Consider the following 54,649-nt stretch of genomic DNA (forward strand, 5'->3'; position numbering starts at 1 on the left):
TCGTCGCATCCTGCACGCCTGCCTGTGAACAAGCCCTTGATGCAGACGGAAGTGAAGCCTCTGCAAAGCAAGAATCAGCTACAGCGTCGACGTCATCAGGGACAGGACAAGAATTACTTTTAACCGGATAAAATAATTTGCTCTGTGGAATTATTGCATTGCACAAACCGATTCACTATCATTCATTTGTCTCCTCCACCCTCCTCCTTTGGTGTGGATTTAAGCCCGGACACGCAAGTGTTCGGGCTTTTTCTTGCGCGTGTGAACGCCCTCGCAACAGACGCCGATGCACGCACTTCGCCACGGACATTCATTGATCGAAGAGTGTCAGCACACACCGCATGTGGTGAGCGTTTCGCGCGCCGAACGCGCCCTTCAAGTCACATCGAGCACACCCGAGCGCGCACTACGGCTTGCCGTAAAGCAGCGACTCTGCTATTAAGACGCCTCTATCATCCACCAAACTACGGAAGTTGATTAATGGCTGACGATACCCTGCACAAGCAGTTCCTGCCCTATGCTCCCGCCGCCGGCGAGGAATACATGAGCGAGAAGCAGATCGCCCACTTCCGCGAGATCCTGAGCTCGCTGAAGGGTGAGTTGATGGAGGACATCGAGCGTACTGTGCACACCATGCAGGACGAGGCGACGGCTTTCGCCGACCCCAATGACCGCGCCAGTCAGGAGTCTGATATCGCGCTCGAACTGCGCAACCGTGACCGCGAGCGCAAGCTGATCAAGAAGATAGACGAAGCGCTGGGTAGGCTGGAAGCCGGTGAATATGGCTATTGCGACAGCTGCGGCGTCGAGATCGGCCTCAAGCGCCTGGAGGCCCGCCCCACGGCCACGATGTGCATCGACTGCAAGACGCTCGAAGAGATACGCGAGCGCCAGATCGCGCGCTGAACTTGTTCCAGCTCTCCGCCCTCAGGGGCAGCCATTGCGAGGGACGCCGCGGCGTCCCTTTTTGTTGGGGAGCGCACGCCAACGCCGTCTGACACGCCACAAAAAAGGACGCCGTGGCGTCCTTTTTTGTCATTGCACATGCAGCGGACCAAGGCCCGCCACACTCATCAGCTGGCGTTTTCGCTCAACAAAGCCTTCATGCTCAAGCGAATCTTGCCGCGTTCGTCGGTCTCGAGCACCTTGACGCGTACCACCTGGCCTTCCTTGACGTAGTCGGCGACGTTATTGACGCGCTCGTTGGCGATCTGCGACACATGCAGCAAGCCATCACGGCCCGGCATGATGTTCACGATGGCACCAAAGTCGAGCAGACGCACGACCGGGCCTTCGTAGATCTTGCCCACTTCCACTTCGGCGGTGATCGCTTCGATCCTGGCCTTTGCCGCCTGGGCACCCTCAGCACTCACCGAGGAGATCGTGATCTGGCCATCGTCCTCGATCTCGATGATGGTGCCGGTTTCTTCCTGCAGCGCGCGAATCACCGCGCCACCCTTGCCGATCACGTCGCGGATCTTCTCCGGATTGATCTTGATGTTGATCATGCGCGGAGCGTACTCGGACACTTCGCCGCGCGAGGTGTTGAGCGACTCCTTCATGATGCCGAGGATGTGCAGACGCCCGGTCCTGGCCTGATCCAGCGCAGCCTGCATGATGTCCCTGGTGATGCCCTGGATCTTGATGTCCATCTGCAGACCGGTGACGCCGTTCTCGGTGCCCGCGACCTTGAAGTCCATGTCGCCGAGGTGGTCCTCGTCGCCCAGGATGTCGGACAGAACGGCGAAGCGGCCACCGTCCTTGATCAGACCCATCGCGATACCGGCGACGTGGTCCTTGAGCGGCACGCCCGCGTCCATCATCGCCAGCGAGCCGCCACACACCGAAGCCATCGACGAGGAACCGTTGGACTCGGTGATCTCGGACACCACGCGCACGGTGTAGGAGAAGTCCTCGGCCTTCGGCAGCACGGCAATCAGCGAACGCTTGGCAAGGCGGCCATGGCCCACTTCGCGACGCTTGGTGATGCCGAAGCGGCCGGTCTCACCGGTGCAGAAGGGCGGGAAGTTGTAATGGAGCAGGAAGCGCTCCTTGTACTCACCGGCGATGGCGTCGATCATCTGCTCGTCACGGCCTGTGCCCAGCGTGGCCACGACCAGCGCCTGGGTTTCACCGCGCGTGAACAATGCCGAACCATGGGTGCGCGGCAGCACGCCGGTGCGGATCGTGATCGGGCGCACGGTGCGGGTGTCGCGGCCATCGATGCGTGGCTCGCCGTTGAGGATGCGGCTGCGGACGATGCCCGACTCGATGTTGAAGAAGATGTCCTTCAGCTCGGTGGCCGAGGGCGGCACTTCGGAAGTTTCGCTCAGGGTGGTCGACACGCGGCGACGAATCTCACCCAGACGGGCCGAGCGTTCCTGCTTGCTGGTGATGCTGAAGGCCGCTTCCATGTCGGCCTTGGCGAGCTCGGTGACACGGGCGATGAGCGCGTCGTTGGCCGGCGCAGGCTGCCAGTCCCACTCGGGCTTGCCCGCCACTTCGACCAGGCTGTTGATGGCGTTGATCGCCACCTGCATCTGCTCGTGACCGAACATCACTGCGCCCAGCATGACCTGCTCGGACAGCTCCTTCGCTTCGGATTCGACCATCAGCACGGCCGCCTGGGTGCCGGCAACGACCAGGTTCATGTCGCTGGTCTGGAGCTGGGAAACGGTCGGGTTGACGATGTACTGGCCATCGACGTAAGCGACGCGCGCAGCACCGATCGGGCCGTCAAACGGAATGCCGGAGATGGCCAGCGCGGCAGACGCGCCGATCAGCGCCGGGATGTCGGCATCGACTTCCGGATTGAGCGACAGCACGGTGACGATGACCTGGACTTCATTCATGAAGCCTTCGGGGAAGAGCGGGCGGATGGGACGATCGATCAGCCGGGAGGTGAGGATTTCCTTTTCCGACGGACGGCCTTCGCGCTTGAAGAAGCCACCCGGGATACGACCGGCAGCGTAGAACTTCTCGACATAATCAACCGTGAGCGGGAAGAAGTCCTGCCCCGGACGGGCTTCCTTGGCGGCGACCACAGTCGCCAGCACCACGGTTTCTTCCATGTTCACGATGACGGCGCCGCCGGCCTGGCGAGCAATCTCACCGGTTTCGAGCGTGACGGAATGAGCACCGTAAGTAAAAGTTGTCTTGTTAGCGTTCAGCAAGGGAATTCCTTTAAGAATGAATGCAGCGAACCACAACTGCGCTTGGCCCGAGGGTCGAGCGACCCCGGACCACAAACCGACAAACCCGCCATCCGCGGGGCTGAAACGGCACAAAGCCGGCCGTGCCGCAGGGGCACGCACCGGCTTTGATCACCTACTTCGCCCTGATCGGCGCGGTCGGGCTGGTCACGGACGCAATTACTTGCGCAAGCCCAGACGCTCGATGAGTTTGCGATAGCTATCGGCATTGCTGCCCTTCAGGTAGTCCAGCAGCTTGCGGCGCTGGCTGACCATCTTCAGCAAACCACGGCGCGAGTGGTGATCCTTGCCGTTAGCCTTGAAGTGAGGAGCGAGCCCGTTGATGCGGGCGGTCAGAAGCGCAACCTGGACTTCCGGCGAACCGGTGTCGCCTTGGGCGCGCTGGAAGTCGGAGACGATCTGCGACTTGGATGCGGTGTCAAGAGCCATGTATGTCTTTACTCGTGTTTTTCTGCCAATCAGAAGCGGTGGATTATACCCAAAGCCGCACCAAAAACTCAATCTATATCATGCGGATGCGTCGAGCACACCCCCATCGGTGGCAATCAACCGGCGTGCAGCCAGCTTGTCACCGTCCTGCCACTGCCCCAGACCAAGAAAACCCTTGGGTCCATAGACACGCACCAGTCCTTCCCCACCGGCCCCTGCCAGACTCAGCACACGGCCCTGCAACAAGCCCTGCGCCTGTTCGCCGTCAAGCACAATGCGCGCATGGACTGCAAGCAGCGCATCGACCGGAGCCAGCATGGCGGCGCGTGCCTCGAACTCACAAGCTTCGAGTGCCGCCAGTGTAACCGCCGCGTCAAGCTCGAACGCACCTATGCGGGTACGCCTCAGCCCACACAGATGGGCACCGCAACCCAGGGCGGCACCGATGTCCATCGCCAGGCTGCGCACGTAGGTGCCCTTGCTGCAGGACACACGTAGCGTGAAACGGTCGCCGCTGAAATCGAGCAGCTCGAGCGCGTGAATCGTGACCTTGCGCGCTTCGCGCTCGACCTCGATACCCGCGCGCGCGTATTCATAGAGCGGCTTGCCGTCGCGCTTGAGCGCCGAATACATCGGCGGCACCTGCTCGATCTCGCCACGGAAACCTTCGAGCACGGCTTCAAGCTGGCGCCGATCGACCACAACCGGATGCGTGGCCAGCACCGCGCCGTCCGCATCACCACTATCGGTTTCCACACCCAGCTGCACGACCGCTTCGTAACACTTGTCGGCATCGAGCAGGACCTGCGAAAACTTGGTCGCTTCGCCGAAGGTCAGCGGCAACAAACCGCTTGCCATCGGGTCCAGCGTGCCGGTGTGTCCGCCCTTGGCGGCATTGAGCAGATGGCGTGCGCCCTGCAGGGCGGCGTTGGACGTCATGCCCTGCGGTTTGTCCAGGAACAGCACGCCATCGATGATCCGACGCACGATCTTGCGCTGTGGCCGCTTCGCCCGCCGTGGGCGCGCCTCAAGCTCAGCCCTTGCTGCGGCCGTCATCGTCTGCCGGACTGTTGTCCTCGCCTTCGCCGTGCTCGCGTTCCGCTTCGGCATCGTTGCCTTGCCGCGCCGCGTCGTCGCGCACCACGTCATCGATCAGACGCGAAAGACGTGCGCCCTCCTCGACCGAGCGGTCGTAGTGGAAATGCAGCTCCGGAATGGTGTGGATGCGCATCCGACGGCCCAGTTCGCGCCGCAGGAAGCCGCCCGCGCGGCGCAGCCCCTGCAGGATCTCAGGCACCTCAGCCTCGCCGGTCATCGAGGTGAAGAACACCTTCGCGTGTGCGTAGTCGGGGGTGATCTCAACACCGGAAATGGTGATGAAGCCGACGCGAGGATCTTTCACCTCGAGCCGGATCATCTCCGCCAACTCGCGGTGGATCTGCTCCACCACGCGCTGGCTGCGGGAATACTCCTTTGGCATCGCTTACAGGGTCCTCGCCACTTCCTTGATCTCGAACACCTCGAGCTGGTCACCTTCCTGGATGTCGTTGTAGTTACGCAACTGCAGACCGCACTCGTAACCGAACTTGACTTCCTTGACGTCGTCCTTGAAGCGCTTGAGCGATTCGAGCTCTCCCGTCCACACCACGGTGTGGTTGCGCAGCAGGCGCACATGCGAGCCGCGCTTGACCACGCCTTCGAGCACATAGCAACCCGCAATCGAACCCACCCTCGAGACCGTGAATACCTGACGAATCTCCACCAGGCCGATGATCTCTTCACGCTTCTCGGGCGCCAGCATGCCGGACAGCGCTGCCCTCACCTCATCGACTGCGTCGTAGATGATGTTGTAGTAGCGGATATCGACGCCGAAGGTCTCGGCCAACTTGCGCGCACCGGCATCGGCACGCGTGTTGAAGCCAATGACCACCGCGCTCGAAGCCTGCGCCAGGTTGATGTCGGATTCGGAAATCGCGCCAACCGCAGAGTGGATGACGTTGACCCTGACCTCGTCGGTGGAGAGCTTCTGCAGCGACTGCACCAGCGCTTCCTGCGAACCCTGTACGTCCGCCTTGATGATCAGCGCCAGGGTCTTGACCTCGCCCTCGGACATCTGATCCATCAGGGTCTCGAGCTTGGCGGCCTGCTGCTTGGCAAGCTTGACGTCGCGGTACTTGCCCTGACGGAATTGCGCGATCTCACGTGCCTTCTTCTCGTCGGCGAGCGCGATGGCTTCGTCTCCGGCAGCCGGAACGTCCGAAAGGCCAAGAATCTCGACCGGAATCGAAGGCCCGGCAACATCGATCTGCTTGCCGTTCTCGTCGAGCATGGCGCGGATGCGGCCAAAGGTGGCGCCCGCCAGCAGGACATCGCCCTTGCGCAACGTACCCGACAGCACCAGCAAGGAGGCAACCGGACCGCGACCCTTGTCGAGACGGGCTTCGATGATCAGGCCTTTGGCTGGGGCTTCGACCGGAGCGGTGAGCTCCAGCACTTCGGCCTGCAGCAGCACTGCCTCGAGCAGTTCATCGATGCCCGTACCCTTCTTCGCCGATACCGGAACGAACATGACGTCACCGCCATACTCTTCAGGAATGACGCTCTCGGCGATCAACTCCTGCTTGACGCGATCGGGGTTGGCCTCGGGCTTGTCGATCTTGTTGATCGCCACCACCAGCGGCACGCCGGCGGCCTTGGCGTGGTGAATGGCTTCCCGCGTCTGCGGCATCACGCCGTCGTCCGCAGCCACCACCAGGATGACGATGTCGGTCGCCCTCGCACCACGCGCACGCATGGCCGTGAAGGCCTCGTGACCCGGGGTGTCGAGAAAGGTCACCATGCCGCGTGAGGTCTTCACGCTATAGGCGCCGATGTGCTGCGTAATGCCGCCGAACTCACCCGAAGCCACCTTGGCAAGACGGATGTAGTCAAGCAGCGAGGTCTTGCCGTGGTCGACGTGGCCCATGACGGTGACCACCGGCGCACGCGGCAGGACTTCCACGTCCTTGTGCTCGTCGTGCTCGACGAGGAAGGCATCGGGATCATCCAGCTTCGCCGCAACCGCGACGTGGCCCATTTCCTCGACGATGATCATCGCCGTGTCCTGGTCCAGCACCTGGTTGATGGTGACCATCGTGCCCATCTTCATCAGGACCTTGATCACCTCGGCCGCCTTGACCGCCATCTTGTGGGCGAGATCAGCCACGGTGATGGTTTCGGGCACGTGCACCTCGCGCACGATCGGCTCACTGGGCGCCTGGAAATTGGTGCGATCGTCCTGCTGGTGGCGGCCATGACGACCGCCGCCCCTGCCCGCACCACGCCAGTTGCTGCTGGTCGTGGCACCGACCTCGCCGCGGGTCTTCAAGCCGCCCCGGCGCTTGGCGCCATCGGCCTCGCGTGCGGGCGCCGCAGCGCCGCGCTTGGCCTCTTTCGCCGCCGGCTTGGCATCCTTCGCCGCCGGCTTGTCGGCGGCCTTCGCTGGCCTATGCAGCGTACCGGTGACGGGCTTGGCTGCCGCCGGCTTCGCCGGCTCTTCCTTCTTCTTCAACTCTGCCGCAACCCGCGCCTCTTCATCGGCGCGGCGATTGTCGGCAGCGGCACGGGCCGCCGCCTCGCGCTCATTGCGTGCGCGCAGATCCGCAGCCTGGCGGTCCCTGAGCGCGCGCAGACGCTCTTCGTCACGCTTGCGCGCAGCAATCTCTTCATCGCTCAGAAGTTCGCTGATCGCCAGCGGCTTGGAGTGCACGAGCGTGGTCGTCGTCTTCGCCGGCGCGGGCCTGGCTGCGGCGGCTGGAGCGGGCTCAGGCTTGGCTGTGGCGGACGCGACTGCTTCCACCGCGGCATCAGGCTTTGGCTCGACCGCCTTCACAGGCTCGGGTTCGGGCTCGGACTTGGGCTCGGGCGCAGCAACGGCTGCTGGCTCGCTCACCACGGGCTCGGCCGCCACAGGCGGCTCGATCACTTCCGGCGCAGAGGGGGTGATGGAGGCAATCGCCTCGGCTGCAACAGGCGCCTCGAGCGCCACTGCGTCCTCGGCAGGCTCCACCACGTCGGAGCTGGCGGCCTCGGCAAGCACTTCATCACGCTTGACGAAAGTGCGCTTCTTGCGCACTTCGACCTGCACGGTGCGCGCACGCCCGGTGGAGTCGGTCGCGCGGATCTCGCTCGTCTGCTTGCGCGTCAGGGTGATCTTGCCCTTGGGCTCGGTATCGCCATGGGCACGTCGCAAGTAATCGAGCAAACGCGCCTTGTCCTGTTCGGTGAGCAGATCGGCGGCGCCGGATTTTTCCACGCCCGCACGCTTCAACTGCTCGAGCAGCAACGCCGCCGGCATTTTCAGTTCGCCGGCAAACTGGGTCACGCTCATGTTTTCCATTACTGCCCTCCCATCATTCTTCGAACCAATGGGCGCGCGCAACGGAAATCAGCGCCTTGGCTCTTTCTTCGTCGATCCCGGCCAGTTCAACCAATTCGTCGACCGCAAGGTCGGCGAGGTCTTCACGGGTGCGCACACCCTGCTGGGCCAGTTTGGCGGCAAGGGACTTCTCCATGCCGTCGAGATTGAGCAGATCGTCGGAGACATTCTCCAGCTGCTCTTCGGTCACGATCGCCTCGGTCAGCAACACATTGCGTGCGCGATTGCGCAGCTCGTTGACCGTATCCTCGTCGAATGCCTCGATTTCGAGCATCTCGGTCAAGGGCACATAGGCGACTTCTTCCAGGGAGGAGAACCCCTCCTCGATCAGGATGTCGGCGATTTCTTCGTCGACATCCAGTTTTTCCATGAACAGCCCACGCAGGCCTTGCTGCTCCTCGGCGTTCTTCTCGGCCGACTCCTGCTCGCTCATCAGGTTGATCGCCCAGCCCGCCAGCTCTGATGCGAGCTTGACGTTCTGGCCATTGCGACCGATGGCAATGGCGAGGTTGTTTTCATCAACCACCACTTCCATGGCGTGCGAGTCTTCGTCCACCACGATGGAAACCACTTCGGCGGGCTGCAGCGCCGCGACCACGAACTGCGCCGGATCGGCCGCCCACACGATGATGTCGATCTGCTCGCCACCGATCTCATTGCGCACGGCAGTGACGCGCGAGCCGCGCAGGCCGACACAGGTGCCGATCGGATCGATGCGGGGGTCGTTGGACTTCACCGCGATCTTTGCGCGCAAGCCGGGATCACGGGCGCAAGCCTTGATCTCCAGCAGCCCGTCCTCGATCTCGGGCACCTCGAGCTCGAACAGCTTCATCAGGAATTCCGGCGCAGTACGCGACAGAATCAGCTGCGGGCCACGCACGCCGCGATCAACCCGCAGCAGGTAGGCCTTGATGCGATCACCGACGCGCAGGTTCTCGCGCGGGATCTGCTGATCACGCGGCACCACCGCCTCCATGCGCCCCACCTCGATGATCGCGTTGCCGCGCTCCATACGCTTGATGGCGCCGGAGACGAGGAAGTCCTTGCGCTCGAGAAAGTCGTTGAGCACCTGCTCGCGCTCGGCGTCGCGAATCTTCTGCAGGATGACCTGCTTCGCAGCCTGGGCGCCGATGCGACCAAAATCAATCGGCTCCAGCTCCTCGGTGATGTACTCACCAAGCTGAATGCCGGCCTCGAGCTCACGCGCGTCGATGATGCCCATCTCCGCTTCGTCGTTCGTCACCTCCTCATCGAGCATGACGATCCAGCGCCGGCACGAAGTGTAGTCGCCGGTCTCACGATCGATCACAACCGACACGTCGGCATCATCATGGATACGCTTTTTGGTTGCGGAGGCCAGCGCGGACTCCAGCGCGGCAAAAACGATGTCCTTGGCGACGTTTTTTTCACGCGCCAATGCATCAACAAGCAGCAGAATCTCGCGGCTCATTTCAGGAAAACCTCCACATCCAAAGTCTTAGAATTTAGGTACAAGGCGCGCCTTTTCAATGTCCTGGAAAGGCAGCAAGTGCTCGCCCTTCTCGGTTTCGAGCACCACGGCGCCATCGCGCACACCGCCCAGCACCCCGACAAAATTTCGTTGATTACCGATCGGCAATGACAGCCGAAGCTGGGCATTTTCGCCCACGAAGCGCTCGAAATCGGCCAATTTCTTGAGCGGCCTGTCGAGGCCCGGAGAAGAAATCTCGAGGCGATCGTAGTCGACGTTCTCGACCTCGAACACACGCTGCAGCTGGTTGCTCACCGTGGCGCAGTCATCAACGGTGATGCCGCGCTCGATGTCGAGAAACACGCGCAGCAAGCGCCCACGCGGCGAAAACTCGATATCCACGAGTTCATAGCCGAGGCCGCTCACCACCTGTTCAATCAGATTCTCGATGCCTGCTCGCATGCTTCTCTTCCACCACACGCAAAATCGTCGCGCACAAATAAAAAATGGGCCTAATGCCCATCATCCATGGGCCTGATGCCCACCATTCACTCGCCCTCTCAGAAGCACGCTGCGGGCCACAACCGAAGGACGGAAAAGCCCGGCGCATGCACTGAAGCTGCCGCCGGGCAGAAGCCATCTACCAAAGCCTTGAGATTATAGCGTCAAAAACAACGGCGGGGCAAACTGCTGCCATTGAGCAATTGCCCCCCGTGGCTCGCCAAAGGGGGCGACCGAGAGTGCACTCAGCGCGTTGTCGGCGTCGTCCGATGCATCTTTGGCGGACGCTTGGCGCGCTCGTCCTTGGGCACCTCGCGCACGGGCGCGGGCAGGCCGGCGAGCTGGCAGGCCTCGGCCTCGGGCATCTCCATCCACATGCCGCGCTTCAGGCGTGCCGGCAACTCGACCGTACCGTAGCGCACGCGCATCAGCCGACTGACGGTCAGACCGATGGCCTCGAACATGCGCCGCACCTCGCGGTTGCGGCCTTCGGAGATCGTCACCCGATACCAATGATTGACGCCCTCTCCACCCTCGTTACGCAAGCTGTTGAAGCGGGCCGGGCCGTCAGCGAGCTGCAAGCCCTCGACCAGCGACTTCGCCTGCTCCTCGTTGAGCTCACCGAGCACGCGCACCGCGTACTCACGCTCCATTTCATAGCGTGGGTGCATGAGGCGATTGGCAAGATCACCATCGTTGGTAAACAAGAGCAGGCCTGAAGTGTTGAAGTCCAGACGCCCCACCGCAAGCCAGCGCCCCTTGCGCAAGATGGGCAAGCGTTCGAAGACCGTGGGGCGGCCGTCCGGATCGTCCCGTGACACGATCTCGCCTTCAGGCTTGTGATAGATCAGCACGCGCGGCGAACGCTGAGAGAACCTGAGCGGCACGAGCTTACCGTTGACCTTGACCCGGTCTCCCGGACCGATCTTCTGACCGAGCGCGGCCGGCAAGCCGTTGACCGAGATGCGGCCTGCAAGCACCCACTCCTCGATTTCACGGCGCGAACCCACGCCGGCCTGTGCCAGCACCTTCTGCAGGCGCTCGGGCTCGGAGAGCGCGCCCGCGGCATTGCGTCTGCCACCCTGGCCCTGTGCAGTGCGCGCACGCGCGCCGCGCTCACTGCCGTCGGGCTGACCCAGCGCCGATTTGTGGGCGTCGGGCCGACGCGCGGGATCACCACCTTGACGCACACCCGCTTGCCCACCCCGTGGCGAGCGCACCCCGCGCGGGTCGGCATTGAGATGGGCGTTCGGATCCTTGGGCTGCGCATCATCAGCGTGCACATCCTCGCGCCGGGCGCGCGGCGCGCGGCCGAATCGATCGGAATTGTCGACCGGATCAGACTTCTTCTGGGGGGGCCGCAGCGGGCTGTTCGGTTTGCGAGACATCAACGAGGTCCATGATTTTTTCGATTTCAATGAGCGCCGGCAGTTCACTCAGACTGCGCAGGCTCATGTCATCGAGAAAGCGCCGGGTAGTGGCGAAAAGTTCCGGGCGGCCTGGAGTATCGCGGTGACCGACAACATCAATCCAGCCGCGCGACTCCAGCGTTTTCAATATATTGGGTGACACCGTGACGCCGCGCACATCCTCGATGTCACCACGCGTCACCGGCTGCCGGTAGGCGATGATTGCCAGTGTCTCCATCACCGCCCGCGAATAGCGCGGCGGCTTCTCCTCCTTGAGCCGGTCCAGATAACACTGGTACTCGGCGCGGGTCTGAAAGCGCCAGCCGCTGGCGAGTTGCACGAGTTCGACGCCACGCTCAGCTGCAGACCATTGCGCGCGCAACTCTTCGAGCAGCTTGCGAACCAGATCGTTTCCGGGGTCCTCGTCGAACAGGCGACGCAGCTCCATCACCGTCAAGGGCGCCTGGGTGGCCAGCAAGGCCGCCTCGATGACACGCAACCAGGCTTCAGGTGTGGTCGCGGGATGCATCGGCCAGCCTGACGTAGATCGGCGCAAAGGCCTCGTTCTGGCTCACTTCCACCAATCTTTCCTTCACCAGTTCCAGCACGGCGAGAAAACTCACCACCAGTCCCGCCGCCCCGAGCTTCACATCGAACAGCGCGTCGAACACCACGAAATCACCGTCTCCGAGCTTGCGCAGGATGGCGGTCATGTGCTCACGCACCGAGAGCTGCTCACGCCCGACCCGGTGGCTCTGCGTCAGACGGGCATGTTTCATGATGCGCAGCCAGGCGAGCTGGAGGTCGTGCAGGCTGAGCTCAGGCAGGCGCGCGCTCACTTTCTCGGCGACAAACACGCCCGCCCACTCAAAATCACGTTCGACACGCGGCAGCATGTCCAGCCTCGCGGCGGCCAGCTTCATGCGCTCATATTCAAGCAAACGCCGCACCAACTCTGCGCGCGGGTCGTCTTCGATCACACTCTCGCGCGCCGGCCGTGGCAGCAGCATGCGTGACTTGATCTCGAGCAACATCGCCGCCATCAACAGATACTCGGCCGCGAGCTCGAGGTTCGTCTCCCGCATCGCTTCGACGTAAGCCAGATACTGCGCCGTGAGCGGCGCCATCGGCACGTCCAGCACGTCAAGATTGGCCTTGCGGATCAGGTACAACAGCAGATCGAGCGGCCCTTCGAAGGCGTCGAGGAACACTTCCAGCGCGTCGGGCGGAATATACAGGTCTTTCGGCAGTTCGAGCAGCGGTTCGCCATAGATACGCGCCACATGCTCAAGCACCATGGGCGCATCCATCGGCGCCAGGTCAAGCGGCAGACTCATGTGCGCATCGCCTCAGATGCCGATCAGGGCACCGAGCACAAAGCGGAAGCCGGCAATCAGCGGCCACAGGATGGCGCCAAGCACGCCGGTAAACAAGAGCACGAGCAGAATCGGAAAACCATAGGGTTCGAGGCGGGCGAATCTCCACGCCAGATGGTGTGGCAGCAAGCTGACGGCAATGCGCCCACCATCCAGCGGCGGCAGGGGCAGCAGGTTGAGCACCATCAGCACGGCATTGATCTGCATGCCGGCATCGGCCATCTTCAGCAGCGGCAGGGTATAGGCGCCGGGCTCACCGACCAGCGCGATGCGGAACAGGATCGCCCAGCCCAGCGCCATGATCAGGTTTGTGAACGGTCCCGCTGCGGCGACCCACAACATGTCGGCCTTGGGGTTGCGCAGACGACTGAAATTGACCGGCACCGGCTTCGCCCAGCCAAACAAGATGCCGCCCGCCCCGAACAGCGAGCTCAAAGCGAGGATGCTCGCCGGCACCAGCAAGGTACCCACCGGATCGATGTGGCGCAGCGGGTTGAGCGTTATGCGCCCGGCCAGGTCGGCGGTGGGGTCGCCAAAGTGCCTTGCCACATAGCCGTGCGCGGCCTCGTGCAGGGTGATGGCGAGCAACACAGGCAAAGCCCAGATTGCCAGCGCCGAGATCAATGAGTCCATGGACGCGTCAACGATAAAGGCTGCATTCTAACAGAGCGCCAATGGGCCTCAGCCGAGGCCGAAGGGCGCGAGTGCGCCGCGCCCTTCGCGCACGAGCTGTGGCGTGCCCGAGCTCAGATCGATCACCGTGGTCGCCTGCGCACCGCAGGGGCCGGCCTCGATCACGAGATCCACCAACTTCTCCATGCGTTCGCGGATCTCCTCGGGGTCGGTCAACGGCAGCTCTTCTCCGGGCAAGAGCAGCGTCGAGGTCAGCAAGGGTCCTTCCAGCTCGGCGAGCAACGCCAGGACGACCGCATGCTCAGGCACGCGCAGGCCAATGGTCTTGCGCTTGGGGTGGAGCAGACGTCGCGGCAACTCCTTCGTGCCCTCAAGGATGAAGGTGTAAGGACCCGGCGTGGTGGCCTTGAGCAGACGGTACTGGCTGTTGTCCACCCGCGCGTAGGTGCCGATTTCGGACAGATCGCGACACATCAGGGTGAAATGATGACGATCATCGACGCCACGAATCTTGCGGATGCGATCAAGCAGACTGGCGTCGCCGGTGGAGCACACCAGGGCGTAAGCCGAATCGGTGGGCAGCACCACCAACCCGCCAGTACGGATGATCTCGGCAGCCTGGCGAACGAGCCGCGGCTGGGGCTGCTCAGGGTGTAGGGAAAAGAATTGGGCCATGATCGGTTTGTTCTCAAATGAAGCGTGACCACACTGGCATGAGGTCAGGCGGAAGGGGTTTGCAACGTCCGAGGTCGGTCGGACTCTCTTGTTCGCCGTGAAAGTCGGAGGCGCGCGAGGCGAGCAGGCCGCGCTGACGGGCAACCGTGGCGAAGCGGCGCATCTCGTCCTCACTGTGCGCACCTGAAACCACCTCGATGGCATCGCCACCTGCAGCGACGAAACGGTCAAGCAGTTGGGTCATGCCGGCCGCCGACAGGCGGTAACGCGCTGGATGCGCAAGCACCGCAACACCGCCCGCGGCCACGATCCAGCCCACGGCGTCCTCCAGCGATGCCCAGGTATGCTCGACGAAACCGGGCTTGCCGCGTACCAGGTAATGATCGAACACCGTTTTCACGTCCGGCATGATGCCACTGGCAACGAGATGGCGGGCAAAGTGGGCGCGGCTGACGAGTGCAGGATTGCGCGCAAATTGATGGGCGCCTTCGAGTGCACCCTGGATGCCGACCTCGGCCAGCGCCGCTGCGATGCGCTGCGCGCGGGCCTCACGCCCGGCCCTGAGCTGTTGCAGGCCGGTGACGATCGCGGGCGCGCAGGGGTCGATGGCCAAGCCCACGATATGCACGCTGTCATTGGCGAAGGACACCGAAATCTCCACCCCGGGCACGAACCCGACCCCCAACTCGGCCGCCGTCCGCGCGGCGACGTCGAGCCCACTCAACTCATCGTGATCGGTGAGCGCAAGCAGTTCCACGCCGTTCGCCTGCGCACGCCGCACCACGTCGGCTGGATCGAGCCAGCCGTCGGACACGGTGGAGTGGCAGTGAAGGTCGGCGTTGAGCAAGTGCATGCGGGCAAGTTCCTGCAAAGAAGTGGTAAAACGAGCAGTCATACGAGTTGTCATGGACCGTCTGACAAGAAGAACGCTTCAATGATCCCGGCAATCTGCTCGGGCTGATCGTGATGCAGGTTGTGTCCGGCATCGGCGAGCGTGAGCAAGCGCAGCGCGCCAAAGCAGGCCAGAGCCGCAGCGTGATCGGCGTCGCTGATACCGATCCGCGCACGCAAATGATCTGTCCCGGGCTCCGCGCCGGGCTCGACCACCAGCACCGGAGCGGTGATTCGCTGCCAGCAGGCTTGCGCCTCGGCGCGTCGGTAAAGCACCGGATTGACGCGACGGTGCGCGGGATCGCCCGCGATGCGCCAGCCTTCGCCTTCAGCCTCGGCCAGGGCGTGCGCCAGCCAGGTCGCACGCGCCGAACTCAGGCGCGGATTGTCCTGCCGCAGACGTGCGGCGATCGCATCGTGGCTGGGGTAGGCACGCGGTCGCGGCCTTACGGTCAAGCTCGCCAACCATTTCTGGTAACGCCCGGGCGCCTCGGCTGCAGGCCGATCCGGCAAACCAAAGGCGTCGAGCGCAAGCACACCCGCCACACGCGCAGGACGAATGCCGGCATACATGAGCGCGACATTGCCGCCCATGCTGTGGCCGACGAGACGCACAGGGGCATCGTCATTGCCCTCGCAAAGTCGCAGGATCGCATCGAGGTCGGCAAAATAGTCCGGAAACCAGTACCCATCCCCGCCGCACCATGCGCTGCGACCAAAGCCACGCCAGTCCGGGGCGATCACATGCCAGTCGTGGGCAAGCGCATCGACGACGAACTGGAAGGACGGCGACGCGTCCATCCAGCCATGCAGCAGGTAGAGCCGTGGCAAGCCTTCCTCGCCCCATTCGCGCAGATGGAGGCGCAAACCGCGGACGTCAGCAAAGCGGGAACGGGAAATTTCCATCGCCGCATCATAACAAAGCACCCGCGCCGCCATGCCGCCGCCTGAGCGCTCGAAGACCTCGCCTACGCCGCCCGCAAAAGCTCGACATGACACACGGAGCGTCCCGCCCGACCGACCATGAAGCGGCTTCGATCAGCGTTTGAAAGCGCTCGAACCCTCTCGAACCCCATGCGCGGCCCTACGGACACCACACCACGCATGCACAAGTCCGCAAAAGCAAAACGCCAACCCCGAAGGATTGGCGTAAGTGCTTGATTCTATGGTGCCGGCAATAGGAATCGAACCCACGACCTTCTGATTACAAATTTGCAAAAGACGGTGTTTTTCGGGGTTGAACTACATGCACAAAAACGCTCAAGGCCATTGAAAAACAAAGGCAAGTTTATTTTTCGCATTGCTCGGCGTTGAGCCGGATTGCTAGAATATGGCTACATGGTGGCTACATGGAATCGCCGTGTAGCCAACCCAAGCTGGAGCCGACACCATGCAACGCGAGCGACTGACCCCTGACCGCATCCGCCGCTTCACCATCCCGACCGACAAGACCCAAGCCTTCCTGTGGGACACTGAAGCGCCCCGCCTTGCCGTGCGCGCGACCGCTGGCGCGAAGGCGTACATCTTCGAGTCCAAGCTGAACCGCCGCACCCTGCGCGTGACCATCGGGGATGTGCGCGCCTGGAACCTTGATGACGCCCGCGCCGAGGCTCGCCGCCTGCAAACACTTGTCGACCAGGGCATCGACCCCCGCGAACAGAAAGCCGAGCGCATCGCCGCATCCGAAGCCAAGCGCGAGGAAGCCCGCCGCATCGAAGCGCCCGCCCTGGACGCCTGGAACGCCTACATCGAGGCCCGCGCCGCCCGGTGGAGTCCGCGCACCCTGCTGGAGCATCAGCGCGCCATCGCCCCCGGCGGAAAGCCCAAGACTCGAGGCCGCAAGAAAGGCGAAGGCGACACGACGCAGCCCGGCATCCTGCTGGCCCTGCTCGAGCGCCCCCTATCGGAGATTGACGCCGCCGCCGTTCGCGCCATCCTGAGGGACGAAAGCGAGCGCCGGGCGACCATGGCCCGCAACGCCTTCGCCTACCTGCGCGCCTTCCTGAACTGGTGCGCCGACCGCCCCGAGTACCAGGGGCAGATTCACGCCGACGCCTGCGCCGGCCGCATCGCCCGCGACGAACTGCCCAAGCGCCAAGCGAAGGACGACTGTTTGCAGCGCGAGATGCTGCGCCCGTGGTTCGAGCAGGTGCGCGCCATCACCAATCCGGTGCAGTCCGCTTACCTGCAAGTGGCCCTGCTGACCGGAGCCCGCCGGGAAGAAGTGGCCGGCCTGCGGTGGGAGGACGTGGATTTCAAGTGGAAGGCCCTGACCATCCGGGACAAGGTGGAAGGAGAGCGCACCATCCCGTTGACGCCCTATGTAGCCGGCCTGCTGCACGACCTGAAGCGCCGCAACGACACGCCGCCGCCCGAGTACCGCATCCTGCACGGCAAGCGCATCAAGAACGACCTCGAAGCTTGGGAGCCTTCGCCGTGGGTATTCAGCAGCCCGAGCGCCGCATCCGGCCGCCTGCAAGAACCGCGCATCGCGCACAAGCGTGCCATCACCGCCGCCGGCCTGCCGGATGACCTGACGATTCACGGCCTGCGCCGGAGCTTCGGCACCTTGGCCGAGTGGTGCGAAGTGCCCGCCGGAGTGGTGGCGCAGATTCAGGGGCACGCACCGAGCGCCATTGCTGAAAAGCACTACCGCCGCCGCCCCCTCGACCTGCTGCGCATGTGGCACGAGCGCATCGAGGCGTGGATTCTGGCCGAGGCCGGCATCGAGCCGCCGACCGAGCAAGAGGCCGCCCCCGCCCTGCGCGCGGTGGCCTGACCGAGCAATGCCGCCCCTACCTCGACGGAGGGAAAAGCCGGACACCTTCACCCGGCTGGCGCGGCACCCAAACGAAGGAGCGTATCGAAGGAGCACGCAATGCACGACGACGACATTCCGACCGCCGAGGCCGCCGAGTTCGCGAGGGCGTTTGATTTGTATGTGAAGCTCGACGAGGTGAAAGCGACCGCCGGGCGCCTGCGAGCCGCCGCAGACCGCACGACCGGCTTGGAGTTCGAGGCCAACATCCGGCAGGCCAAAGAGGCCGAGGTGGAGGTGGCACGCGTTGAAGCCGCATTGCGTGGTGAGGAACTGACCGAAGCGATTCCGAGCGCCGCCGGCTTGCCGGGTGGGCTGCGCGAAGGCGACGTGGCCCGGGAGCAGCCGATACCGGAGTCACAAACCGACGAAGGGCACCGCAAGCGCCGCATCGAGCTTATCGAGGAGGGGGAACGTGCCCGCCTCCGCGTGCGCGATGAATGGCAGCGGGAACGGCAGGGAACGGTGGGCGAGGCGGACCAGGACAGCCGGCCCGAGCTGACCCCCATGAAGCGCAAGGCCATCATCGAGCGCCTGGGGCGCAGATACCCCGCGTTGGCGTCTGCCGTGGACCGGCCCGAAGAGTGGGCGAAGGCATGCCGCGTGCCGAAGGAAGCAAGCCCTGACGGCAAGCAAGGCTGGTACTACCTGGAGCGCATCGAGGCCGAATGCCGCACCCGGTATGGCGGAGCCGCGCCAACGCCCGCCGCCGACCTGAGCCTCGCCGGGCAATTGCACGACATCAACCGGTAAACCCCCAATTCCCCCAGAAATCCCCCGGAAATTCCCCGGATTTTCCCGCTTTTCCCCATCTCGTTGAACTGCATCCCATGCCGCGCAAGCGGAGTGATTGAGGTTCAACGAAAATGCAATCCAACACCCAGACCAAATACAGCACCGAGCAGGCCGCCGCCGCGCTGGGTATTCGCCCGCAAACGCTGCGCGCCGCCCTTTGCCGCGATGGGCATTACTTCGGCATCCGCCCGGTAAAGCTGCCGAATCGCATGCTGCGCTGGCCCGGCGAGGCCATCGACCGCCTACTGACCGGCGAGGTGGCCTAAATGGACATCACGCTCTATAGCCACATCGACGGCGACGGCTGCATCGAATACGAGCGCGGCACTATCCTCGTAACGAACGAGGTTGATGTGACCGCCGCGAAGGTTGTCATCGGCACCGCCGGACTTCGCAGCCTGGGCAAGAAATTGGTCGCTCTTGCGGATCTGTTGGAAGGGGGCGCGCAATGAAAAACGCCCCCGACCGCAAAGCAGCCGAGAGCGCCATTGAGCAGCGCGGATTCTACACCGACAACCCCCGCCACCAGCGTGCTCTAGCCCTGCTGCTTCAACGCCCCGCCCGACGCGAGGAAATCGACCGCGCCGCTGGATGTAGCAATGCGCCCGACTTGATTGGCGAGCTTCGTCGGCGTGGCCTGGAACTTCCCTGTGAGCGCGTGGAAGCACTGGACCGCGACGGTCGCCCTTGTCGTCCTGGCGTGTATCACGCCACCGCGGCCGACCGCCGCAAGGTGTCTGCATGGTTGCGCCACCGTGGTGCTGGCTTCATCGCGCCTGAGCTGTTGGGCTGGGTCGCCCTGGCTGCGGTCGTCGGCCTGATGCTTGCGGGAGGTGTCTGATGCGCCGCTACGCGCCCCGCACGCCCTACCGATTCACTATCGAGCTTCCCGCGCACATCGCGGACACGGTGCACCTGAGCGCCGAGGAACACGGCTGCTACATGCGCCTGCTGTTCAGCTACTGGCGCTCCGGCCCACCGAAAGACGATGACCGCGTGCTGGCCCGCATCGTCGGCTCGTCGGTCGAAGAGTGGGCTGAGGTCCGGCCGATGGTGGAGCCGTTTTTCGAGGTCTTGCATGGGCAGTGGCTGCACTGGCGGACCGATGACGAGTTGCAGGCCGCCTATGAGTCCATCGAGAAGTCATCGCGCGCCGGCAAGGCCGCTGCAAAAGCCCGGTGGGACAAGGAGAAAGGCCGCACCGCCGACAATGACAAATGCGAAGCCGATGCGGTCGCAATGCGGTCGCAGTGCGGTCGCAATACGAATCGCAGTTCCAATAGAAATATAGCGAGCGAGCACCAAGCGAAGGAGCCAACCCCAACCCAAACCCCCCGAGCCAAGGCGAAGCAGCCTTTGGGCGACTTCGATGAGGACGTGGCCCTTGCAGAGCGCGACCTGGGCATCGGGAGGCCGGCATGACGACGAATCATTCCGCCCTGGCTGGGGAAATCATCAGCCTGCGCCCGTACCAGTCGAATGTCGTCGACGCCACCCGCGCCGCCCTGCGCGCCGGTAAGCGCCGCGTGCTGACCTACCTGCCCACAGGGGGGGGCAAGACCCGCGTGGCGACCGCCATCACGCAAATGACGCTCGCCAAGTCATCCGGCCGCGTCATCGTCCTGGCGAATCGCAAGCAACTCGTCCACCAGTTCGCCGCCGCCTTGCGCGCTGCTGGTCTTGATGTGGGCATCGCCCAAGGCGAGAACACAGCCGGCCTGCATCATCGCGTGGTCGTGTGCAGCATCGACACCATTCACGCCCGGAACTACACGTTCGACGACGTGGCGCTGTTCATCATCGACGAGGCGCACGCGGTCGCCGGCAGCGAGAAGTACCGCCGCCTGCTGTTCCGCTTCAACAAGGTTCCGGTTATCGGACTGAGCGCGACGCCGTTTGCCCGTGGTCTGGGCAAGCACTACGACGAGCTGCATGGTGCGCTGTTCGAGGAACTTGTCGTCGGTGCAACGGTGCAGCAGTTGGTCGACGACGGGTTCCTGACGGACCTGGAAATCTACGCGCCCAGCAAGCCCGACATGGCGGGCGCGAAGCTGACCCGCACGCCCGAGGGGGAACAGGACTACCGGCAAGCCGACATCGACGAGGCCACCGACCGGCCCGAGCTGGTGGGCGACATCATCCGGCACTGGCTGAAGCTGGCAGCAGGCCGCAAGACCATCGTATTCGCGTCGAGCATCGCGCACAGCAAGCACATCGTCGGGCAGTTCCAGGCCGCCGGGGTGACGGCCGAGCACCTTGACTGCTACATGGACGACGACACCCGCGCCGACATTCTCGGGAAGTTCGAGCGTGGCGACTTCACGGTGCTGTCGAACGTGGCGCTGCTGTCCGAGGGCTTCGACCTGCCGAACACTTTCTGCATGATTCTGGCGAGGCCCACAAGGTCGCTGACGAGGTTCCTGCAAATGGTGGGCAGGATCTTGAGGCCGGCCCCCGGCAAGACTCACGCCCTGCTGCTGGACCACTCGGGCAGTGTGCAGCGCATCGGCCATCCGTTCGATGACTTGCCGCTGGATCTGGACGACGGCAGCCCGAACAAGTCAGGCTGCCAAGAGCGCGAGAAGCCCGAGCCCAAGCCCTGCCCGAGCTGCAAGTTCGTCAAGCCGGCCGGCACCCGCAAGTGTCCGAAATGCAGCTTCGAGCCCGAGCGCCAGAACGACATCGAGGTCATCGACGGTGAGCTGGAGCGATTCGACCGCAAGGCCAAGAAGCCGGCGACGCCCGACCGCAAGCAGCACGTCTATTCGCAGTTGCTTCAGGTCGCGCGCAACAAGGGCTATTCACCCGGTTGGGTGGCGCACAAGTACCGCGCCATGTTCGACGTGTGGCCGCGCAACATGCGTGACGTGACGGCCACACCGACCGGCGAACTGCTGTCCTGGCTGAAGTCGCAAGAGATTCGCTTCGCCAAAGGCCGCGAGAAGCATCAGGAGGGCCGTAGCCATGTCTGATCGCCTGGATGTTCGCCACATCGCACAAGGCCGCTGGCGGTCGATTCTGACGGTCCTAGGCATGGATGAGCGCGCCCTGTCCGGCAAGCACGGCCCCTGTCCGATGTGCGGAGGCCGCGACCGCTTCCGGTTCGATGACAAGGACGGACGCGGGACCTACTTCTGTTCCGGCTGTGGCGCAGGCGACGGTGTGCAGCTGGCAATGGGCATCACCGGCCTGTCGTTCCGCGATGTGGCCGCCGAGGTCGAGCGCATTGCCGGCAAGATCAAGCCGACCGCCACCAGGACCGAGCGCACCGACGACGACAAGCTGCATGCATTGCGCCGCGCCTTCAAGGAGTCCAGGCCGATTCAGCGCGAGGACGAGGCATATCGCTACTTGGCTGGGCGAGGGCTGCGCCTGCACGACCTGCCCGAGAGCATCCGCACGCACCCCGGCATGGCGTACCTGGACGACGGCAAGATGCTGGGCACGCTCCCGGCGATGCTGGCGACCGTGACCGATGCGACAGGCCGCGCGGTATCGATGCACAGGACCTATGTCGAGGACGGTCAAAAGGCGGCTGTACCAGCCCCGAGAAAGATGATGCAGGGATTGCCCCTTGCTGGCGCTGCAATTCGCCTGACGCCGGTTTCGAGAAGCCTGGGGATGGCCGAGGGCATCGAGACCGCCCTTGCCGCCGCCGAGCTGTTCGAGGTGCCGACCTGGAGTTGCATCAGCACCAGTGGGATCGAGTCATTCGAGCCGCCGGCCGGCGTGGGGCACGTCATCATCTTCGCGGACAACGACGCCAACTTCGCCGGGCAGGCCGCAGCCTACCGAGCAGCGCACCGGCTGGCGCTGCGCAGCATTGAGGCTGAAGTCGTGATCCCTCCCCAAGTTGGGGACTGGCTCGATGAACTGAATCGACGGCGACCGCCGACTTGACCGCCACCCACCCGGCCCCGAGCCGGGTTTCTTACGAACGACGTTACGAGCGACGCAATGCGTAATCGGCGCTCCACCTCAACGAAATGTCCGCATCAAGCATCTCTGATCATGACTTAAGCCTCACCTTAAGCGAGCGCGGCCAAGGTGATAACGCCCAAGGTAAGTGCGACATTTCCTTTGAGCTTTCCAGCATTGCGTTCCCGGTCCGCGAAATCGGCAGCATCGCCTGATAGCCCTCGGTGTAGGGCACTCATGTAATGGCTATCAGCCTTGGCCCGCACCCAAAAGCCTGAGGCGATGAGGGCGCCACCGATGAACGCAACGAGAATATCTTCATTCATTTCGCGATGTCAGTATTGCGTGCACTGCACGTCATCACCGAGTCGAGTGCAGTGAGTGCGCTTCGGGGGTGGTGGGGGCTGTATTACCGGTGCTTGGCGCTGACTGTTCGTCATCATGGACATGCCTGCGTTGAACTGGGCCTGCTTTCGGGTTTCCGCGGCGGCGATATGCGGCCCGCAGTCTATGCCTCGGCGCGCAATTTCCTCGTCCATCATTCGGTTCGAATACATCGAAGCAGATGCGCGGCAGAGGTTGTAGTTGCTCTGCTGTGTAAGTTCATCTGCACTCGCAAAGCCTAGCCTAGCCGGTGACCCTGCGCAGCCCACAAGCAGCAGGCTCGCCAAGCAGGCGCTTACTGAGATCACCGTACGCTGCGGAGACATTTGAAACCTCTTCGTAATGAATTGATAAGACGGGGATCGAGAGCCCGCATACTTGCATCTGTGACGACCGCAACGTGATGCCGGGTAACTTGCTCAGAAGTTACGTTATCACGTAACTATGCTTATGAGGTAGTCAAACTGCGATCCTGTGGCTGCACTACGTTCCTGGAATGGAAAATGCGAAACGTCACTTCGCCACCCGATTGCGTGAAGCGATGCAACTGGCGGGGTATGACCCGAAGCCCGCCGTCTTGGAGCGCGAGTTCAATTTGCGCTGGCACGGAAAGCCGATGACGCTCCACGGCGTGAGGCGCTGGCTTCTCGGCGAAGCGATCCCTGGGCAGGACAAAATCGTCACTCTGGCCGAGTGGCTCGGGGTCTCGCCTCAGAGCCTGCGGTACGGAGGCGAGGCGGAGCGGCGCGTCGAGGAGCGAACAAGCTGGTGGGATGAAGTGTTTCGGAGCCAGGAGCGCGATGTAGTGGCTGCCTACTTGGAGCTTCCGCAGGAGCAGCGTCAGGCGCTCAGAAAAATCATCCTGGCGCTCGCAGATAGGAAGGAAGAGGAGGTTGGTGCGTAGGTATCGAATCCGTTTCAGGATGCAGTTCAGCACCGGATCGCAAGGGCTTATCGTGCTCACTGAAGGGGTTTCGGCGAGTGAACGCCATAGCGGGAGCCAGGAAATCAGTCGCTATCCATCGGATGCGCTCCTTTGCGAATCGGCGGTCAATCGGCGCTCCGGCCGGCGGCACATAGAGGCGGAATCCGCACGCCAAAGCGCACAACAAAGCGCACGTCAAAAGCCGGATTTCCGGCTATGCAGGTAAGGCATCGCGTGATCAGCGCGGGAATCCGCACGGAATCCGCGCAGGCTGAGGCCCTAGTCCTCACCCGCGTAGCTGATGGCCAAGCGCAGCCACAACTCGCTGCCACGCCTCTTTTCCTTCTCCGCGTAGAAGGGTATTGACGAGAGCCGCGCGCGCAAGCGTCGAGCTTCCGCCACGATGGCTCGCACCCTGTCTGGCGGGAAGCCCTTGAGATACGTCACGGCGACATCATCTAGGTCGTCGCCTTGGTCCTGCATGCTTGGCTCTGTTGGATTCATCGCGGCGTCAGTCATCGCTTCCCGCGATGTGTCGCGGCAAGGGATGGACTTCCGTCCAACTTCCCTTGAAACGGCAGTCGGTGTCAGTGCCGGGGTCTGCCGTGCCACGCAGAAACGGTGGAATCTCAATCTCCGGCTTGCGCCGACGTTTCCTAAGTCGATACAGGACGACGAGCGCGATGACCGCCGCCGCCACGACCAGCGCAAAGTCAATCTCGGGGATCATGGGTGCGTTCCTAGCCGGTGATGGTGACCGGGATTGTGCGGGCTCTTGTTGCCTTTGTCATCCCGGGCGTCGTCGGAATCGGCCAGTGGAATCATCCTGGTAATCGGCCACAAAAACCCGCCACGCACCGGGTCTGGCGGTTGGCGTTGCGTGTGCCGCAGGTGGCCGGCAGCCTTTGGGGCGAGGATCTGTTCTGCGCGCGAGACTGCTATGCTCATGCGTTGCCCCTACCCAGCATCGCTGCAAGCAACGCGCCCATGACCCCAGCCCAGCTCATCGCCAAGTGGAAGAACAACCCGCTCTCCGAGCGCGCCGGCTCTCAGCCCTTCTTCCTCGACCTCTGCAGCATGCTCGGCGTGGATCCGCCGAACGATCCGGACAGCTACTGTTTCGAGCGCGGCGCCACCCGCACCGGCGCCGGCCACGGCTGGGCCGACGTGTGGAAGCGCAGCCACTTCGGCTGGGAGAACAAAGGCCCCGGCGGTGACCTGTCGGGGGCCCTGCGCCAGCTTATGACTTACGCGCTCGCGCTGGACAACCCGCCGCTGCTTGTTGTCAGCAATCGCGAGATCACCCAGATCCACACCCACTTCACCGGCACCCCGAGCGAGACCTATACGATCCGCCTCGAGGACGTCGGCACGCCGGAGAACCTGCAGCGCCTGCGCTGGCTGTTCACCGATCCCGAGAAGTTCCGGCCCGGCCGCACGGTGCTCGACATCACTAAGGATGCCGCCGGCCGCTTCGCCGACATCGCGCAGTCCATGACCGAGCGTGGCCACGATCCCGCGAAGGTGGCGCACTTCCTAATCCAGTCCTTGTTCTGCATGTTCGCCGAGGACATCGGTCTGCTTCCGAAGAAGCTTTTCGAGCGCGTCATCGCCAAGCGCCAGGGCGACCCAGCCAAGCTCGCAGTGTCGCTGGCGGAGATGTTCCAGGCGATGCGCACCGGTGGCGACTTTCTCCTCGAGGACATCGCCTACTTCAACGGCGGGCTGTTCGAGCACGTGGAAGTCCTCGAGCTGATCCCCGGCGAGATAGAAGCCCTGCTGGCTGCCAGCCGCATGGACTGGAGCGCAATCGAACCGTCGATCCTCGGCACCCTGTTCGAACGTGGCCTGGATCCGAAGATCCGCGCCCCGCTCGGTGCGAACTACACCGACCCCGGCACGATCATGAAGCTGGTCCGCCCAGTCGTCGTCGAGCCGCTTGAGCGCGAATGGGAGGCTGCCAAGGGCAGGATCGCCCCGTTGGTCGAGAAGTACCATGCTGGTGGGAAGGGCTCCCAGAAGGCCGGCCAGGATGCGCAAGCCCTGTTCCTGGGCTACCTCGAGCGCCTCAAGAACTTCCGCGTCCTCGACCCCGCATGCGGCTCCGGCAACTTCCTGTACCTTGCCCTGCGCGCGCTGAAGGACCTCGAGCACCGCGCGAACCTGGATGCCGAAGCGCTCGGCCTGCATCGCCAGCTCACAATTGAGACCAGCCCTGACAACGTGCGCGGAATCGAGATCAACGCCTACGCTGCCGAGCTCGCCCGGGTGACGGTCTGGATCGGCGAGATTCAGTGGATGCTCAAGCACGGCTACGACTGCCGGCGAAACCCTATCCTCGCGCGCCTCGACCACATCGAGAACCGGGATGCGCTGCTGAACGCGGACTGCACCGAGGCGGAATGGCCGGTGGTCGACGTGATCGTAGGCAACCCCCCGTTCCTTGGCGACAAGCGCATGCGCAGCGAGCTCGGCGCCGAGATGACCGCCAAGATCCGCGCCTGCTACGAGGGCCGGGTCCCTGGCGGCGCAGACCTCGTGCTCTACTGGTTCGAGAAGGCTCGAGATCAAATCAAGGCCAAGCGCTGTGAGGCAGCCGGCCTCGTCGCGACAAACTCGATCCGCGGTGGAGCAAACCGAAAGGTGCTGGACCGCATCGTCGAGAGCACCCGCATCTTCGAGGCGTGGAGCGACGAGCCGTGGGTCAACGAAGGCGCTGCCGTGCGCGTGTCGCTCGTGTGCTTTGGAGGGCGCGCCGGCGCAGCGCTCGACGGGCGCTGTGTGCGGGAGGTTCATGCGGACCTAACAGCAGCCGATGGCGGGCAACCCTCGTCTGGAGACCTAACCACCGCCAAAGCTCTCACCGAGAATGAAGGTACAGCGTTCCTCGGGATCCAGAAAACAGGGCCGTTTGACATCCCAGGTGAGCTGGCGCGCCAATGGCTCCGATTTCCAAACCCGCATGGCAGGTCGAACTCGGAAGTGGTGAAGCCATGGTTCAACGGGCTGGACATCACGCGGCGCAACCGAGACTTCTGGATTATCGACTTCGGCGTCGACATGAAGCAGGACGAGGCTGCACTCTACGAGGCGCCGTTCGGATACGCGAAGGAGTACGTGCAGCCCACCCGCGTCGGAAAGCGCGAGGCGAGGACCAACGAACAGTGGTGGATCTTCCAGTGGGCGCGCCCCAAGATGCGAGCGGCCGTCAGAGAAATACCCCGCTTCATCGTGACGCCCGAGGTGTCGAAGCATCGCGTGTTCGCATGGGTGCACCACCCAATCGTGCCGGACAAGAACCTGACGGTCATCGCGCGCCAAGACGACACCACTTTCGGAGTCCTGCACTCGCGCGTCCATGAGCTGTGGGCCCTGCGTCTCGGCACCAGCCTCGAGGACCGGCCGCGCTACACCCCCACGACGACCTTCGAGACCTTCCCCTTCCCCGCCGGCATGACGCCCGCCGACACGGCCGCAGGCGCGCCGACAAGCCCCCAATCCGAGGCTATCGCCGCCGCCGCCCGCCGGCTCAACGCGCTGCGAGAGAACTGGCTTAACCCGACCGAGTGGGTGGAGCGCATCCTGGAAGTGGTACCGGGCTTCCCCGACCGGATCATCCCCAAGTCAGGCCACGAGGCCGAGCTGAAGAAGCGCACGCTGACGAACCTCTACAACCTGCGCCCGGCGTGGCTCGACAGCGCACACAAGGCGCTCGACGCTGCGGTAGCCGCAGCCTACGGCTGGACCGACTACACGCCCGACATGCCCGACGACGAGATCCTGCGCCGACTGCTGGCGCTGAACCTGGAGAGGACAAACGCCAGCCCGCGCACTACCTAAGCGGTATCGTGACACGATGGACCGCTCGCGTTCGCGACAGGACAGGACAGGACAGGAATGATGGACGAGGTTGCCGGCCCGCACGAAGCGCCTCGCCTTGCCGCTGCTGACTCGACACCTGCAGCAGGCCGGAGAGGCTGACACATCCGCCCGACAAGGCCAGAGCACCACACCGACCGTCTGCGCGTCCTGTGCGCTGTCCTGGAGCGCCTGAAGATCCGGCTGACCTAGTCCGCTTCGCAGGAAGCGCGGGATCTCGTACTTCCCTGCTGCAGGATCACGCTGGCGCTATTGATGGCGACGGCTGCGCGAGGCGAGGCGCGCGAACACGGTGCAGTGCGACGGCCGCGCGGCGCGCGCTGGCCGCGACTTGCGATCCAGTTCTTCCACTACAGGCGACGGGCGACGCACAGGCCGCAGGGCGACCACCAGGGCGACGGCCAAGCCAAGGGCGAGCAGCAGATAGGTTATCGCGTTCGTCGCCAGCAGGGCCGCAGGTTGGCAGGTGTCGTTCCTGGCGGTGCTATCCGGCCTGACCGAAGCAGGAAAGCAGGAGACTGCATTCCTTGGCTTGGGACCATCTGAGTCCGCGCACTGCGCCGGTTACGCTGTAACCGCAGGCCGACCGCGACCACCACCAGGATGCCGCGCGGCGACCGAGCGCCCGAGGATGCGGCCCGCACCAGCGAGACCGGCCGCGTGCGTGGCTACACGGCGGCTACATCGCCCGGAATTGGCTACATGGTGGCTACATGAACCCGAAAAGCAAAAGACCAACCCCGAAGAATTGGCGTAAGTGCTTGAATTTATTGGTGCCGGCAATAGGAATCGAACCCACGACCTTCTGATTACAAATCAGCTGCTCTACCAACTGAGCTATGCCGGCGCTGGCTGCGGATTATAGCGCAAGCGGGCGCGAGAGGTTGCATCAGGCGCTTGCGTCGATAACTGTACATCTATACAGTTATCGAACCCCCGCTGCCGGAGACGACCATGACCCAGACCCTGCTCACCCGCCTGCTCCTTGTCAGCGGCCTGCTTGCCGGTTTGATGTTCGGCACCGGAAACACTGCAGCCGGGATTACCGTGGCCGTGCTTGCGGGCACTGCAAGCTGGCTGCTGCGCTCGCAGAACCTGCTCAGACACCAACGCTAAAGCGCGCACAAACGGCTTCAGCGGCCAAACTTGGTCATGAGCTGCTGCAGCTTTTCGGTGCGGCGCTTTTCCGCGGCCTCGGCTTCACGCTTGTCCTTTTGCTGCTTGGCGACGGCTGCAAAGCGCTCCTTCAAGGTGGTCGATGCGTGCGTGCGCTGCTCTTCGGTGACCTCGCCGACGGGCTGCCCCTCAAGGTCAAAGCGCTGCTGAGCGCGCTCGACCGCCTTGAGGTAACGAGTGGAGGCGGTGTGCATGCGCATCGCGGCACGCAGGCTCTTGCGATCGAGATCGGGCATGCGCTCGGCGATGCTGGCGTCGATCTTCAGTGCCAGCGGCTTGCAGTCCCGAAAGGCGGAAAACTCTTTTTGCAAACGCTGCAACAGGGCGCGCGGTTCGATGCGCTTACGCGGCGCCGTGCCCTCAACGGCTCCAACAGATTCAATGGCTTCTGAAGACTCAGGAGCGATTGAATCTGGAACTGAAGCAGGTGCTGCGGCGGCAATGCTGTCTTTTTCGGTGGTCATCAGGAACGAGAACTCTTGCAGGCGGGGCGCGGTCGATCTCGCCCCCGGGTAGTCAGGCCCCGTATTCTACCCGCCACGGCCGCGGCTCAGGCGTTCAAGGGGCAGCACAGCCTCATTCAGGTCGGCGCAGGGCAGATGGGCCCGTGCCACACGCCCTGAAAAGACAAGGCCCCGCTGAGATTTCCTGCGGGGCCTTGTCTTTTCTTCCGGCCGGTCAGTTACGCGAAGCCGGAGACTTCACTCGCACTGCGGGCGCAGCAGGGTCCTCGTCAACGTCCTCCCATCCGGTGATCATCGCCTTGATGTGCGCGAACACGGTGTGACCGGTGGTCGTCAGGTACACATGAATGAAGAAGAACGCGGTGATCATGAACGCGCCCAGAGTATGGACAAGCGCCACAACCTCGAGCGACAGGTACTGATCCAGCCCCAGGCGCGCCCAGTCGGCGTAGAAGAGATAGAGCAGCCCGGAACCCCAGATCATCGGCGAGATGAATGCCAGCAAGGCCAGATAAGCCAGACGCTGCAAGGGATTATGCTTCTGCACCACGGTCTTGCGGAAGGGGTGTGGCATCTCCTTGAAGATACCCACCGTGTAATACAAGGCCATCGCCGTGACGTTTTTCAGCGACGGAATGTATTGCCTCCACTCACCCGTGGTGAATTGCCAGAAGATCGTGAATGCCCAGATCACCACCAGCGTCCATGCTGTCAGGGTATGCAGATCCACCGCGTCCTCGAATCCCATCAGACTGTAGACGCCATGGATCTCGAAGCCGGTGAGCATCAGCACGATGATCAAGGCCGCTTGCGACCAGTGCCAGAAACGCTCATAACGCTTGTAGATGTAAATGCGATGCCCTGTCATTTTCAATGCCCCTTGCGACGCGTCAGGATACGCGCAATGCCGTGCACCGCTCCGGCGCCGATTGCACCCACGATTGCCAGCCCGCCGAACAGATCCACCCAGCCGTTGCGGTCACGCCCGGGCAGGTAGATGTCGGTGATCTCGGCCAGACGCCCTGTTTCAGCGCGAGTGTGGCATTCCTGGCAGGCCACAGCCTTCTCCTTAGGGGCCACCATGTGGGTGATGAACCAGTTCATCCGCGTCTCGATGAAGTCGAACTGCCCGCTGTACGGAAAACCGGCATAGTCCATGCCCGCCTTGATCGATTTCTCGTAGTTGAAGTTGCTCCAGAACGAGGTGTCATCGTTGCCATACACATGGTTTACGACCAAGGTCTTGTTCACCGGATCGTAGGGCTGCTTGCCAACCATGACCTTGAACGGCCAGATGCGCGCATTGGGGTCCTTGGCCGAGCCCTCGACACGGTTCAGCTCGAGGATTTTCGTGTCGTCGATCTTGTCCATGATCGAGATCTGATGCACCACGCCGTTGTACCACTTGTAGGTCGGGCGCACGTTCTCGCCGTAGGCAAAGTCACCCTTCTCCGCCGAATAGCTCAGGTGACCATGCTCGTCCTTGATATACAGCGGCTTGCCATCCGGCCCGCGCTTGCCCGCCGTCGACCAATCCCACAGCGTCTTGGTCGCGATGCCGCCGCGCGCGAATTCGGGAATGTGACAGGTCGGACAGGCCAGCTTGTTGGCATGGCTGTTCAGCCTCTCCTCCTTGTGCGGCGCCACGGTATGACACGACTCACAGGTCGCCCGCTCGTGGGTGACGTGACGCATGTCGACACCCTTCGTATCCTTGGCGGTGGCGGCGTAGCGGCTGCCGGACGGCTGGTGGGCATTGAAGGTGTGGCAGTCCGCACACACCATGTTGCCTCCGTCCGCCGCCATGTGCACATCCAGCTCCCGCGAGGGCTTGATCAGCGAGGTGTCGAGGTCACCGTGCTTGACCGCGTCGCCTCCTCCACCATTGAAGTGACAGGCGCCGCAGTTCTCCCGCCCCGGTTTGCCGACATGCTGCGCAATCCTGGCCAGGTCAGGCGGTTGCACGATCTTGCCGCTGCCCTTGGGCATCTCACGCGGTTCATACAAGGGGTGACCGGCGTCAGTGGCCACCTTCTTGTAGGTGGAGGTGGTGTCGTGACAGGCCAGACAGTCGACGTTCTCCTGCTTGGTGAAGTCGTAGTTCTTGTCAGTCCAGCCGTATCCCGCATGGCAGCTGGTACAGCGCGGTTCGTTCGAGAGCATCGAGCCACAGAAGTTGTTCGCCGCAAACTGCTTGCCCAGCTTGGCACCTGTCGTCGGGCTGATGGTCTCCCAAGTCCAGTGGATACTCTTCATCACCTGATGGGAAGCCTCGTTGTGGCAGGCGAGGCAGGCCTTGGTCACTTCCGGGCCTGAACTGAAAGGGCCCTGCAGCTCCTTGAACTTGCTGTGATCCGCAGTGCTCTTGCTGGCGCCACCTGCGACCAGAGAGCTCATGCCCAACGCAGTCGTCGTGGTCACGCTGGATTCGGTTGAGGCCGTCACAAAGGCAGTCGCCACCATCATCAGAACGCCACTCAATACGTGACGCCAACCTGGGCTCCAGTTTTTCATTTCGTCTCCTCCGATCACTCGAGTGTCGACCCACATCCTACTGCGCGCCCTCATATCATTTATTGATAATTGTCTAATACGATCGAAATCGAGCCATGCAAGTCGGCCTTGAGCCCAAAGCTGGGGATCAACCCGGACCGCCCTGCCCTATCCATGCTTGTTGTCCTTATAATTTCGCCTGCCTCGGCCTAACTTATCTGCGCCAAACACTCTCATAGGCGTTTTTTCCATGGCCACCCTCAGCAACCCATCAGAAATCGCCCGTGAAGCGCTGCGTCAGCTCGCCTTGCGCCGTGTGGCGCCAACACCGGACAATTATCGCAAGCTCTATGCCGAGATTGCCGGAACGCGGATTGATGACGACACGCCGTCCGAAGCCTTCCTGCGCAAGCTGGCACGGCGCCTGCCGCGTGACATGGCTGAACGCCAGCGCCTCGGCCGCGAATTCGATCAGGCCCTCAGCTCGGGCCAGCTCAAAGCAGCAGAAGACGCCCTGGGACGCTATCTGGACGGCTTGAAAGCCGTCGAGCAGCCGGCATGGAACGAACTCATCATCAACCTGCTGCGTGCCTGGGAGGCTCGCCAGCAAGGCTGGACCACGGCCCGCAAGCGCGAAGCCCTCGAGCGCGTGCTCAACGCCGCCGAGCCTGCGGCGCTATACAGCCGCCTACAAGGTTTGCTGCGGGGCTGGAACAACCAGACTCCCGTTGAAGACGGCCCCGACTCCAGCGAGCACACGAGCCCAGCCGCAAGCCCTGAACCGACAAGGGCATCGGCAACACCCCATCCGGCACACAGCCCGGTAGTTGCCGCACCCGCGGCAGGCGAGGGTCAGGAGCTGATCGAAGGTTTGCGCAAGCTCCTGCTCTCCGCCCTGCGCGATGTCGTTCCCGCTGTGCTCGGCGACCATCCCGAGCTGGCAGACGAGGCCAGCCAACTCGCAAACGAGATCGCTCAAACCCTCAAACCGGCACAGCTCGAGCCGATCGGGGGGCGCATCCGCCGCCTCGCCCATCGCCTGGAGATGATCACCGCAGACGACGCCGAGGTGCGTGCCGGGCTGCTCGAGTTGCTCCGTCTCCTGCTGCGCAACATCGATGAGCTGGTGCTGGACGACAACTGGCTTGCAGGCCAGATCGAGATGCTGCGCGAACTCGTCGACGCTCCACCCAATCCACGCATGATCGACGACGCCGGGCGCCGCCTGAAGGATCTGATCTACAAGCAAAGCCAGTTGAAGCACAACCTCGTCGAGACACAACGCCATCTGCGCACCATGCTCGCTGGCTTCGTGGATCAGCTCGCGCGTTTCTCCGAGAGCACTGGTACCTATCATGACCGCATTGGCGCCTGCGCTCAGCGCATTGCCGAAGCCAGCGACATAGGCGCGATCGGCCCCTTGCTTGACGAAGTGATGCTGGAAACTCGCAGCATCCAGGACAAGGCCAAGCGTTCGCGCGACGAACTGATCGCCGCGCGCGAGCAGGCACGTGCAGCCGAAGAACGCATCGCCAAGCTCCAGGAAGACCTCGACGAGGCCAGCCGCCTCATGCGTCACGACCAGCTCACAGGCGCCCTCAATCGGCGCGGGCTGGAGGAAATGTTCGAGGCCGAGTCAGCACGCGCGCAACGACGTGGCAGCTCGCTCGCGGTCGCGCTGCTCGACATCGACAACTTCAAGAGACTCAACGACAATTTCGGCCACAAGGTCGGGGACGAAGCGCTCATCCACCTCGCCCGCGTGGTGCGGCAGCACCTGCGCCCGCAAGATGTTCTGGCGCGTTACGGTGGCGAAGAATTCGTCATCCTGCTGCCGGAAACGACCCCCGCCGAGGCCTACAACGCCCTCACCCGCCTGCAGCGCGAGCTGACCCGTGAGTTCTTCATGACCGACCAGCAAAAGGTGATCATCACCTTCAGCGCAGGCTTGACCCTGATGCGCAGGGAAGAGTCCATGCAGCCCGCGTTGGCACGCGCTGACGCCGCCATGTACCAGGCCAAGCAGGCCGGTCGAAACCGCGTCGTGATCGCCGACGACAAGGCGTCGTCGGCGTAAGCCACTGGATCAGGCCGCTCGCTCCTTCCTCAGCGCCGCCTGCACCGCTGGACGTGCAGACACGCGCAGGAGAAAACCCTCCACATTCGGAAAGCGCGAAATGTCAAAGTGGATGAAACCCATCCACTTCAGCGTGGTGAACAGGTAGGCATCCGCCACGCTGAACTCGTCGCCCATCAGATAGACCTTTCCTTCCAGCTCAGCGTTCACATAGGCAAGCCGGCGCTGGAGGTTCTCCGTCGCCGCCGCCCGCCAGGTGTCGCCCGAAGCCGGGTTGAAGAAGGGGCTGCAGGACTTGTGCAGCTCGGTACCGATGAAGTTCAACCACTCCTGCACGTGATAACGCGCAAGCGTGCCATTGGCCGGCACGAGGTTTTTCTCCGGCACCTGGTCCGCCACATACTGGACGATGGCCGGGCCTTCGGTGAGCAACTCACCGTTGTCGAGGATCAGCGCAGGCACATAGCCCTTCGGGCTGATCTTGCCATAGTCGGCACCGCTGGCCGTCAGCTTGGTCTTCAGATCCACCGCCTCTGCCTCATAGGGCAAGCCGGCCTCTTCGAGGACGATGCGCGGTGACAGCGAGCAGGCGCCCGACGTGTAATAGAGCTTCATGGGAAACACTCCGCAGGTAGGGAGTGAAAGTATGCCCCAGAGTCCAGGCTCACACCGCAGGGGCAATGCTTGGCGCGTCACGTGGACTGCGCATGCGACAAGCACACGGCACGCCAGTTTTCGCTGCCCTCCACGGCTGCCATTTCATCTCCATGCTGGCAAATTAATAAACCAAGGCTATGGAAGCTATCCCGCAAAACAAATTGAAGGTAATATTAGCGATAGCTAATGAATATCTCAAACTGCAAGCCCTCTCTCTGGCTGTGCAGAAGCTTATTGAAGACGCACAACACTCAAGGTGAGGGCACCGCTCAGGAGGACAGGATGAAGAAAACGATCGACACGGACGTGCTCATCATCGGCGCCGGCAGCGCCGGACTCTACGCCTTGCGCGAAGTGCGGCGTGCGGGGCGCGACTTTGTACTCGTCGACCGCGGCCCTCTGGGCACGACCTGCGCCCGCGTGGGCTGCATGCCTTCCAAGGTGGCCCTTCATGCCGGCGCCGAATGGGCAACACGCAGAGCCCTGAGTGGGATCGGCGTCAGCGGCATTGATGGGCTGTCGATCGACCTGCGCAGCACCTGGGCGGCCCTGCGGCGCCAGCGTGATGTATTTGCCAACAACGGCGCCGGCGCGGCGCGCGCGGCGGCCGGTGACAAGCTCATCGAAGCCGAGGCGCGTTTCATCGAACCGAACCTCGTCGAGCTCAAATCAGCCGATGGCAGCCGTCAGGTCCGTGCGCGTGCCGTGATCATCGCCACCGGCTCACGTCCGGTCATGCCGGGCTTTCTCGAACCCGTGCGTGATCGCACGATCAACACCGACACCCTCTTCGAGCAGGACACGCTGCCGCGCTCCATCGGCATCCTCGGCCTCGGCGCCATCGGGCTGGAGATGGGGCTCGCCCTGTCGCGCCTTGGCGTGCGCGTCGTGGGCGCCGATCTTGCATCTGAACTGGGTGGCATCAAGGACCCCGTCATCGGCCAGCGCGCGCGCGCATGCTTCGGGCGTGAAATGGCGCTGTGGCTGGGGGCTGAAACACGGCTTGCACGAAGCCATGGCGGCGTCGTGCTCAGCGCGGGTGAACACGAGGCCGAAGTCGAGCTGCTGCTCGCCGCGCTCGGGCGCCGCCCCAACACCGACGAACTCGGCCTGCAAGCCGCGGGCTTTCCGCTCGATGAACGCGGCAGCCCGCGCTTTGACCCTGCAACGATGCAGATCGGCGCCCTGCCCGTGTTCATTGCCGGTGACGCCAACGCCGACCGCCCGCTGATGCACGAAGCCGCGGACGAAGGTGCAATCGCCGGCTACAACGCCGCACGCGACACCGTGACGCGCTTTGCGCGCAAGGCCAGCATCGGCATCGCCTTCACAAACCCCGACGTCGTCACCGTCGGCACCCATTTCGACAAGCTCGATGCGGACAGGATCGTGATCGGCAGCGCCAGTGGCGACAGGAACGGCCGCGCACAGATTCTCGGCGCCGGTGACAGCCTGTTGCGCGTCTACGCCGATGCGACCGACGGCCGCCTGCTGGGCGCCTCCATGGTGGCGACAGGCGGCGAACACCTCGCCCACCTGCTCGCCTGGGCCATCCAGCGTGGCGAAACCGCGGCCGACCTGCTGCGCCTGCCCTTCTATCACCCCACCATCGAAGAAATGCTGCAAAGCGCCGTGCAGGACATCGTCACGCAATTGCCTGCATCCACCCCCTTGCCGTTCGGACTTGTTCCGGCAGACACCCCACCCTCATCATCGTGATCACTGTGCATACCCACCGCAAGATTCTCTACTGGCTCGCCTTCTCGGACGGCATCGCCCTGCTGGCGCTGGCCTTCGTCGCAGTGCCGATCAAATACATGCTGGATCAACCCCTCGGGGTGAAGATCCTCGGCCCGGTGCATGGTGCGCTGTTCCTGTCGCTCACCGCCACCACGCTGAGCGCGCTGGCACGTGGAGCCCTCAGGCCCGGTCTGGCGCTCTTGCTGCTGGTCGGTGCCCTGTTGCCGCTCGGTGCATTCCTTGCCGATTACCGCCTGCGCCTGGCCTACCCCGAACTACAACGCTGAATTCCGCCTTGCCCACGGCGGACTTGCACACGCTGGTTTTTCACCGCAGCACCTCACCCTCAGGAGATCTCCATGAAGAAGACCCTCGTCGCCCTCGCCATCGCGCTCGCCTCGACCGCAGCGCTTGCCGACAAGCAGCCCGTCACCGTGGTGCTCAACGCTGCCAGCCCGATGACTCAGGGCATGGCCATGGTGCTGGCCAACCAGATGCAGGAGCAAGGCGCCCAGGTGGACATCCTGCTGTGCGACCAGGCCGGTGATCTGGCGCTCAAGGATGGCGCAGGCGAAGCCCTGAAGCCGAACAACGTGACCCCGGCACAGCTGCTTGACGGCGCCCTCAAGAAAGGCGCCACCGCCTCGGTGTGCGCCCTCTACCTGCCCAACACCGGCAAGAAACCCGAAGACCTGAAGGACGGCATCAAGCCCGCCAAGCCTGCCGACATGGGCGCGGCCCTGCTCGAGCCCGCACGCAAGGTGATCGGCTTCTGATGGTCAGCGGCCTTTGAAGTCGGCGACGACTTGCGCCGCCAGCGCAGGCCGTCGCCATGCAGCAGCTCGCAGCACCACCCGCCCGCTTTCGCAGACAGCGTGTTTGAAATCTGCGCAGAGGCGGCGCCCGCAAACGAGATCAACATCGACATCCGCTACTGAGCACCCCGCCAAGGACGCATCATGAACGTTCCCGCTCCCGCCGCTGCAAGCACACACGAGGCGCCGTCGGTGTGGCTCGCGCACTTTCCCGTGGCGCTATTCACCATCGTGATGGGCCTCGCCGGGCTGACCATCGCCTGGCTGAAAGCCCATCATGCAGGCGTGGTGCCGATCGAGGTCGGGCTCAGCCTGCGCTGGCTGACGAGCGCGCTGTACGTATTTCTGGTGCTGATTTACCTCGCCAAGCTCGTGCGCCACCCCGAGGCGGTGAAGGCCGATTACACCCACCCGGTGCGCCTCAACTTCTTTCCCGCCATCTCCATCGGCCTGCTCCTGCTGTCGGTGTGCTGGGCGCAGGATGCACCCGCTGCAGCACAATGGATGTGGGGCGTGAGTGCCGCGGCGCACCTGCTGTTCACCCTGTTCGCGATGAATAGCTGGATCCACCACACCCATTACGACATCAAGCACGCCAATCCGGCGTGGTTCATTCCGGTGGTGGGCAACATCATCGTGCCGATCGTTGGGGTGCGCTTCGCGCCGGCCGACATCAGCTGGTTCTTCTTCAGTATCGGCCTGGTCTTCTGGCTGGTGCTGATGGCGATCGTGATGTATCGACTTTTCTTTCACGAGCCCCTGCCGATCCGCCTCACACCGACACTGTTCATCCTCATTGCGCCGCCGGCGGTGGGTTTCAGCGCCTATGTGGCCCTGAGCGACCAGGTCGACGCCTTCGCGCGCGTGCTGTATTTCACTGCCTTGTTCCTGACCCTGCTGCTGGCAAGCAATGCGGCGCGATTTATCCGCCTGCCCTTCTTCCTCTCGGCCTGGGCCTATTCCTTCCCGCTGGCGGCAATGACGATCGCCACCTTCGAGATGCATGCCCGCAGCGGCCTGGCCTTCTACGCTGGCCTGTCGTGGCTGATGCTGACAGCAGTCAGCGCCATGATCGCCCTGCTTGCGTTCAAGACCCTGGTGGCGGCGCGGCGCGGAAAGATCTGCGTACCCGAGTGAGTGCTTCGGTCATTAAGGCAGAGCGCATGGCGCCAGGCTGCAGCGTCGCGCGCTTGCGCCTGGCCGTGGTGCACGAAAGCCTTTGAGCGGACAGGGGCTGTGTGACGCAGGTCACAAAACCCTTTCTCCAGGCTGGATATTTGAGCAAATGCTTATATTATTGATGAGCCAAGAAACAGAATGGATTGGCGCCTCCGCATCTGGACGTGACCGCTATCGGCAAGGAGAGAGACATGTCGCACAAGCCTGACGAACCCGCTGTAGCGGGCACTGTCGACACGCAGCGTCGCCGTTTCATGCTGGGCGCATCGGCCTTGCCGGTGGTGGCCGGCGCGGGCCTATCCACCACTCTGGCCCTGGGCAGCGCGCCCGCGCGCGCGGCGCTGCAGACTTCCGCGCGCATCGTCATCGCGGGCAGCGGCCTCGGTGGACTGGCCATCGCCAACCGCCTGGCGCGCGAACTCGACGGCGCCAGAATCACCGTCATTGACCGCAAGGAAATCCACAATTACCAGCCCGGCTACACCCTGGTGGCAACCGGCATCTGGCCTGTGAGCAAGGTCAGCGATCGTAACGCGGACCTGATGCCGGCCAAGGCGCAGTGGGTGCACGAAATGGTGGCGGAGTTCGATCCGGAGGCCAACGCCGTTGTCACCGACGGCGGCACGCGCATCGAATACGACTATCTCATCGTCGCCACTGGCCTGTACCCGGACTTCGACCAGATCGAGGGTATGGACCTCGCCGCCATCGGCAGCAACGGCCTCACCAGCGTCTATCCCAGCCCTGCCGCCGCCGAAGCCACCTGGCGCACCATGGACAGCTTCCGCCAAAAAGGTGGCCAGGCCCTGATGACCCTGCCGGCCACCGCACTCAAGTGCGCTGGCGCCCCGCTGAAGATGACCTTCATGCTGGCCGATCGCCTGACCCAGGCAGGTACGCGCGACGCATCGAAGATCGACTTCCACTCCGCGCTGGGCAACATCTTCAGCGTCCCGGTCATCAACGAAGAAGTGCTACGGCGCTGGGTCAAGCTCAACATCCCGGTCAGCTTCAACAGCAAGCTGGTGGCGGTTGATATCGGCGCCCGTCGGGCCACCTTCACCAGCCCAGAAGGCGAGCGCAGCGAGCTCGACTACGACTTCATTCACGTCGTGCCCCCGATGCGCGCACCCGACGCCGTCAAGAACAGCCCTCTGGCCTGGCAGGCGGGCGGTTTTGCGGCCGGCGGCTGGCTTGAGGTCGACCCCAAGACCCTGCGCCACCGCCGCTTCCCCAACGTGTTCGGCCTGGGCGACATCAACGGCACACCCAAAGGCAAGACCGCCGCGACCATCAAGAAGAGCGCACCGCTGGTGGCGCAGAACCTGATCGACGTCATCGCCGGGCGTGAGCCCTCGCAGGTGTTCGACGGCTACACCTCCTGCCCCTTGCTGCTGCGTGAAGGCTCGGCCTTGCTGGTCGAGTTCGACTACGAGAACAACCTGACGCCTTCACTGCCCATGATCGACCCGCTGCAGGACAGCTACTTCGCCTGGGTCATGAAATACCGCCTGCTCAAGCCCGCCTACATGGCGGTCGTGAAAGGTCGGGTCTGAGCGGGAGAAAAGACATGTACGAAATCTGGCTGACCCTGAACATCCTGTTCGAACTCGGACTGCAATACCTCCCCACCGTCATCGGCACCGTGCTGCTATGGCTGATGCTGATGATCTTCGCAATTACACGTGGCGGCGCAGGCTGGAAGAAGGCCCTGCGCCCGGCCATCATCGTGGGGCTCATCGCAACCGCCTTCACATTTTTCATCACCCCCTCCATGACCCTGTCGTCGTTTGCCAACATGGGTTACTGGGTGGACTGGATGAATCTGTTTTTCTACGCCGCGGCCTTCGGTGGCGTGGCGGCAGCGCTCGCCTGGCCCATCGTTGCCGTGATGCGCCGACGCGCTTGACTCTTTCAGCCCCGGCGCCTGGCGGGCCGGGGCTAGCCTACAATCACCCAAGGGAGCACCCGCACCATGAAACGCCTTCTGATTGCAGCCGCCATCGGCTTTGCCAGTCTCACCGCGCACGCAGTCGACATGCCGATCTCGGCCGAGGAGGCCTACGCCAAGATCCAGCTCGCCGACAAGGACGTACTCCTGGTCGATGTGCGTGACCCGGTCGAAATCATGTTCGTCGGCTTCACCGACGCGGTGCATGTAAACGTGCCCTATCTGATGGTCGATCGCACGCAGTGGAATGCCGAGCGTGGCGTATTCCGGCTCTACCAAAACCCCGACTTCGCGGCCCAGATCAAGGCCGAACTGGACAAGCGCGGCATGAGCGCCGACGCCGAAGTGATCACCATGTGCCGCTCCGGCAGTGAGCGTGGCGAGCCCAGCGCCGCTTTTCTGCGTGCCAACGGCTTCCCCAATGCGCGCTTCGTGGTGAACGGCTTCCAGGGCTCCGCCATCAAGGACGGTCCGCAAGCCGGCTTCCGCACTCAGAACGGCTGGCAGAACAGCGGCCTGCCGTGGTCGCCGAAGATGAACCCGGAGAAGATGTACCGTCTCGACAAGCGCTGAACACCTACGGCCCGTCACAGCGATTTGTCACACAGGCCCGGCCCACGCCGGGCCTGGTCATTTCTGCCGCATCAAGAGGTAGAGCAACTCCACCTGCTCGCGCGCCCACGGCGTGCGGCGCAGGAACTTGAGGCTGGATGAGACGCTGGGCTCATGCGTGAAGCAACGCACCTCGATCCGCTTTGCAAGCCCGATCCAGCCGTAGTGCGCCACCAGCTCATTGAGCAAGGCCTCGAGCGTGACGCCGTGGAGGGGGTTGCGCGGCTGCTCGGGCTTGGGGAGCGAAAGCTTGGAGTCCTTCATGTGGATGGCGTCCTGATGATGAGTGCGCCGATTGTAGCGACATCGGGTTCGTGGAGCCGCACACTCAAATGCAGACCCGCGGAAGGCCTGGTTGCGCGTTCAGCCCGCGCCGCAAGCCCATCATTGCACGCCCTCTACTATCATGAGGTGATCCATCCACCTTCGAGTTCGAGGCCAACACATGAGCGACACGAGCGACTACACCCCGCCCAAAGTATGGACCTGGGACAAGGCCAGCGGCGGCCGCTTTGCCAACATCAACCGCCCCATCGCCGGCCCCACCCACACTCAGGCACTGCCGCGCGGCAAACACCCGCTACAGCTCTACTCCCTGGCCACCCCGAATGGGGTGAAGGTCACGGTGATGCTCGAAGAGTTGCTCGCGCTCGGGCACGAGGGCGCGGAATACGATGCGTGGCCGATCCGCATCGGCGACGGAGATCAGTTCGGCAGTGGCTTTGTGGAAATCAACCCCAACTCAAAGATCCCCGCCCTGCTCGATTGCAGCGCCGCGGAGCCGATCAGGGTGTTCGAATCCGGCGCCATCCTGGTCTACCTGGCGGAGAAGTTCGGCGCCCTGTTACCGACCGAGCCCGCCCGACGCGCACAGTGCCTGTCCTGGCTGTTCTGGCAGGTGGGCAGCGCGCCCTATCTGGGGGGTGGTCTGGGGCATTTCTATGCCTATGCGCCAATCAAGATCGAGTACGCCATTGAGCGTTTCGCGATGGAGGTGAAACGCCAGCTGGATGTGCTCAACCGCCGCCTGGCCGAAAGCCCTTATGTCGCCGGCGATGAATACACCATCGCCGACATCGCCATCTGGCCATGGTACGGCGGCATGGCCAAGGGACTCTTGTACGACGCCGGTGAATTCCTGCAAGTGCATGAATACACCCACGTCGTGCGCTGGGCCGACGAGATCGCCGCGCGTCCTGCTGTGATGCGCGGACGCATGGTCAACCGCCTGGTGGGTCCACTGGAAACCCAGCTTCACGAACGCCACGACGCCAGCGACTTCGACACCCGCACCCAGGACAAACTGCAAGCCGACACCTGAGGACCAGAAAACCGGGCAACACGAGACCCACACACCGCAGCAAGGCCCAACCCTCACCCAGGAGTGAATCGAATGGACCAGAAAGACATCTGGAACAAGCGCTATAGCGACGCCGGCAAAGCCTATCTGTTCGGCACCGAGCCCAACCGCTTTCTCGCCCGCCGTGAGGCCTTGCTGCAAGGCGGGCACAGCGCGGTATCGATCGCCGACGGCGAAGGCCGCAACTCGGTGTGGCTGGCAGAGCTGGGCCTGGAGGTGACGGCGATCGAGATCTCCTCGGTCGCCATCGAGAAGGCCAGACACCTCGCCGCTGCGCGCAAGGCCGCCGTCCGTTTCCTGCAGATGGACATGCTCGCGCCCGGCTGGCCTCCACCAGCGCTGCACAATGCCTTCGACTGGGTGATCGGCATCTTCATCCAGTTTGTCGGGCCGGAATGGCGCGAACGCCAGTTTGAAGTCATGCAGCAGCTCACCCGCCCAGGGGGCTGCATCCTGCTGCAGGGCTACACGCCAAAACAGCTCCAATTCGGCACCGGCGGCCCGTCTGCCGTCGAAAACCTCTACAGCGAAGACATCCTGCGCAACGCTTTCGCTGACTGGGACATCGAGGAGCTGGTCGAATACGAGGATGACATCAACGAAGGCACGGGCCACATGGGACGCTCGGCGCTGATCGGGATGGTCGCACGCAAGCCAGCCTAGCCGCCCAGGTTGCTCTTCACTCCGGAAGCTGCAATGCTTCCTGAGCAGGTGTTCCCTTACGCGGGCCGGCAATCCTGACGCCTACTGCGCAGCCTCCTGACGCGGAAGGCGGATGGCTCACCAGCAGATCAGCACAATCCAGCAAAGGAGATGACATGACTGATAAAAAGCACACCTTGACCACGACCAATGGCTGCCCGGTCGCTGATAACCAGAACTCCATGACCGCCGGGCCGCGCGGCCCGATGCTCTTGCAGGACTTCTGGTTCCTCGAGAAGCTGGCTCACTTCGACCGCGAGGTCATTCCCGAGCGGCGCATGCACGCCAAAGGCTCCGGCGCCTACGGCACCTTCACCGTGACCCACGACATCACCCAGTACACCAAGGCCAAGCTCTTTTCTGAGGTCGGCAAGAAAACCGAGCTGTTCGCGCGCTTCTCCACCGTCGCGGGTGAGCGCGGCGCCGCCGACGCCGAGCGCGACATTCGCGGATTCGCGCTCAAGTTCTACACCGAAGAAGGCAACTGGGACATGGTGGGCAACAACACCCCGGTCTTCTTCATGCGCGATCCGCTCAAATTCCCGGATCTCAACCACGCGGTGAAGCGCGACCCGCGCACCAATATGCGCAGCGCGCAGAACAACTGGGACTTCTGGACGCTGCTGCCCGAAGCATTGCACCAGATCACCGTGCTGATGAGCGAGCGCGGCCTCCCCCGCAGCTATCGCCACATGCACGGTTTCGGCAGCCACACTTTCAGCTTCATCAACGCCGACAACGAGCGCTTCTGGGTCAAGTTCCATTTCAAGACCCAGCAAGGCATCGAAAACCTGAGCAACGCCGAAGCGGAGGCCATTGTCGGCAAGGATCGCGAAAGCCATCAGCGCGATCTTTACGAAGCCATCGAACGCGGCGACTTCCCGCGCTGGGACTTCAAGGTGCAGATCATGCCGGAGAAGGATGCCGCCACTTACCGCTTCCACCCCTTCGATCTGTCCAAGGTATGGCCACACGGGGACTATCCGCTCATCGATGTCGGTACCTTCGAGCTCAACCGCAACCCGGAAAACTACTTTGCCGAGGTCGAGCAAGCCGCATTCAATCCCGCAAGCATCGTGCCCGGCATCGGGTTCTCGCCCGACAAGATGCTGCAGGGGCGCCTGTTCTCCTACGGCGACACCCAACGCTATCGGCTCGGGGTCAACCACTCCCAGATCCCCGTCAACCAGCCGCGCTGCCCGGTGTCCAGCTATCACCGCGATGGCGCGATGCGTGTTGATGGCAACTACGGCAGCACCAAGCACTACGAACCCAACAGCCTGGGCCTGTGGCAGGAATGTCCTGAAGCCAAGGAGCCGCCCCTGGCGCTTTCTGGCGCAGCCTACAACTGGAACTTCCGCGACGACGACGAGGACTACTACACCCAGCCCGGCAACCTGTTCCGCCTCATGTCCGCGCAGCAGCAGCAGGTGCTGTTCGACAACACCGCCGCCGAGTTGGCAAGTGTCGATGACCAGGTCAGGAAGCGTCACATTGGCAACTGCCTGAAGGCCGATCCGGCTTATGGTGCGGGTGTGGCGAAGGCGCTGGGCATCGCGCTCGATGAAGTATCGGCGTAATCCGCTGCAGATTGCGTAATCCTCAGCTGGCCGCAGGCGGCCAGCTGAGCTCGGCAGACTCATCAAGCGGGAGGCTGCGGGTCAGAGCACGAACATCAGCTTGGCGACAATGACGATACCGACACCAAGCCCCATGGCGAGGTAATGCACGGTCTCGAAACGGTCGACACGAAAGTCTTCCGGGCCACCGGTGACGACGAAAAAGTGCTTGATGTGGCCGCCCATGCTGCGCGTACGCTGGCGCATGAAGACAAAGGGAGAACTGGCAAAGATGGTGAGCAGGCCCAGCGCCAGGCTCATCTTCAGCGTCAGCAACTGCCCGAAGCGCGTATCGATGAAGGACTCGAAGCCGCCCAGGTTGTCAACATAACCAAAGTACATATAAAAACCGGTGATGTAGAGCGGAATCACGGCGAGCGGGTAAGTGCGACGAATACGGCGGAACAGATAGAACTCGACGCGCTGGAAGGTCTCATCGCCGATGAACTTGCGCACCGGTTCGAGAATCAGCACCTCCATCGCCACCGCACCCACGAAGAGCACCGCGCACAACAAGTGGAACAGGACAATCAGGTAGTGGTCCATGGCGCGCCTGCCTTTTTGCGAATGAGAATGCTTCGCATCTTAGTGCATCAGCAAACGCTTATGAATTGATGCATGTCAATTCAAGATCTTCACCACCTCGGCGCCGGATTGGGTCACTGCGTGAGCTTTTGCGCTTCGCCCCAATGAAGGCGGCGGTAGTCGAACCCACTTTCCAGGCTCGGCTTCACGATCTCGAAATACGGCGACACATCGAAATCACGCGGGGTGAACAGGCTGTAGTTGCGGACGTGCAGGATCTCGTCCACGCACGCAGGGCACTGCGAACCGCCTGCTGCCTGCCTGGAGATGGCTGGCAGGATCGGGTAATGGACCGACTGGAAGGCCTGCGCGATCAAGGTCGAGCAGATCGCCCGCGTGGGGTCGCCGCTGCCGAGCGCGATCAGCCGTCGCCGAAAGCGCTGCGGCACGGGCGGAGTCGGCAACAGGTAGCGCGCCAGATCAAGCACATTGCGCAGGTCGTACTGCAGGCCGATGCGCTCAATGGCAAACGCCAGCACGCGCTCACGGTCGGTATCGGTCAGCCCGCTCGGGCGGCAGATGCGGGTGAGCAACCCCTCGAACCGGGCCACCCCGACGCTGCGCACGCCATCGACGATATCCGCCTCGATGAAGCAGTGCCCGTCGGGCGCGCGCCCGGCGAGTGCATCGCCGACGAACAGCGCCGCATGCGACCAGGTCGACTGGGTGAGATACTTGATCGCGCTGCTGATGCGCGAGTGGCCTTCCGCCAGCAGCACGTCTCCCGGGCGCAGGCAGGCCAGGAGCAGCTCAGGCGGCGTGGGCGCCGCGCTGCCATGCACATGGACCGGGCGGCTGAGCATGCGCCCGAGCCAGTTTCCGAGCCGATCGAGTACGAGCCCCATGGCGGATCTCCCTCACTCCCGGTGCACAGCCCCAGCCTGCGAGCGAGCGCATTCAGCCTCATTGGCCACGAAGCGAAACTGCGCAAGGCCTGCACTCGCCGCGCTTCGGGTGTTGTCGGTAGCAGAAGCCAGGGCCGGACCGACGTGCATCACTGGTAGATCGCCAAACGCACGCCGGAAGTCCTCCAGGCCATCAAGCTCTCAGAGCAATTCCTTGCGCAGATCCGCCGCACTCTTCGGTGACAGCAGACCCGGCGCGACATCGAATGCCGTCTTCGCCCCGATGTCACCCATGCGCCTCATACGCATCACCGCGCGCGCATACGCGACGAGCACGCTTGAAGTGAACTCCGGATTGCTGCCCAACGCCAGCCGGAACTCCAGCGTCTGCTTCACCTCGCTGCCGCTGACGCCACTGCGGATCACGAAGCCACCGTGCGGCATCGCCGAATGCTGAGTCTTCAATTCGTCTTCGGAGACGAAGTCCACCTCAGTGTCGTAGTCCGCAAAATAGTCTGGCATGGTGACGATGGCACGCCTGACCGCCTCGGCATCCGCGCCTTCGGCCAGCACCACATAACATTCACGGCGATGCTTCTCACGAGTCGTCAATTGCGGACGGCTACCACTGCGCGCGAGTTCCATCGCCTTTTCAAGCGGCACCGTATATTGCACCGCGCTCTTAACTCCGGGCACGCGACGCAGCGCATCCGAATGTCCCTGGCTGACGCCTGCCCCCCAGAATGAATAGGTTTCGCCTACGGGCAGCACCGCCTCGCCATACAGACGGTTGATCGAGAACAGCCCCGGATCCCAGCCGATTGCGATCATCGCCGTGTTATTGCCGGCCTTTGCCGCTGCGTCCACCGCTTCGAAGTAGCCTGGAATCTTGGCGTGCGTATCGAAACTGTCCACCGTATTGAACAACGCAGCGAGCGCCGGCCCCTGTTCAGGCAGATCACTTTTCGATCCCCCACACAGGATCATGACGTCGATGCCATCGCGGAATTTTTCAACATCGGCCAGGGCATGAACGGGAACACCGGCCGTCAAGGGCTGGATGTGCGCGGGGTCGCGGCGCGTGAATATGCCAATCAGCTCCATGTCGAGGTTTTGCGTGATGGCCTTTTCGACGCCACGCCCCAGATTGCCGTGACCTGCGATTCCGATTCTGATCTTGTCGTTCATTTGATGGGCTTTGTTGGTTGAGAGGGCTTTGATACAGCTCCATTTTATTAGAGCACTCCTTCATTGAGGGCGCCAGCGGCGTCATGAACCTTGCCCGCGACGCGCTGATGTGGAAGTCAGCACCAAACGTATCTGCTTCGCGGACTCGAGCAGGACGAACAGCGCAACACCGATGCCAGCGACGACCTCGTCGGGACATTTTTTGCAGTAGAAATAAATACTTTGTATTCTTTCTACAGGAAGGAGAAATACCATGCCTGCAACGACCAATGCCCCCCTCAAGACTGCCAACACCGCCAACGCGGCCGCGGTGCTGTCGACGGCGGTGGCCCGCGCCGCGGAGCGCTTGCATGTCTCGCGCTCGCTCCTGGCCAAGATCCTGGGAGTCAGTCCCGCGACCGTCACACGCCTCTACGCGGGCGCCTACCAACTGGAGCCGCAGCGCAAGGAATGGGAGTTCGGGCTACTGTTCGTTCGCCTGTTTCGCTCCCTCGACTCCATCGTCGGCGAGGAAAGCAGCGCGCGCAAATGGCTGGATAGCGACAACCGGGCGCTCAACGGCCGCCCGATTGAACTCATCAGCAATACAGAAGGACTCGTGCGTGTCGTGCACTACCTGGACGCCTCTCGCGGTCTCGTCTGAGGCTCGCTCATGGTCAGCATCCGCCTGGCGCATGGTCGAAGCTCAACACCTGGCCTCGACCATGAAGCTCGTGGACGATGCAGCCCAACAGGATGTGCTGGAAATGCTGCTCGAAGGCAGCAAGCCGCCCCTGCCTTCCAGCGCTTCCCGACTTCACTACCTGCTGGCCACGCCGTTTCGCTATCACCCACTGCGCAGCGGTTCGCGCTTCAGGGGTCCCACTGATGCGGGCGTGTTCTACGGTGGCGAGTGTGCCCGCACGACGTGCGCGGAACTCGGCTACTGGCGTTGGAAATTTCTGCAGGACGCCGTTGATCTGCAACGACTGGAACCCATCGCGCACACCGCATTCAGGGTCAAGCTCGCCACTTCAATGGTCGATCTGCGCCAGCCGCCCTTTGCCGCAAACCTCAGCGCATGGCGCCATCCCGCCGACTACAGTGCTACTCAGGCGTTTGCCCGGATAGCGCGTGATGCCAAGGTCGGCGCAATCCTCTACTCGTCGGTACGGGATCCGGAGCCGAGCTGGTGCGTGGCCGTGCTTGATCCCGCCGCGTTCGCGACCCCCAGGCCCGAGCCAAGGACGCCGACCTGGTGGCTGGCCGTGCAGCAAGACGGTGTTGTATGGCGGCGAGACAGTGAACGCCTGGAGTTTTCTGCGACGCCTTGGCTGCCGTGAAGCCACGGCTGCGCGGCAAGTGCGTGAGTGATGAGCACTGGCGCGGACTGCTGCGGGTCAAGCGCCCAGCAGGCGGCGAGCAAGCACGGTTTGCATATCACGGCGTCCATCCGCAACCAGGTAAATGATGACCTGGCTGCCTGTGACACGGTAGATCACGCGGTAAGGTTTGAAGAAGGTCTGGCGGTACTCTTTGATCCCAAGGCCGTAACCGCTCACTGAGCGGCGTCCTTCTCCCGCCCCCGTCCGCGCGAAACAATCCCTCCGACGTTCATCACGGAGGAGTCGGCAGTGACCAGGGCGACAGCGACCAACAACAAGTGGCGGCGGCGTAGCCGTCAGGAATGGCAAGCAGTCATCGCGCGGTTTGCCGAGAGTGGGCTGGGGGTCGAGCCGTTCTGCACCCGCGAGGGGCTCAGCGAGTCGACCTTCCGGCGCTGGCGTAGCGCGCTGGGCGAGCCGACTACGCAGTCCGCCGCGCCGGCAATGGAGCGCATCGGCTTCGTCGATGCCGGCACGCTCAAACTCGGCGGCGGAGGCCGCCTCGAGCTGCGGCTCGATCTGGGCGACGGCGTGATCCTTCACCTGTCGCGCGGCTGATGTTCTTCCCCGAAGGGGCCGTGCGGGTCCATGTGTATGGCCAGCCGGTCGACATGCGCAAATCCTTCGACGGCCTGTACGCGCTCACCCGCCAGGCGCTCGGCTGCGATCCGCTGTCGGGCGAGTTGTTCGTGTTCATCAATCGGCGCGGCACGCAGATGAAGGTGCTGTACTGGGATCGCACCGGATTCTGCGTGTGGGCCAAGCGCCTCGAGCAGGGGCGCTTCGTGTCGAACTGGGCGCATGTCAGCACGCGCCAGATGGACTGGACCGGGCTCAAGCTGCTGCTCGAAGGCATCGAGCCGGCACGCTACAAGCGCCGTTTCAGACTGTCCGCAAACGCCGCGAAACCCGCATGAATGCTGGGTTATACGGTAAAATACGCGTCATGTCCGCACCGTCTTCCGCCCCCGTTCCGACCCTTGCCGAGGCCGCCCAGTGGGCGCCCGAGCGCATCGTCGAACTGGCGCAGGCGAACGTCGCCCTGCAGCGCGACATCGATGCGATGCGGCTCGAATTTGCGGCGCTCAAGCATCAGCTCGAGTGGTTCCGCCGCCAGCTCTTCGGCCAGAAGAGCGAGAAGCGCGTGGTTTCACCAGACCCGGCGCAGATGCATCTGGGCGAGTTGCCGATCCCCGACACACAGCCCGAACTCGCCGGCAAGACCGTGGCGGGACACACCCGTCGTGTGTCGCGTACCGACTTCGCCCAGGACAAGGATGAATCGGCGCTGTTCTTCGACGAGACCCGCGTGCCGGTCGAGACCATCACGCTCGCCAACCCCGAGACCGAGGGCCTCACCGCCGACCAGTTCGAGGTGATCGGCGAGAAGGTCAGCCATCGCCTGGCGCAGCGCCCGGGCAGCTACGTGATCCTCAAGTACGTGCGCCCGGTCATCAAGCGCCGTGACACGCAGACGATCCACTGCCCGGCGGCACCCGCCGGCGTGATCGAGGGCAGCCGCGCCGACGTGAGCTTCCTGGTCGGGCTGCTGCTCGACAAGTTCGCCTGGCACCTGCCGCTCTACCGCCAGCATCAGCGCCTGGCCGATGCCGGCATCACGGTCAGCCGCGCCTGGCTCACGCAACTGGCTGCGCAGGCGGCCGCGCTGCTCGTGCCGATCTATGAGGCGCAGCTCGCGTCCATCCGCACCAGCCGCGTCAAGGCCATGGACGAGACGCCGATCAAGGCCGGCCGTGCCGGCCCCGGCAAGATGAAGGCCTGCTACTTCTGGCCGGTCTATGGCGAGTTGCACGAGATCTGCTTCCCGTTCTTCGAGAGCCGCGCGCACAGCAACGTCGAGAAGGTGCTCGGGCTCAAACCCACCGAAGGGGGTGTGCTGCTCTCGGACGGCTATGGCGCCTACGAGACCTACGCGAGCAAGACCGGGCTCACGCACGCGCAGTGCTGGACGCACTGCCGACGCGAGTTCATCAACGCCGAAGCGGTCGAACCCGAGTTGGCGGCCCGTGCGCTCGAATTCATCGGCGCACTCTACGCGGTCGAAGCGAAGATCCGCGACGACAAGCTCAAGGGCGAGGCCAAGCGCGAGTACCGGCTCGATCACGCGCGGCCGATCGTGGCGGCCTTCTTCACGTGGGTACAGGAACGCCTGGACGCGCAAGGGCTGCTGCCGAGCAACCCGCTGACCAAGGCGCTGATCTACGCGCACAAGCGACGGGCGGCACTGGAAGTGTTCCTGGCCGACCCGGATGTGCCGATCGATACCAACCATCTCGAACGGGCGCTACGGCCAATTCCGTTGGGTCGAAAAAATTGGATGTTCAGCTGGACCGAGCTCGGCGCCCAGCATGTCGGCGTCGTCCAGAGCCTGATTGCGACCTGTCGACTGCATGAACTCGATCCGTACGACTATCTCGTCGACGTGCTCCAGCGTGTCGGCCAGCACCCCGCCGCCGACGTCGCACAGCTCACGCCCAGACTGTGGAAGCAGAACTTCGGGAAGACGCCGCTACGGTCCGATATCTCAAAACGGACCTCGTAGGACCAACTCCGCTGGCTGACCGCTTACCCAAGGCCGACCAGTTCCTTCGGATAGCGACCGCGTTCCTGGAATTTCGTCAGACTCTCCACAACATCCATCAACTCATCCAATACGTAGTTGGCGTTGGCCACGCAGTCGAACTCGGAGATGTAGTCGTGGATGGCCTCCCAGTCCTGCTCCGCACCCTCGGTGAGAAGGACCTCGAACTTGGCAGATGTGTCTGCCATCAGACCGAGGCGCGCTTGGCACGCAGGCGGGCAACGACATCAGCCACAGGCTTGACCTTGTCAGCGGCCACATCCTGATTGCCCAGCGCAAGGATTTTCAGCAAGGCCAGTGTTTCCTGCGTCTCTTCAAACGAAGCGACGTCCTGCAGAACAGCCTTGGCTTCGCCGTTCTGGGTGATGATCATCGGTTCACGCTGCTCCGCGAGGCGCGCCAGAACCTCGGCTGCGTTGGCTTTGAGATAGCTGATGGGCTTGACTTGTGATGAGTAGCGCATGGCGGTGCTCCAGACTTGAACAAGACTTAATACAGTCTTTTCATAGTCTTATGACGAAGCGTAGAGATGGCCTCAGGAGAATTCGTCATCATTCCACAGGCACTGGCCGGGCGCTCGCGAGGTCAGGCCCGGAACCCTCGCCAACACTGGGGGAGCGGGCAAAAAAATCCCAACCGATAAGGGTTGGGATTTTGGTGACTGGTGGTGGGATGGTACCCCGCATCAAACGACTATTGAAAGTACGGAATCGAAGCGGTGCGGGCTGCTGCGAACCGGTGCGAACCGGATCGAAAAGCCTGCCGGTACGGCCATCGGCCATGGACGATCAAGCTGGTTTTTCGCTCTGATTGGTCGCCGATATGCGGCCTCAACCTCGTTCGCTTTCTGGGGCCAGTTCAATTCCCGGTTCGGGAATCGAACCCGAGTCCGGCGCCCCGGCCAAAAGCACACCCATTTACACCCATTCGAGCCGGGTGTCCCTGGAGACAATGCAACTGCATTGACAAGACAATGCGGCTGCATTACCATTCAAGCGTCAACCCAGATCCGCAGGAGACTGCCATGGCCGCGACCTTCGAAGTCGAATCCACACTCACCGATCGCTACCAGACCACGGTGCCGGAAACCGTGCGTCGTGCCCTCAAGCTGGGCAAGCGCGACAAGATCCACTACACCATTCGCCCCAGCGGCGAGGTGGTGCTGACGCGCGTCGAAGCATCCGACGGTGACGACCCGGTACTCGGCCAGTTCCTCGGCTTCCTGGCTGCCGACATCACTCGCCATCCCGAGCGGCTGCAAGCTGTGGATGCCGGCCTCGTCCAACGCATCCAGTCGCTGGTCGGCGGCGTCGATGTCGACCTCGATGCCGCTCTGTCGGCAGACGATGAATGAGCGCAGGGAAGCCCGAGCCTCTGGTCATTCATGGCTGGACGGTCTTTGCCCATCCACTGTTCCTCGCACAGATTGAAGCGCTGGTGCGGCAGGTCGAGAGCCTGAAGCAGAAGGACCCTGTCGGGTACGTGAAAAAGAACGCCAGCAAACGACTGGCCGCGATCACCAAGCTGGCGTTCGATGTCATCCCGCAAGATCCGACGCTACCAGAGTACCGCCAGGGTGGGACGCTCGGTGACGATCACAAGCACTGGTTCCGGGCCAAGTTCTTCCAGCAGTACCGACTATTCTTCCGCTACCACGCCCCGAGCAAGGTGATCGTCTACGCCTGGGTGAATGACGAAGACACCAAACGCGCCTACGAAAGCAGCGACGACGCCTACCGGGTGTTCCGCAAGATGCTGGAAAGCGGGCATCCGCCCGATGACTGGAATCAGCTCCTGGCTGAGGCGCAGAAGGAATCGCAGCGGATGCAGGAATCATTGGCCAGGGCAACAGCGGCGCAGCGATAACAGCACACGGCATTCTGCTTGCGGCGAATCCGCTATCCAATCTCCGCAAAAACTGCGGTGAATAGTCAGCGTCTCGATATCGCTTGGCTCGCGGGCGGAACAGCGCCTTCATGGACTCCTGCCAACTCATTCGGAAGGAGACCAAGATGGAAGTCGCTCACCTCAACCAAAAACAACTGGCCGCCCGCTGGAGCATTAGCGAGGCCACCCTGGAACGCTGGCGCAGCGAAGGACTCGGGCCCAAGTTCCTTAAGCTCTGCGGCCGGGTGCTCTACCGGCAGGTGGACATCGAGGCCTACGAGGAGTCGTGTCTGGCAACGTCGATCAGGACGGTCGCGACGCAGGCCAGTGTGAGCATGGTCACTTCTGCTGATGGCTATTGCCGGCGGAATGATCAATCAGCGTGATGGCGTAGGGGGGATCCCCCTCAGGGAACTTGAACAAACGAACCCTTCGGGGGAGTCTCCGGTTACCAAGCCAAGAGACCGTTCAAGTGTGCCATGTTCAACTGCAGACGCGCCCGTTTTTCCTCTTTCTGATTCGCCTTGATGAAGCGCTCGCAGCCCAGGCGCAGGGCGCGGGATGTTCATGCGGCGGTGTGCTCCATCGTGCCAACTATCCCCGCAAGCCCCGTGGCTGCCCGACCCTCGCGATCCGCGAGGCGTTCTCGTCCCGGCTGAGTTTTTGCTGCAGCCGCTGTCGCCGACGCACGACCTCGGCGTCGGTGCGTTTCCTGGGCCGGCGCGTGTATCTGGGCCTGGTGGTGGTGCTGTGTTCTGCCCGGCATGCCGGGCAGAACACAGCGGCGGCCACGCTATGCGAGGCGCTCGAGGTGCCGCTGCGCACCCTGCAGCGCTGGCGACGGTGGTGGCGTGAGGACTTCATGCACACGCCGCTGTGGCAGGCGATGTGCGCCCGCTTCATGCCCCCGGTGTCGGCCCAGGGGCTGCCGGGCGATCTGCTCGCACGCTTTGCTGGCGACGGGGGGCAGGCGTTGCACCGTTTGCTGCGCTTTCTGGCGCCGCTCACGGTGGGCGCGGCCACGCTGCCCGAGGGGCGTTGAGTTCGCGCAGAGGATGCAGATCGCCACCGAGCCCGAGGCTTCGTAGCCTGCACTCCCCGTGGCGCCACCCCCTGTTGCGCCCGAACCGGGAGAAACTCTTGAGCACACCGACCGATCCCCCGCAACGCGATCGCTGGGCGCGACTGCGCTTCTCGATCATCGGCCCCTTGCTGGCCGCACCGCCCACGCCGGGCGAGGTGCACGATGCGCTGGCCACGCTCGCCGCCCGCACCTGGCGCCATCCCATCAGCGGCCAGGACGTACGCTTCGGGCTGTCGACGATCGAGCGCTGGTACTACGCCGCGCGCAGCGCCGCCGACCCGATCGCGGCGCTGCGCGACCGGCCACGCCCCCGGGGCCGCTTCGCGAGCCTGGCGCCGGGCGTCATCGACGCCCTGGTGCAGCAGTATCGCGAACACCCGGGCTGGACCGCGCAACTGCACGTGGACAATCTGCGCGTCGCACTCACGGACAGCGGGCTGAGCGTGCCGTCCTACCCGACCGTGCGCCGCTACCTCAAGGCCCAGGGGATGTTCCGCCAGGCGGCCCCGAAGCGCACGAGCGCGGGCGCGGTGCTCG

Annotated in this window: 62 protein-coding genes and 1 tRNA gene (2 of these 63 cut by a window edge); 34 read left to right on the top strand and 29 right to left on the bottom strand. The window is 63.3% G+C overall.

Translation table 11 applies throughout. The annotated features are described in order from the left end of the window. Together M622_RS28270 and dksA are read left to right on the top strand one after the other, a co-directional pair. Nucleotides 1–28 carry the final stretch of an iron-containing alcohol dehydrogenase gene (locus M622_RS28270; RefSeq protein WP_021248992.1) on the top strand. The gene continues 1,130 nt to the left of window position 1, outside the view, so 28 of the gene's 1,158 nt are visible here — the last part of the coding sequence; its start codon lies beyond the left edge, outside the window; its stop codon occupies nucleotides 26–28. Nucleotides 29–480: 452 nt separating this feature from the next. Continuing rightward, on the top strand, nucleotides 481–906 hold the full coding sequence (gene dksA / locus M622_RS28275; protein WP_021248993.1) for an RNA polymerase-binding protein DksA: 426 nt from the start codon (nucleotides 481–483) through the stop codon (nucleotides 904–906). Nucleotides 907–1,073: 167 nt separating this feature from the next. Here dksA and pnp read toward each other — a convergent pair whose 3' ends face one another. The 14 genes from pnp to M622_RS28345 all read right to left on the bottom strand — a co-directional run bounded on the left by pnp (nucleotide 1,074) and on the right by M622_RS28345 (nucleotide 15,899). After that, nucleotides 1,074–3,173, bottom strand: a complete 2,100-nt coding sequence (gene pnp / locus M622_RS28280) for a polyribonucleotide nucleotidyltransferase (protein ID WP_021248994.1) — start codon at nucleotides 3,171–3,173, stop codon at nucleotides 1,074–1,076. Between the two features lie 198 nt (nucleotides 3,174–3,371). Continuing rightward, nucleotides 3,372–3,641 (bottom strand): 30S ribosomal protein S15, encoded by a 270-nt coding sequence (rpsO, locus tag M622_RS28285; RefSeq protein ID WP_021248995.1) that lies wholly within the window; start codon nucleotides 3,639–3,641, stop codon nucleotides 3,372–3,374. 78 nt (nucleotides 3,642–3,719) lie between these two features. Then, on the bottom strand, nucleotides 3,720–4,697 hold the full coding sequence (gene truB, locus M622_RS28290; protein WP_021248996.1) for a tRNA pseudouridine(55) synthase TruB: 978 nt from the start codon (nucleotides 4,695–4,697) through the stop codon (nucleotides 3,720–3,722). Next, on the bottom strand, nucleotides 4,675–5,121 hold the full coding sequence (gene rbfA / locus M622_RS28295; RefSeq protein WP_021248997.1) for a 30S ribosome-binding factor RbfA: 447 nt from the start codon (nucleotides 5,119–5,121) through the stop codon (nucleotides 4,675–4,677). Before rbfA ends, truB begins: the two co-directional genes overlap by 23 nt. A 3-nt stretch (nucleotides 5,122–5,124) precedes the next feature. Continuing rightward, nucleotides 5,125–8,019, bottom strand: a complete 2,895-nt coding sequence (infB, locus tag M622_RS28300) for a translation initiation factor IF-2 (RefSeq protein ID WP_021248998.1) — start codon at nucleotides 8,017–8,019, stop codon at nucleotides 5,125–5,127. A 13-nt stretch (nucleotides 8,020–8,032) separates the two neighbouring features. After that, nucleotides 8,033–9,508 carry a transcription termination factor NusA gene (gene nusA / locus M622_RS28305; RefSeq protein ID WP_021248999.1) on the bottom strand — a complete coding sequence of 492 codons (1,476 nt, stop codon included), beginning with the start codon at nucleotides 9,506–9,508 and terminating at the stop codon, nucleotides 8,033–8,035. Between the two features lie 27 nt (nucleotides 9,509–9,535). Continuing rightward, nucleotides 9,536–9,970, bottom strand: a complete 435-nt coding sequence (gene rimP, locus M622_RS28310; protein WP_021249000.1) for a ribosome maturation factor RimP — start codon at nucleotides 9,968–9,970, stop codon at nucleotides 9,536–9,538. A gap of 284 nt (nucleotides 9,971–10,254) precedes the next feature. Continuing rightward, nucleotides 10,255–11,397: a 23S rRNA pseudouridine(2605) synthase RluB gene (gene rluB / locus M622_RS28315; RefSeq protein WP_021249001.1), complete on the bottom strand. Its 1,143-nt coding sequence runs from the start codon at nucleotides 11,395–11,397 to the stop codon at nucleotides 10,255–10,257. Next, on the bottom strand, nucleotides 11,348–11,947 hold the full coding sequence (gene scpB / locus M622_RS28320; protein WP_021249002.1) for an SMC-Scp complex subunit ScpB: 600 nt from the start codon (nucleotides 11,945–11,947) through the stop codon (nucleotides 11,348–11,350). Before scpB ends, rluB begins: the two co-directional genes overlap by 50 nt. Beyond that, the gene (locus M622_RS28325) at nucleotides 11,925–12,755 is read right to left on the bottom strand and encodes a segregation and condensation protein A (protein ID WP_021249003.1); all 831 of its coding nucleotides are present in this window, start codon (nucleotides 12,753–12,755) and stop codon (nucleotides 11,925–11,927) included. The genes scpB and M622_RS28325 overlap by 23 nt, the downstream gene beginning before the upstream one ends. Before the next feature lie 12 nt (nucleotides 12,756–12,767). Next, complete coding sequence (locus tag M622_RS28330; protein ID WP_021249004.1) at nucleotides 12,768–13,427, bottom strand: site-2 protease family protein; 660 nt, start codon at nucleotides 13,425–13,427, stop codon at nucleotides 12,768–12,770. A gap of 48 nt (nucleotides 13,428–13,475) precedes the next feature. Beyond that, the gene (locus M622_RS28335; RefSeq protein WP_021249005.1) at nucleotides 13,476–14,102 is read right to left on the bottom strand and encodes an L-threonylcarbamoyladenylate synthase; all 627 of its coding nucleotides are present in this window, start codon (nucleotides 14,100–14,102) and stop codon (nucleotides 13,476–13,478) included. A gap of 13 nt (nucleotides 14,103–14,115) precedes the next feature. After that, complete coding sequence (locus M622_RS28340) at nucleotides 14,116–14,955, bottom strand: 3',5'-nucleoside bisphosphate phosphatase (protein ID WP_021249006.1); 840 nt, start codon at nucleotides 14,953–14,955, stop codon at nucleotides 14,116–14,118. A gap of 50 nt (nucleotides 14,956–15,005) precedes the next feature. Further along, complete coding sequence (locus tag M622_RS28345; protein ID WP_031346684.1) at nucleotides 15,006–15,899, bottom strand: alpha/beta fold hydrolase; 894 nt, start codon at nucleotides 15,897–15,899, stop codon at nucleotides 15,006–15,008. Between the two features lie 484 nt (nucleotides 15,900–16,383). Here M622_RS28345 and M622_RS28350 point away from each other — a divergent pair, with 484 nt between their 5' ends. The 8 genes from M622_RS28350 (at nucleotide 16,384) to M622_RS28380 (ending at nucleotide 22,506) form a co-directional block, all read left to right on the top strand. Continuing rightward, nucleotides 16,384–17,772 (top strand): tyrosine-type recombinase/integrase, encoded by a 1,389-nt coding sequence (locus M622_RS28350; RefSeq protein WP_021249008.1) that lies wholly within the window; start codon nucleotides 16,384–16,386, stop codon nucleotides 17,770–17,772. A gap of 99 nt (nucleotides 17,773–17,871) precedes the next feature. Next, on the top strand, nucleotides 17,872–18,564 hold the full coding sequence (locus tag M622_RS28355) for a hypothetical protein (protein ID WP_021249009.1): 693 nt from the start codon (nucleotides 17,872–17,874) through the stop codon (nucleotides 18,562–18,564). Nucleotides 18,565–18,677: 113 nt separating this feature from the next. After that, nucleotides 18,678–18,872, top strand: a complete 195-nt coding sequence (locus M622_RS28360; RefSeq protein ID WP_021249010.1) for a helix-turn-helix domain-containing protein — start codon at nucleotides 18,678–18,680, stop codon at nucleotides 18,870–18,872. Further along, nucleotides 18,873–19,058 carry a hypothetical protein gene (locus tag M622_RS28365; RefSeq protein WP_021249011.1) on the top strand — a complete coding sequence of 62 codons (186 nt, stop codon included), beginning with the start codon at nucleotides 18,873–18,875 and terminating at the stop codon, nucleotides 19,056–19,058. Next, a complete protein-coding gene (locus M622_RS28370; RefSeq protein WP_021249012.1) occupies nucleotides 19,055–19,447 on the top strand; it encodes a hypothetical protein in 393 nt (130 codons plus the stop codon). The genes M622_RS28365 and M622_RS28370 overlap by 4 nt, the downstream gene beginning before the upstream one ends. Then, nucleotides 19,447–20,028 (top strand): YdaU family protein, encoded by a 582-nt coding sequence (locus M622_RS39335; RefSeq protein ID WP_021249013.1) that lies wholly within the window; start codon nucleotides 19,447–19,449, stop codon nucleotides 20,026–20,028. Before M622_RS28370 ends, M622_RS39335 begins: the two co-directional genes overlap by 1 nt. Next, nucleotides 20,025–21,578, top strand: coding sequence for a DEAD/DEAH box helicase (locus M622_RS28375; RefSeq protein ID WP_021249014.1), 1,554 nt, complete (start codon nucleotides 20,025–20,027; stop codon nucleotides 21,576–21,578). The genes M622_RS39335 and M622_RS28375 overlap by 4 nt, the downstream gene beginning before the upstream one ends. Next, a complete protein-coding gene (locus tag M622_RS28380) occupies nucleotides 21,571–22,506 on the top strand; it encodes a DUF7146 domain-containing protein (protein WP_021249015.1) in 936 nt (311 codons plus the stop codon). Before M622_RS28375 ends, M622_RS28380 begins: the two co-directional genes overlap by 8 nt. Before the next feature lie 128 nt (nucleotides 22,507–22,634). Here the strand turns inward: M622_RS28380 and M622_RS28385 are convergent, their stop codons facing one another. Further along, a complete protein-coding gene (locus tag M622_RS28385) occupies nucleotides 22,635–22,850 on the bottom strand; it encodes a hypothetical protein (RefSeq protein ID WP_021249016.1) in 216 nt (71 codons plus the stop codon). Between the two features lie 554 nt (nucleotides 22,851–23,404). On the opposite strand from M622_RS28385, the gene M622_RS28390 reads away from it, so the two are divergent. Further along, complete coding sequence (locus M622_RS28390; RefSeq protein WP_040830612.1) at nucleotides 23,405–23,812, top strand: hypothetical protein; 408 nt, start codon at nucleotides 23,405–23,407, stop codon at nucleotides 23,810–23,812. A 300-nt stretch (nucleotides 23,813–24,112) separates the two neighbouring features. Here the strand turns inward: M622_RS28390 and M622_RS40305 are convergent, their stop codons facing one another. Continuing rightward, the gene (locus M622_RS40305; protein WP_021249018.1) at nucleotides 24,113–24,316 is read right to left on the bottom strand and encodes a hypothetical protein; all 204 of its coding nucleotides are present in this window, start codon (nucleotides 24,314–24,316) and stop codon (nucleotides 24,113–24,115) included. A 28-nt stretch (nucleotides 24,317–24,344) separates the two neighbouring features. Continuing rightward, nucleotides 24,345–24,563 (bottom strand): hypothetical protein, encoded by a 219-nt coding sequence (locus tag M622_RS28400; RefSeq protein WP_021249019.1) that lies wholly within the window; start codon nucleotides 24,561–24,563, stop codon nucleotides 24,345–24,347. Nucleotides 24,564–24,820: 257 nt separating this feature from the next. Between M622_RS28400 and M622_RS28405 the strand changes: the two genes are divergently transcribed. Next, nucleotides 24,821–27,673 carry a class I SAM-dependent DNA methyltransferase gene (locus tag M622_RS28405; RefSeq protein WP_021249020.1) on the top strand — a complete coding sequence of 951 codons (2,853 nt, stop codon included), beginning with the start codon at nucleotides 24,821–24,823 and terminating at the stop codon, nucleotides 27,671–27,673. A gap of 810 nt (nucleotides 27,674–28,483) precedes the next feature. On the opposite strand, the gene M622_RS28410 is transcribed toward M622_RS28405, so the two are convergent. After that, nucleotides 28,484–28,559, bottom strand: a tRNA-Thr gene (locus tag M622_RS28410). Between the two features lie 107 nt (nucleotides 28,560–28,666). Here M622_RS28410 and M622_RS40130 point away from each other — a divergent pair. Beyond that, nucleotides 28,667–28,828, top strand: coding sequence for a hypothetical protein (locus M622_RS40130; RefSeq protein ID WP_021249021.1), 162 nt, complete (start codon nucleotides 28,667–28,669; stop codon nucleotides 28,826–28,828). 17 nt (nucleotides 28,829–28,845) lie between these two features. Here the strand turns inward: M622_RS40130 and M622_RS28415 are convergent, their stop codons facing one another. From M622_RS28415 to M622_RS28425, 3 genes are all read right to left on the bottom strand, one after another. Next, a complete protein-coding gene (locus tag M622_RS28415) occupies nucleotides 28,846–29,352 on the bottom strand; it encodes a ProQ/FINO family protein (RefSeq protein WP_021249022.1) in 507 nt (168 codons plus the stop codon). Nucleotides 29,353–29,566: 214 nt separating this feature from the next. After that, nucleotides 29,567–30,220, bottom strand: a complete 654-nt coding sequence (locus M622_RS28420; protein WP_021249023.1) for a cytochrome b/b6 domain-containing protein — start codon at nucleotides 30,218–30,220, stop codon at nucleotides 29,567–29,569. 2 nt (nucleotides 30,221–30,222) lie between these two features. Next, a complete protein-coding gene (locus M622_RS28425; protein ID WP_245543049.1) occupies nucleotides 30,223–31,749 on the bottom strand; it encodes a tetrathionate reductase family octaheme c-type cytochrome in 1,527 nt (508 codons plus the stop codon). Between the two features lie 346 nt (nucleotides 31,750–32,095). On the opposite strand from M622_RS28425, the gene M622_RS28430 reads away from it, so the two are divergent. Then, complete coding sequence (locus tag M622_RS28430; RefSeq protein WP_021249025.1) at nucleotides 32,096–33,922, top strand: GGDEF domain-containing protein; 1,827 nt, start codon at nucleotides 32,096–32,098, stop codon at nucleotides 33,920–33,922. A gap of 9 nt (nucleotides 33,923–33,931) precedes the next feature. On the opposite strand, the gene gstA is transcribed toward M622_RS28430, so the two are convergent. Next, complete coding sequence (gstA, locus tag M622_RS28435; protein ID WP_021249026.1) at nucleotides 33,932–34,537, bottom strand: glutathione transferase GstA; 606 nt, start codon at nucleotides 34,535–34,537, stop codon at nucleotides 33,932–33,934. A 324-nt stretch (nucleotides 34,538–34,861) separates the two neighbouring features. On the opposite strand from gstA, the gene M622_RS28440 reads away from it, so the two are divergent. From M622_RS28440 to M622_RS28470, 7 genes are all read left to right on the top strand, one after another. Then, nucleotides 34,862–36,298 carry a dihydrolipoyl dehydrogenase gene (locus M622_RS28440; protein ID WP_021249027.1) on the top strand — a complete coding sequence of 479 codons (1,437 nt, stop codon included), beginning with the start codon at nucleotides 34,862–34,864 and terminating at the stop codon, nucleotides 36,296–36,298. A gap of 5 nt (nucleotides 36,299–36,303) precedes the next feature. Next, nucleotides 36,304–36,606, top strand: coding sequence for a DUF3817 domain-containing protein (locus tag M622_RS28445; RefSeq protein WP_031346693.1), 303 nt, complete (start codon nucleotides 36,304–36,306; stop codon nucleotides 36,604–36,606). Between the two features lie 72 nt (nucleotides 36,607–36,678). Further along, complete coding sequence (locus M622_RS28450; protein ID WP_021249029.1) at nucleotides 36,679–37,095, top strand: DsrE family protein; 417 nt, start codon at nucleotides 36,679–36,681, stop codon at nucleotides 37,093–37,095. A gap of 183 nt (nucleotides 37,096–37,278) precedes the next feature. Then, nucleotides 37,279–38,271 (top strand): SLAC1 anion channel family protein, encoded by a 993-nt coding sequence (locus M622_RS28455; RefSeq protein WP_021249031.1) that lies wholly within the window; start codon nucleotides 37,279–37,281, stop codon nucleotides 38,269–38,271. Between the two features lie 233 nt (nucleotides 38,272–38,504). After that, on the top strand, nucleotides 38,505–39,869 hold the full coding sequence (locus M622_RS28460) for an NAD(P)/FAD-dependent oxidoreductase (protein ID WP_021249032.1): 1,365 nt from the start codon (nucleotides 38,505–38,507) through the stop codon (nucleotides 39,867–39,869). A gap of 14 nt (nucleotides 39,870–39,883) precedes the next feature. Beyond that, entirely contained in the window at nucleotides 39,884–40,222 is a 339-nt protein-coding gene (locus tag M622_RS28465; protein WP_021249033.1) for a hypothetical protein, read from the top strand. 66 nt (nucleotides 40,223–40,288) lie between these two features. Beyond that, entirely contained in the window at nucleotides 40,289–40,837 is a 549-nt protein-coding gene (locus tag M622_RS28470; RefSeq protein ID WP_021249034.1) for a rhodanese-like domain-containing protein, read from the top strand. A 57-nt stretch (nucleotides 40,838–40,894) separates the two neighbouring features. Here M622_RS28470 and M622_RS28475 read toward each other — a convergent pair whose 3' ends face one another. Further along, on the bottom strand, nucleotides 40,895–41,140 hold the full coding sequence (locus M622_RS28475) for a VF530 family protein (protein WP_021249035.1): 246 nt from the start codon (nucleotides 41,138–41,140) through the stop codon (nucleotides 40,895–40,897). A 181-nt stretch (nucleotides 41,141–41,321) separates the two neighbouring features. Between M622_RS28475 and yghU the strand changes: the two genes are divergently transcribed. The 3 genes from yghU (at nucleotide 41,322) to M622_RS28490 (ending at nucleotide 44,518) form a co-directional block, all read left to right on the top strand. Continuing rightward, a complete protein-coding gene (yghU, locus tag M622_RS28480; RefSeq protein WP_021249036.1) occupies nucleotides 41,322–42,197 on the top strand; it encodes a glutathione-dependent disulfide-bond oxidoreductase in 876 nt (291 codons plus the stop codon). 72 nt (nucleotides 42,198–42,269) lie between these two features. Beyond that, nucleotides 42,270–42,899: an SAM-dependent methyltransferase gene (locus tag M622_RS28485; protein ID WP_021249037.1), complete on the top strand. Its 630-nt coding sequence runs from the start codon at nucleotides 42,270–42,272 to the stop codon at nucleotides 42,897–42,899. Between the two features lie 155 nt (nucleotides 42,900–43,054). Continuing rightward, nucleotides 43,055–44,518: a catalase gene (locus M622_RS28490; RefSeq protein ID WP_021249038.1), complete on the top strand. Its 1,464-nt coding sequence runs from the start codon at nucleotides 43,055–43,057 to the stop codon at nucleotides 44,516–44,518. Between the two features lie 81 nt (nucleotides 44,519–44,599). Here the strand turns inward: M622_RS28490 and M622_RS28495 are convergent, their stop codons facing one another. The 3 genes from M622_RS28495 to M622_RS28505 all read right to left on the bottom strand — a co-directional run bounded on the left by M622_RS28495 (nucleotide 44,600) and on the right by M622_RS28505 (nucleotide 47,175). Further along, on the bottom strand, nucleotides 44,600–45,103 hold the full coding sequence (locus M622_RS28495; protein ID WP_021249039.1) for a CopD family protein: 504 nt from the start codon (nucleotides 45,101–45,103) through the stop codon (nucleotides 44,600–44,602). A gap of 113 nt (nucleotides 45,104–45,216) precedes the next feature. Continuing rightward, nucleotides 45,217–45,987: a YiiX/YebB-like N1pC/P60 family cysteine hydrolase gene (locus tag M622_RS28500; RefSeq protein WP_021249040.1), complete on the bottom strand. Its 771-nt coding sequence runs from the start codon at nucleotides 45,985–45,987 to the stop codon at nucleotides 45,217–45,219. Between the two features lie 201 nt (nucleotides 45,988–46,188). After that, complete coding sequence (locus tag M622_RS28505; protein WP_021249041.1) at nucleotides 46,189–47,175, bottom strand: diaminopimelate dehydrogenase; 987 nt, start codon at nucleotides 47,173–47,175, stop codon at nucleotides 46,189–46,191. 253 nt (nucleotides 47,176–47,428) lie between these two features. On the opposite strand from M622_RS28505, the gene M622_RS28510 reads away from it, so the two are divergent. Together M622_RS28510 and M622_RS28515 are read left to right on the top strand one after the other, a co-directional pair. Next, on the top strand, nucleotides 47,429–47,818 hold the full coding sequence (locus M622_RS28510; protein WP_021249042.1) for an MbcA/ParS/Xre antitoxin family protein: 390 nt from the start codon (nucleotides 47,429–47,431) through the stop codon (nucleotides 47,816–47,818). Nucleotides 47,819–47,879: 61 nt separating this feature from the next. Then, entirely contained in the window at nucleotides 47,880–48,497 is a 618-nt protein-coding gene (locus M622_RS28515) for an RES family NAD+ phosphorylase (RefSeq protein WP_245543050.1), read from the top strand. Nucleotides 48,498–48,554: 57 nt separating this feature from the next. On the opposite strand, the gene M622_RS28520 is transcribed toward M622_RS28515, so the two are convergent. Continuing rightward, a complete protein-coding gene (locus M622_RS28520; RefSeq protein WP_021249044.1) occupies nucleotides 48,555–48,716 on the bottom strand; it encodes a type II toxin-antitoxin system RelE/ParE family toxin in 162 nt (53 codons plus the stop codon). A gap of 72 nt (nucleotides 48,717–48,788) precedes the next feature. On the opposite strand from M622_RS28520, the gene tnpA reads away from it, so the two are divergent. From tnpA to tnpC, 3 genes are read left to right on the top strand one after another with little or no spacing between them, the layout of a single operon-like run. Beyond that, nucleotides 48,789–49,097, top strand: coding sequence for an IS66 family insertion sequence element accessory protein TnpA (gene tnpA, locus M622_RS28525; RefSeq protein WP_021249045.1), 309 nt, complete (start codon nucleotides 48,789–48,791; stop codon nucleotides 49,095–49,097). Continuing rightward, nucleotides 49,097–49,456: an IS66 family insertion sequence element accessory protein TnpB gene (gene tnpB / locus M622_RS28530; RefSeq protein ID WP_021249046.1), complete on the top strand. Its 360-nt coding sequence runs from the start codon at nucleotides 49,097–49,099 to the stop codon at nucleotides 49,454–49,456. Before tnpA ends, tnpB begins: the two co-directional genes overlap by 1 nt. A gap of 29 nt (nucleotides 49,457–49,485) precedes the next feature. Beyond that, nucleotides 49,486–51,102 (top strand): IS66 family transposase, encoded by a 1,617-nt coding sequence (gene tnpC, locus M622_RS28535; RefSeq protein ID WP_021249047.1) that lies wholly within the window; start codon nucleotides 49,486–49,488, stop codon nucleotides 51,100–51,102. Nucleotides 51,103–51,125: 23 nt separating this feature from the next. Here the strand turns inward: tnpC and M622_RS28540 are convergent, their stop codons facing one another. Then, entirely contained in the window at nucleotides 51,126–51,329 is a 204-nt protein-coding gene (locus M622_RS28540) for a type II toxin-antitoxin system RelE/ParE family toxin (RefSeq protein ID WP_021249048.1), read from the bottom strand. Next, nucleotides 51,329–51,604, bottom strand: coding sequence for a type II toxin-antitoxin system Phd/YefM family antitoxin (locus M622_RS28545; RefSeq protein ID WP_021249049.1), 276 nt, complete (start codon nucleotides 51,602–51,604; stop codon nucleotides 51,329–51,331). Before M622_RS28545 ends, M622_RS28540 begins: the two co-directional genes overlap by 1 nt. 561 nt (nucleotides 51,605–52,165) lie before the next feature. Between M622_RS28545 and M622_RS28550 the strand changes: the two genes are divergently transcribed. The 5 genes from M622_RS28550 to M622_RS28560 all read left to right on the top strand — a co-directional run. Continuing rightward, nucleotides 52,166–52,495 carry a type II toxin-antitoxin system PrlF family antitoxin gene (locus M622_RS28550; RefSeq protein ID WP_021249050.1) on the top strand — a complete coding sequence of 110 codons (330 nt, stop codon included), beginning with the start codon at nucleotides 52,166–52,168 and terminating at the stop codon, nucleotides 52,493–52,495. Next, complete coding sequence (locus tag M622_RS28555; protein WP_021249051.1) at nucleotides 52,492–53,007, top strand: type II toxin-antitoxin system YhaV family toxin; 516 nt, start codon at nucleotides 52,492–52,494, stop codon at nucleotides 53,005–53,007. Before M622_RS28550 ends, M622_RS28555 begins: the two co-directional genes overlap by 4 nt. Nucleotides 53,008–53,153: 146 nt before the next feature. Next, nucleotides 53,154–53,414 carry a helix-turn-helix transcriptional regulator gene (locus tag M622_RS0120155; RefSeq protein WP_052028701.1) on the top strand — a complete coding sequence of 87 codons (261 nt, stop codon included), beginning with the start codon at nucleotides 53,154–53,156 and terminating at the stop codon, nucleotides 53,412–53,414. Nucleotides 53,415–53,500: 86 nt separating this feature from the next. Further along, entirely contained in the window at nucleotides 53,501–54,070 is a 570-nt protein-coding gene (locus M622_RS40525; RefSeq protein WP_031346699.1) for a hypothetical protein, read from the top strand. A gap of 98 nt (nucleotides 54,071–54,168) precedes the next feature. Further along, nucleotides 54,169–54,649, top strand: partial view of a DDE-type integrase/transposase/recombinase gene (locus tag M622_RS28560; protein ID WP_021249054.1) — the beginning only. It continues 980 nt past the right edge of the window; only the first 481 of its 1,461 coding nucleotides appear in the window; it begins with the start codon at nucleotides 54,169–54,171; its stop codon lies off the right edge, out of view.

Source organism: Thauera terpenica 58Eu, assembly GCF_000443165.1.
Lineage (GTDB): Bacteria > Pseudomonadota > Gammaproteobacteria > Burkholderiales > Rhodocyclaceae > Thauera > Thauera terpenica.

Coding starts and splice junctions, on each gene's coding strand:
- M622_RS40130 (WP_021249021.1), top strand. CDS start 28,667: ATGACCCAGACCCTGCTCACCCGCCTGCTCCTTGTCAGCGGCCTGCTT.
- M622_RS28505 (WP_021249041.1), bottom strand. CDS start 47,175: ATGAACGACAAGATCAGAATCGGAATCGCAGGTCACGGCAATCTGGGG.
- M622_RS28485 (WP_021249037.1), top strand. CDS start 42,270: ATGGACCAGAAAGACATCTGGAACAAGCGCTATAGCGACGCCGGCAAA.
- M622_RS28370 (WP_021249012.1), top strand. CDS start 19,055: ATGAAAAACGCCCCCGACCGCAAAGCAGCCGAGAGCGCCATTGAGCAG.
- M622_RS28385 (WP_021249016.1), bottom strand. CDS start 22,850: ATGAATGAAGATATTCTCGTTGCGTTCATCGGTGGCGCCCTCATCGCC.
- M622_RS28405 (WP_021249020.1), top strand. CDS start 24,821: ATGACCCCAGCCCAGCTCATCGCCAAGTGGAAGAACAACCCGCTCTCC.
- M622_RS28335 (WP_021249005.1), bottom strand. CDS start 14,102: ATGGCCCAATTCTTTTCCCTACACCCTGAGCAGCCCCAGCCGCGGCTC.
- M622_RS28470 (WP_021249034.1), top strand. CDS start 40,289: ATGAAACGCCTTCTGATTGCAGCCGCCATCGGCTTTGCCAGTCTCACC.
- M622_RS28465 (WP_021249033.1), top strand. CDS start 39,884: ATGTACGAAATCTGGCTGACCCTGAACATCCTGTTCGAACTCGGACTG.
- gstA (WP_021249026.1), bottom strand. CDS start 34,537: ATGAAGCTCTATTACACGTCGGGCGCCTGCTCGCTGTCACCGCGCATC.
- rbfA (WP_021248997.1), bottom strand. CDS start 5,121: ATGCCAAAGGAGTATTCCCGCAGCCAGCGCGTGGTGGAGCAGATCCAC.
- nusA (WP_021248999.1), bottom strand. CDS start 9,508: ATGAGCCGCGAGATTCTGCTGCTTGTTGATGCATTGGCGCGTGAAAAA.
- M622_RS28355 (WP_021249009.1), top strand. CDS start 17,872: ATGCACGACGACGACATTCCGACCGCCGAGGCCGCCGAGTTCGCGAGG.
- M622_RS28550 (WP_021249050.1), top strand. CDS start 52,166: ATGGCCGCGACCTTCGAAGTCGAATCCACACTCACCGATCGCTACCAG.
- rimP (WP_021249000.1), bottom strand. CDS start 9,970: ATGCGAGCAGGCATCGAGAATCTGATTGAACAGGTGGTGAGCGGCCTC.
- M622_RS28555 (WP_021249051.1), top strand. CDS start 52,492: ATGAGCGCAGGGAAGCCCGAGCCTCTGGTCATTCATGGCTGGACGGTC.
- dksA (WP_021248993.1), top strand. CDS start 481: ATGGCTGACGATACCCTGCACAAGCAGTTCCTGCCCTATGCTCCCGCC.
- M622_RS28475 (WP_021249035.1), bottom strand. CDS start 41,140: ATGAAGGACTCCAAGCTTTCGCTCCCCAAGCCCGAGCAGCCGCGCAAC.
- M622_RS28540 (WP_021249048.1), bottom strand. CDS start 51,329: ATGGCAGACACATCTGCCAAGTTCGAGGTCCTTCTCACCGAGGGTGCG.
- M622_RS28380 (WP_021249015.1), top strand. CDS start 21,571: ATGTCTGATCGCCTGGATGTTCGCCACATCGCACAAGGCCGCTGGCGG.
- M622_RS39335 (WP_021249013.1), top strand. CDS start 19,447: ATGCGCCGCTACGCGCCCCGCACGCCCTACCGATTCACTATCGAGCTT.
- M622_RS28515 (WP_245543050.1), top strand. CDS start 47,880: ATGAAGCTCGTGGACGATGCAGCCCAACAGGATGTGCTGGAAATGCTG.
- M622_RS28360 (WP_021249010.1), top strand. CDS start 18,678: ATGCAATCCAACACCCAGACCAAATACAGCACCGAGCAGGCCGCCGCC.
- M622_RS28340 (WP_021249006.1), bottom strand. CDS start 14,955: ATGCACTTGCTCAACGCCGACCTTCACTGCCACTCCACCGTGTCCGAC.
- M622_RS28490 (WP_021249038.1), top strand. CDS start 43,055: ATGACTGATAAAAAGCACACCTTGACCACGACCAATGGCTGCCCGGTC.
- scpB (WP_021249002.1), bottom strand. CDS start 11,947: ATGCATCCCGCGACCACACCTGAAGCCTGGTTGCGTGTCATCGAGGCG.
- M622_RS28425 (WP_245543049.1), bottom strand. CDS start 31,749: ATGAGCTCTCTGGTCGCAGGTGGCGCCAGCAAGAGCACTGCGGATCAC.
- M622_RS28415 (WP_021249022.1), bottom strand. CDS start 29,352: ATGACCACCGAAAAAGACAGCATTGCCGCCGCAGCACCTGCTTCAGTT.
- M622_RS28330 (WP_021249004.1), bottom strand. CDS start 13,427: ATGGACTCATTGATCTCGGCGCTGGCAATCTGGGCTTTGCCTGTGTTG.
- rluB (WP_021249001.1), bottom strand. CDS start 11,397: ATGTCTCGCAAACCGAACAGCCCGCTGCGGCCCCCCCAGAAGAAGTCT.
- M622_RS28350 (WP_021249008.1), top strand. CDS start 16,384: ATGCAACGCGAGCGACTGACCCCTGACCGCATCCGCCGCTTCACCATC.
- M622_RS28450 (WP_021249029.1), top strand. CDS start 36,679: ATGAAGAAGACCCTCGTCGCCCTCGCCATCGCGCTCGCCTCGACCGCA.
- M622_RS28500 (WP_021249040.1), bottom strand. CDS start 45,987: ATGGGGCTCGTACTCGATCGGCTCGGAAACTGGCTCGGGCGCATGCTC.
- M622_RS28510 (WP_021249042.1), top strand. CDS start 47,429: ATGCCTGCAACGACCAATGCCCCCCTCAAGACTGCCAACACCGCCAAC.
- tnpC (WP_021249047.1), top strand. CDS start 49,486: ATGTCCGCACCGTCTTCCGCCCCCGTTCCGACCCTTGCCGAGGCCGCC.
- truB (WP_021248996.1), bottom strand. CDS start 4,697: ATGACGGCCGCAGCAAGGGCTGAGCTTGAGGCGCGCCCACGGCGGGCG.
- M622_RS28495 (WP_021249039.1), bottom strand. CDS start 45,103: ATGGACCACTACCTGATTGTCCTGTTCCACTTGTTGTGCGCGGTGCTC.
- M622_RS40305 (WP_021249018.1), bottom strand. CDS start 24,316: ATGCAGGACCAAGGCGACGACCTAGATGATGTCGCCGTGACGTATCTC.
- M622_RS28375 (WP_021249014.1), top strand. CDS start 20,025: ATGACGACGAATCATTCCGCCCTGGCTGGGGAAATCATCAGCCTGCGC.
- M622_RS28430 (WP_021249025.1), top strand. CDS start 32,096: ATGGCCACCCTCAGCAACCCATCAGAAATCGCCCGTGAAGCGCTGCGT.
- yghU (WP_021249036.1), top strand. CDS start 41,322: ATGAGCGACACGAGCGACTACACCCCGCCCAAAGTATGGACCTGGGAC.
- infB (WP_021248998.1), bottom strand. CDS start 8,019: ATGGAAAACATGAGCGTGACCCAGTTTGCCGGCGAACTGAAAATGCCG.
- M622_RS28460 (WP_021249032.1), top strand. CDS start 38,505: ATGTCGCACAAGCCTGACGAACCCGCTGTAGCGGGCACTGTCGACACG.
- tnpB (WP_021249046.1), top strand. CDS start 49,097: ATGTTCTTCCCCGAAGGGGCCGTGCGGGTCCATGTGTATGGCCAGCCG.
- M622_RS28365 (WP_021249011.1), top strand. CDS start 18,873: ATGGACATCACGCTCTATAGCCACATCGACGGCGACGGCTGCATCGAA.
- M622_RS28420 (WP_021249023.1), bottom strand. CDS start 30,220: ATGACAGGGCATCGCATTTACATCTACAAGCGTTATGAGCGTTTCTGG.
- M622_RS28400 (WP_021249019.1), bottom strand. CDS start 24,563: ATGATCCCCGAGATTGACTTTGCGCTGGTCGTGGCGGCGGCGGTCATC.
- M622_RS28345 (WP_031346684.1), bottom strand. CDS start 15,899: ATGGAAATTTCCCGTTCCCGCTTTGCTGACGTCCGCGGTTTGCGCCTC.
- M622_RS0120155 (WP_052028701.1), top strand. CDS start 53,154: ATGGAAGTCGCTCACCTCAACCAAAAACAACTGGCCGCCCGCTGGAGC.
- rpsO (WP_021248995.1), bottom strand. CDS start 3,641: ATGGCTCTTGACACCGCATCCAAGTCGCAGATCGTCTCCGACTTCCAG.
- M622_RS28440 (WP_021249027.1), top strand. CDS start 34,862: ATGAAGAAAACGATCGACACGGACGTGCTCATCATCGGCGCCGGCAGC.
- M622_RS28325 (WP_021249003.1), bottom strand. CDS start 12,755: ATGAGTCTGCCGCTTGACCTGGCGCCGATGGATGCGCCCATGGTGCTT.
- M622_RS28390 (WP_040830612.1), top strand. CDS start 23,405: ATGGAAAATGCGAAACGTCACTTCGCCACCCGATTGCGTGAAGCGATG.
- M622_RS28455 (WP_021249031.1), top strand. CDS start 37,279: ATGAACGTTCCCGCTCCCGCCGCTGCAAGCACACACGAGGCGCCGTCG.
- M622_RS28545 (WP_021249049.1), bottom strand. CDS start 51,604: ATGCGCTACTCATCACAAGTCAAGCCCATCAGCTATCTCAAAGCCAAC.